Genomic DNA, 57,465 nt, shown 5'->3' with positions numbered 1-57,465 from the left:
GCAAGAGGTCAATCTGCCGCTCGATCAGGCCCAGCACCGCCCGCTCCATTTCCAGCCGCCAGAACCGGCCGAAGTTCGGGTTCTGCTCCACCAGCCGCATCCAATCGGCGCGGCTGATGGCCAGCAGCTCGCACTGCTGCAGGGCCTGCACGCAGAACTCCGACGGCTGGCCCGACAGAAACGAGGGCACGCTCGTCACCATGGTGCCGGGGTAGGCAAAACCGGTGTAGGCATCTTCCTCGGGCAGCGGCATGTAGATGCGCATGGTGCCCTTCAGCATGAAATACAGGTGGTTTTCCACTTGCCCGAACTGGCTCAGAAACTCGCCCCGGCGCAGGGTGCCCCGGCGCGTCCACAGCGGCAGCAGCTCGTCGATGTCGGCCGCGGTAAGCTGCGGAATCTTGCGCATCAGCTCGGCCAGCATCCGCAGGTCGGGGTTGGCGCCGCTGGGCTGCTCAATGTGGCGGAAAGTGGGCATGACGGTGGACTTGGTGGCAGACCGAAATGTAGCGCGAAGCGCCGGTTCACACCCAAGCAAAACGGCCGGCCCCAGGGAGGAGCCGGCCGCTGCCGTTGGTTTTGGCGGCCCGAAAGCCAGCCGCACGAGTGTTATTTCTTGGTAATCACGAATTCCACCCGGCGGTTGAGCTTGCGGGTTTCTTCCTGGTCGTTCGGGGCAATGGGCTTGGTGTCGCCGAAGCCCTGGGCGCGGATGCGGGTGCCGGCAATGCCCTTGCTCACCAGGTACTTCTTCACCTCGTTCACGCGGTCGTTGCTCAGCTTCAGGTTCAGGGCCGGGTCGCCCTGGTTGTCGGTGTGGCCCTGCAGCTCGATTTCCACCTGCGGGTAGTTTTTCAGAATAGCCACCAGGCGCTGCAGTTCGGGGTAGGAGTTTTCGCGCAGGAAGTACTTGCTCTGGGCGAAGAAGATGTTGTTCAGCTTGATCTTTTGGCCCACTTCGAAGGGAATCAGGTACAAATCCTGGGTTTCCTCCGAATACTTGTTGCGGTCCGTCACGTCCAGGTTCTGGTCCTCCGAGAGGTAGCCGGTGGCGTCGGCGCGGTAGCCGTAGTGGGCGCCGGTGGGCAGCACGATGGTGTAGGTGCCGTCGGTGGCGTTGGTTTCCACCACCCCGATTTCTTCGCCGGTAATCAGGTTTTCGTAGCGCACCGTGGCGGCCACGGGCTTCTTGGTGGCGGCATCGAGCACGCGGCCGCGCACCAGGGCCACGGCTTCGGGCTTGTTGTTGGAGGAGAGGCTGATGCGGAAAATGTCGCGCGAGCCGTCGGTGCCGTTGCGGTCCGACACCAGGTAGGCATCCTCGCCCGAGGCCGACAGCGAGAAGTAGGCGTCCATGGCCGGCGAGTTGATGGCGGGGCCCAGGTTGCGCGGCTTGGTCCAGTTGGTCCAGGTGTCGTCGAGGCGCTTGGCGTAGAAAATGTCGCCCTTGCCGTAGCCGGCCAGGCCCTCGGAGGCGAAGTACAGGGTCTTGCCATCAGGGGCCAGGAAGGGGGCAAACTCGGCGGCCTTGGTGTTGATGTTAGCGCCCAGGTTGACGGGCCGCGAGAACGAGCCGTCGGCCTGGCGCATGCTCACGTAGAGGTCCTGCTGGCCCTTACTGTCGCGGCGGTCCACGGCCATCAGCAGCTGCTTGCCCGAGGTGCTCAGGAAGAAGTCGACGTTGTCCGGGTCGTCGTTGTAAAAATCCTGGATGTTAATCTTTTCCGGCTGCGTCCAGCCCGTGGCCTTGCGCCGGGTGATGCTGGCGCCCTTGGGGTCGAGCGAGCCGTCGGGGTTGTACACGTTGATGAGCACCGCCGAGGAGCCGTCGGCCGATACCGAGGCCAGGCCGTTGGGCCCGGGCGAGTTGATGGGCGAGCCGGCGTTTTTGGCCTGCCCCCAGGTTTTGGCCTTGGGATTGGTCAGCGTCGAGTACCACACGTCCTGCCCGTCCTTGGCCCCGCCCACGTTCTGCGGCGAGCCTTGCCGGGCAAAGAACAGCGTGCGGCCGTCGGGCGCCACGATGGGGCGCACCTCCGTGAACTTGGTATTCACGTTGGGGCCCAGGTTCACCATGGCCGAGTCAAAGGAAATGGCGTTTTCCGTCGGCATGGCCTTGAAATCCTTCTTCACCATCACGTCGGTCACGTCGGCCACGCCGATGGCGTCGATCTGGTTGACGCCGTTGACCTTGGCCGTGTTCATCGTCACCACCACGCCGATGGTGCGGAACGTGCCCGCCCCGAAGGTGACCTGCAGGGTGCGAAACAGCTCGGGCAGCGGGCCGGGGCTGGGATTTTCGTACACCTGGTGCCGCTCGCCGCGGGTGTCCACCAGCTCGATGCGGATGATGGAGCCGGGGTTGAAGTTTTCGACCACCGTCACCTGCCGGGCTACCACCGACTTGGTGAACTTCACCTCGATAAACTCCTTGGCGCCCTCCTTTTTCGGAATCCAGGCTTCGTTGCTGATCTGCCCCAGCGGCAGGGCGTTGGGCTCACCCAGCACCTTTTCGGGCGAAAACGGCTCCTTGCCCTCGGCTTTCTGCGAGGACACTTCCACGACTTTGGCGGCCCATACCGCGTGCTGCGCTCGGGCCCCAACGCTGCATCCCACAACCAACCCCAATGACAAAACGAGAGAACGTACGCTCATACTAAAGACGGGCAAAAAACGGTGGACTGTGCCCCGGCAGTGGTAAGCCGCCCCGACGGGCGGCGGCATGGTTGAGTTCAGGAAAGACGGCTACCGGCGGTGGATAGTTTCGGCCGGCGGCAAATGCGGCCTTAAAAGTACGCATCCGGCGCAGGGTGCGCCACCACACAATAATGTGTCGGCCGCGGCCGAACCGGGGCAGCCGGTTGCGGGCCGCTGCTGAAAGTAGTAGTTTACAACGTATTTGCCACCCGCTCCGCCGCCTGCTATGCGCCGTTTTGTCTGCCGCCTCGCACTAGCCGCCGGCGTGGGCGGGGCCAGCCTGGCCGCCGCGCCGGCCGCCCGCGCCCAGCTGGTGCCCGACGGCGTGACCGACCCCACGCTGGTGACCATGACGCCGACCGACACCCTGGTGGGCGTGCGCCTGCACGCGCGGCGCATCGGCGTGAGCACCTACACCCAGCAGAGCGAGGCCTACGGCCGCTGGCACCTGGGCAAGCGCCAGACCCTGCTCTACCGCGCCCGCACCGACTGGGTGCTCGACTCGCGCGGCCGGCCGCCCTTCGTGCGCGAGGACTACCGCGCCGATGCGTTGCACCTCATCGGGCTGGGGCGCCATTGGCAGGTGGGCCAGCAGATGGTGTACGACTACAGCCACGCCAACCACATCCGCACCGTGACGTGGCTGGGCCGCGCCGGCGGGCAGTGGCGCCTGCGCCCCCGCTCCACCCCCGACTCCCTCTCGCAGCTGCGCGTGGCCCTGCTCGGCGGCCTCACCCACGACATGCGCAACGGCCGCCAGGACCTCGGCCCCACTTACGGCGCCGAGCTGACGGCCGTGGTACGCCCCCTGGCCGCCTGGCCCGAGCCGGTGGCCCTGCGCCTAGTGGCGCTGCAAACGCAGCTGGGGCCGCGCCGCTGGCAGCGCGCCCTGGCCGATGCGGTGTACCAGCGCGCCGTCGACGACAACAGTCTGGCCCTGCTGCGCCTGGGCTACCGCAACACCCGCACCGAGGACTACCTGCCCGCCAACGTGCAGCGCATTCAGAGCGACACCCTGGCCGCCCAGGTGCAGTGGACCTACCAGCTGCCCGGCCAGGCGTCCTTCCGCTCCGACAACTCCGTGCTGCTGCCCGCCCGCGCCTTCCGCTACCGCCGCCTGGGCCCGCTGGCCGACACGGTGCAGAACCTGGGCTACCGCCAGCACGAGTACGACACCCGCCAGGAGCTGCTGCTCACGCGCCGCAAGCTGCAGGCCCGCATCCAGTTCAGCTACCACGAGCGGGTGCGCGGCTACCACCTCGACAACAACCGCCTGCTCGCTCCGGCCCGCTTCGCCACGGCCGAGCAGCGCGAGAAAATCAAGGACATCAGCGAGAAAACCACCCAGTGGCAGGCCGAGCTGACCTGGCTGCTGCGGCCCCGCCACGCCCTCACGGCCGGCGGCAATGCCCAGCTGCTGCGCGTGGATACGCCCAGCCCCGAAAACTACCAGGACCGCGACGAGGCCAGCCACCAGCTGCGCCTGCGCCTGACCTCGCGCTGGCACCCCACCTTCCGCACTTCGCTGGGCCTCTGGGGCGAGTACCGCCAGCTCATCTTCATCAAGGCCCAGCAGAGCGCCGAAAACTACTCCGACCGCCTGCTGCACTGGGAGCCGGGCTTCGCCTGGGCGCCCGGCACCTTCAGCTGGCGCGGCAGCTACCACCTCTGGGTGAGCTACCAGGTGCGCGACCGGCCCGCCGAGCAGGCCCGCAACCGCGCCAGCCGGGTGCTGGAGCTGGAGCAGCACCTGCAGTGGGAGGTGCGCCCCCAGTGGCTGCTCACGCTCGACTACCAGCGCCGCGAAAACCGCATCGGGCAGCTGAACTGGCAGTCGTTCCGGGAAAGCCCCCTCGACACCACCATCCTGCACGACATGAGCCTGGGGTTGCGCCGGGGCTGGCGCGGCGTACGCGGCCAGAGCAGCCTGCGCGCCGGCTACCGCTTCCTGGAGCAGCGCAGCCACCAGCGCGCCGCCCTGCTGCCCGAAGGCGCCGGGGCCGCCGGCCTCATCTACCTGCGCACCCTCACCCGCCAGCACGGCCCCGAGCTGAGCTTCGAGCGCCGCGCCGGCTCGCTGGTGCTTACGACTTCATTGTGGCTGCAGCAGCTGCAGAACCTTTACCGCTACCGCCCCGGCCAGGGCACCTACATCGGCGGCAGCAGCTACACCGCCGAGGAGCTGGGCCGGCGCAGCTCCCGCCTGCTGCCCTACTTCGAGCTGCTGCTGGAATACCAGCTGCGGGGCCGGGCGCGCTGGGGCCGGTAGCCCCGGCCCGATACCGCGCGTTGCCCGCCAAGCCTATAAACCCAGTTGTGGGTGGACTATCCCGCAACCGCCGCGCCCTGTTGATGCCCGATCCAAGCCAACGCCAGCAGCACCTTCAGCGTGGCCCTGCCCCACGTCCCGGCCTAAGGGCGGGGCACCCCGCGCCGGTGCGCCGGTGCGCGGCCGCTCAGCGCCACAGCCCGGCCAGCTGCCGCAAAGCCTGCCGCTGCTGGGTTTTCACGGTGCCCAGGGGCAGGGCCAGCAGCTCGGCCACTTCCTCCAGCTTCAGCCCCTCGAAGTAGCGCAGCTCCAGCACGCGCCGGTAGGCGGGGCGCAAGTAGGCCAGGCAGGCGCGCACGTCGAGGTGCTCGGGCACGAAGCCGCCGCTGGCGGCGGGCTCGGCGGCGGTGGGCACGTCGTGCCAGGCATCGGTGCGGCCCACGCCGCGCACGTGGGCCTGGCGCAAATAATCCAGCGCCTGGTGGCGGCAGATGTTGACGGCCCAGGTGTAGAGCCGCCCGCGGGCCGGGTCGTAGCTGCCGAAGCCGTTCCAGATCTTGATCAGGCTTTCCTGCAGCACGTCTTCGGCCGCGGCTTCGCCGGGCACGAAGGCCCGGATGATGCGGTAGAGCGTGCGGCCGTATAGGTCGTAGAAGGTAGTCATGGCCGCGGCTTCGCGGCAGGATAGGCGCCGGATCAGGTCCGATTCGGCTACGGGGACAGACAAGCGGTGGGGCGATTAGGCGGATACAATACCGGCTGCACGGAGCGGCTTGGCCTTGTACCACGCCGCTGCTGTATAGGTTATTAGCTATACAGCAGCCCGGCTACGGCGCCGATCCGCCGGGAGTGGTTGCGTAGCTACGGTCGAGGTTGTACTTTCCGGCTACTGCCCTACGCTTACCCGCACCTATTGCTCGTTGTCCATCTCCCACTTTTCCATTTTCCCACCATGTACGAAGCCCCGTACGAAAACCATTTCCTCAACATCCGCGCGGCCCGGCCGGTATTCCTGACCTTCGCCCGCTACACCCACGCGGCCCTGCTCAACACCGACAACGCCGCCCTGAAGGCGCTGGCGGCGGCCTTCGGCGCCCAGCTCACCGAGCTGGAAAAGAGCACCGCCGAGCGCGGCGGCCAGGACGGCACCGGCCAGAGCCAGGCCCGCAGCGCCAACGACGTCACCGCCAGCATCCACGAGTGGGTGCGCGAGGCCCACGACGTGCACTTCAAGCCCCAATACCGCAAGCAGCCCGCCGCCCTGCTCGACCTGCTGCCCCAGGGCCTGAAGGGCATCACCGATGCCAGCGTTGCCGAGCTGCCCACCCGCCTGCAGGTGCTGCTCGACAAAATCGACGGCCGCGCCGCCGAGCTGCCCGCCGGAGTGGGCACCCAGGGCCGCGCCCTGCTCCGCGAGCTGCTGGCCGCCCGCCAGCAGCAGGCCGGCACCAAAAAAGCCGTCAGCGACACCATCGGCGACCTGGGCCTCGACTGGCGGGAGGTCTGCGAGAGTCTGTGGCAGGCGCACTGCACGGCCCTGGCCCAGTTTCACGCCGCGCCCCACCACGCCCGCGCCTTCTTCAACTACGCGGCGCTACCCAACCAGAACGCCAAACGGGCCGCCCGTCGCGCCGCGAAGAGCAAAGTCGCCTAGGCCGCCCGCCCGCAACCGGTTGGGGTGCGCGGCCCCGCGAGCCGAACGGCATTGCAACCGGTTGCAGGTGGTTTCGGCTTGCGGGCAAGGGCACTGCAACCGGTTGCAGTGCCTTCCGGCTCGGGGGCGGGGGCATTGCAACCGGTTGCAGTGCCTTTCCGCTCAAGGGCAAGGGCCTTGCAACCGGTTGCAGTGCCCTTCCGCTCGCGGGGCCGCGCACCCCAACCGGTTGCGGGCGGCTACCACATCAACAGGCCCGCCCTCCGTTACCGGAAGGCGGGCCTTTGCGTGCCAGCGCCTCAGCGCCTGCAGGCTCGGTCCTCGCAAAGGCGCCTCAGCGCTTGGCGGCGGTGGCGCGGATGTAGCGCAGCAGCTTCAGGCGCTGGGTCTGGTCGATGTCGGGAGCCTTCACGGGCTTGCCCACGGTGTCGAGCAGGAAGGAAAAATCGGTGCCGCCGAGCTGGGCCACGCCGTGGCAGCCCTGGCAGCCGCCGCCCGCGACGAGGCCGCCCGGCGCGAGAATGTTCGGCTTGAAGTTGTGGGGCGTGCCGATGCCGCTGCCGTGGAAGTCGGCCAGCGTCTTATCCGACTCCACCACGAAGTTGGCCAGGAAGAAGTTGGCGGCCGTGGAATCGGCCGTGGGGGTGCCCTTCACGCCCGCCAGCCGGTAGTTCAGCCAGATGGAGTTCGGGTTCAGGCCCTTGAGCTTGCGGTGGGCGGCGGCCGTCACGCGCTCGGTCAGGGGCAGGATGGGCTTGGTGTGCGGGGGCTGGGCGCTGCCGGGAATTTCCCGGCCCTTGTTCAGCAGCACGTAGCGGTAGCCCTGGCCCGGCTGCCGCACGCTGTTGTGCTCGAAGGTGGCAAACACGAACTCCGGGTAGTTGAACGTCTTGTGGATGATGTGCAGGCCGATGAGGGCAAACACGGCGTTGTCGTAGTAGGTCTTGCCGTTGAGCTGGCGGTAGTAGAGCACCTTGCGGGTGAAGAAGGTGCTGGTGTCGTCCTGGGCCGTGAGCTGGCGCCAGGCGGTCTTCACTTCCATCGCGCCGGTGTAGGTGCCGCCCTTGGGGTTGGCGGTGTTGCCGCAGGGCAGGCAAATCACGCTGTCGCCGGGCGGGCAGGCGCAGGAGCCCTGGCCCTTCCCGTTGGGGTAGTAGGCCATGGTGTTTTTGATGTTGGCGGCGGTGGTCGTCATGGCCTTCAGCAGCCGGGCCTTGGTGGGGTAGTTGGCCCGGATGTACTCGTACTCGTCGCGGTTCACCTTGGCCTGGTACAGCACCATGCGCTTGTTGGGGTTGGGCTGCCCGTTCAGGGAGTCGGCGTGGGCGTACAGGTTGCAGGAGCCGATTTCGTTGTTTTCGTCGATGTTGTCGAACAGGGTAAAGCTGGCCTTGGAGCCGGGATACGCCTGGATGGTCGAATCGCCGAAGCTGTAGTGCGGCGCGTTGTCGAAGGCCTGCATCTGGCCGTAAAAGGGGCGCAGCTCGGTGCGGTGGGCGTAGGTTTCCCACACCACCAGCGGCGGGTAGGCGCCGGCGCTGCTAAACGACCACGTGTTGTCGGGCGAGTCGCGCTTGCCGTCCTTCGGAAACGACGACTGCCAGTTCAGGGCAAAGAACTCCGCCCAGGCAAACTCGGCCAGCTGCTGCGGGTCGGAGCCGGCGGGCAGTTCATTGGGCGGCAGCGCGGCAATCTGGATGTTGATGCTGTCGGCGGGCGCGTCGGCGCCCACGTCGGCGGTGCCGCCTTTCTGGCCGCCCGAGTCACAGCTGGCCAGCAGCGCCCCGGCCAGGGCCAGGAGGTAGAGGTGTTTCATGGGTAATCGAGTTGGTTAGTGGATGCTGGGGGTATGGGGGTAGAATTTCCTGGCCCTCATGTCGAGCGAAGTCGAGACATCTCGCCGGATAGTACTGTCATGCTCCATCCGGCGGCCGCTTGTCGCAGCATCTCTACCGAACGGTTTCGTCCGAACAAAGCGGTAGAGATGCTGCGGCTCCGCTCGGCAGGACGTGCTAGTAGGCTCGGCGCCGGCTTATTTGCCGGCCCCGGCAGCCCCGGCAGGCTTGGCCGGGCGCAGCTGGCGCAGCAGCTTCAGCTGGGCCGGCGAGATGGGCCGGGCCCGCGTGGCCACCGACCAGAGGAAGTCGGTCTTGAGGTTGCCGGTGAAGAAGGCCGAGTCGCCGGGGTCGATGTAGCCGCTGCTGGTGTATTGGCCCTGGGGCCAGGCGGCCAGGCGGTGGCAGCTCATGCAGTTGGAAAACACCCCGTACCACTGGGTCGAGCCCTTGCTGCCCGCGCCGTTGGCCACTGTGCCGGTCAGGTTGGTTTCCAGGTAGGGGTTGAACACGATGAGCGGCTGCCCGCCGGTGCGCGTGCCCGCCGGGGCCACCATGTAGTAGGCCGCCAGCATGTTGTAGTGGTTCCAGGGCGCGGGCAGGGTCTTGGGCCGGTCGTTGCCGAACACGGCGTCGTGGCCGTTGGGGCTCCACCAGAAGGTCTGCCAGGTCCAGTTGCTGATTTCCTTGCCCGTCACGTGCATGCCCGTGAGCAGGGCGTAGTTGCCGGCCTTCACCAGCTGCTTGATGGAGGTGGTGTCGCCCAGGTTGCCCCGCCCGATTTCGTCGCCCGATTCCTCGGCAAACTTGCTGTAGCTGGCGGCCTCGGCGGCGGTAATCTGGATCGAGTAGAAGTCCTTCATCGACACCACCGGCCAGTCGCGGGGCGACTCGCCGTTGCAGCTCATGCGGGCGGTGGTGCCGGGCTTGAGGCGGCCGGTAGGGTCCACGATGACGCACTGCCGCCAGGTGTGCGGCTCGGGGTTGTCGAGGTCGGTGGTGGCGCCGGGGGCCGTGCCGGCCCAGTACGGCACCACCGAGGCCGAGTCGCCGCGGATAAACTGAAACACCGGCTTGAGGGCAAACGAGGCCTTATCGACGCTGTCCTTGGACGTGAGCAGGCCGCGTTGGGCCAGCGGGGCGCCGCTGCGCACCACCGCCTGGTACTTTTGGGCCAGCACCGCCGAGTCATACAGGCGGTTGGTCCAGATGAAGTTGGCCAGGCTGGGCGAGTAGCGGTTGAAGCTGATGGGCATTTCGGCCGGGTCGCTCGGAATGCCGCGCTGCTTCACCACCGAGGCGTGGAAGAACTGCACCGGCGAATTGAAGTCGTGCACCACGGTGCGCGTGGCCGTGACCCGCTCGAACAGCTCGTGGCCCGAGTACCAGGTTTCCCACACCGGCAGGCTGTCGGGCGTGAGCGTGTTGATGGACTGCCAGATGTCCCAGGCGTGGGCCCGGATGGCGCGCATGTCCTGCGCGTGCACCCAGCGGTTCACCGTGGCCTCGTCGGAGGGGAAGCTGCCCACGGGCGGCGCCGCGTAGGCGCCGCCCGCGTCGGGTGGCCCGAGGCGGGTGGCCTGGTTGGTAGTGGAGTGGTCGGTGGAGCAGGCTCCGAGCAGGCCCAGCAGGCCCGCCAGTGCGGCGAGGTGTTTCATCAGGCAACGTGGCTAAGCCGGTACCTATCGACGGGCCGCCAAGGCCCTTAGCCCACTGGTTGCAGGCTTACCTTCTACCGACCACATCCGGATAAATACCGAGTGACGGCAAGTAAGCGTCCTATTTCATAGAGCGTTCAGGTATATATACCCGTCTTTCTTTGAAATAATCCTCTCACTTTTCGGGCTTGCTTGCCCAAAAAAATACCCCTGCTCGCCAGCATCGGCAAGCAGGGGTACGGCCTCCTGATCAGGCAGACCAGGCTAGGGCTGCAGCGTGAACGTACGCGTGACGGTGTTGAACGGGCCGGGCACCGGCTTGCCGTCCATGTCAATCAGCTCCAGCTTGATGGTGTTTTCGCCCATGGGCAGGCCTTCCATCATGTAGGGGGCCCACTGATCCAGCAAGAACTCGGTGCCGTTGATGGTAGCGCGCACCTTGTTGGCCTCGGGCGCCAGCGTGGTGTTCACCAGGTAAAAGTCCAGCATCACGCTTTTGGCGTCGTTGCCGGTGTACACGTCCTTGGGCCGGCTGTAGAACAGGTGCGGGGCTTTCACGTCGAACGTCATCGGCGCGGCGGCCTTGCCCACCGTGACGACGCGCAAATCGTAGGCCCCGCGGTGCTTCAGGCTTTCGTGGTAGGAGCGCGAGAGAAACGAGAGGACCACGTGCTGCCCGTCGGGAATGTCCTTGGTGAATTCGGTGGTGTAGTGCGCCGTGTAGGGCTGGTTGTCCACGATGTTGTGGATGTGCTGACCCTTGGCCGAGTTGGCCATGTGCTCGGCGTGCATGCCCTCCGTCATCTTGGTGAGCTGGAAGTTGGTCAGGTCGTAGTCGAAAGCCACGGCGCCGCTGGGCACGGTAGAGCCGTTGGCGGGCGTATTCAGCCGCAGGCCGGCAGCGGCAAACTTGGGCGAGTCGGTAAACGGCGTGAGCTTGATGCCGTTCTTTTCCTGGGTGGCGGCCGTATTGGTTACGGTTTCGCTGGTAGCCACCGCGGCCGATGACTGTTGCTTGGAAGCGTCGCAGGCCGCGAGGCCGAGGGCGGCGAGGCCGAGCAGATACAAGGAGTTGGTCATTGCAAAAAGGTGGATGTGAACAAGCGGAGAACCCGCGTACGTGAACGACGCGGAAGCGGTTGATTTCGAAAATGGCAAGGATAAATTGAGTAACTTGCCGAACTGTAAAAAGACGTTCCCCAAACGAAATTCCCACTCGCTATGAGCGAAAAACTGTTGGAGGAAATCCCCTCGCTGGACCTGGCGGATTTCCGCTCCGGTGACCCGGAGCGCAAAGCTAAATTTGTGCAGCAGCTCGGCGAAGCCTACCAGAACATCGGCTTCATCGCCCTGAAAAACCACGGCCTCAACGACGAGCAGACCCAGAAGCTGTACTCGGACGTGAAAGCCTTCTTCTCGCTGCCCGACGACGTGAAGCAGCAGTACGAGAAGCCGGAGCTGGCGGGCCAGCGCGGCTACGTGAGCAAGGGCAAGGAGCACGCCAAGGGCCGCAACACCGGCGACCTGAAGGAGTTCTACCACGTGGGCCAGGAGGTGGACGACCCCAATGACCCCATCGGCAAGGAGTACCCCGACAACATCTGGCCCAAGGAGGTGGACAGCTTCGCCAACACCTCGCTGACCACCTACAAGACGCTGGAAGCCGCTGGCAAAGACGTGCTGCGCGCCATTGCCCTGTACCTGAACCTGCCGGAGAATTACTTCGACGACAAGGTGCGCAACGGCAACTCCATCCTGCGGCCCATTCACTACTACCCCATCGAAAACCCCGAAGAGGTGCCGGCCGACGCCGTACGTGCCGCCGAGCACGGCGACATCAACCTCATCACCCTGCTGATGGGTGCCTCGGCCGATGGCCTGCAGGTGAAGCGCCGCGACGGGAAGTGGATTCCCATCACCGCCCTGCCCGACCAGATTGTGGTGAACGTGGGCGACATGCTCCAGCGCCTGACCAACGGCGTGCTCAAGAGCACCATTCACCGCGTGGTGAACCCGCCCCGTGAGAAAATGAACTCCTCGCGCTACAGCATCCCCTTCTTCATGCACCCGCGCTCCGAAATGAGCCTGGCTGCCCTGGACAGCTGCGTGACGCCCGACAACCCCAAGCAGCAGGAGGACATTACCGCCGGCGAGTTCCTCAACGAGCGGCTCATCGAGCTGGGCCTGAAGAAGAAGTCGACGATGTAAGGACCACGGATTCGACGGATTTTTCGGATTCCGCGGATTTTGTGGACGATTGAACGTGTGGTGCCACGACTCGCAAGGTCGTGGCACCACTGTTTTTAAGGGAGTGGTGACCGTGCGATGTAGAGATGCAACCTTGCGTCTCGTCGGCCGCATCACGGGGGGGGTAATCGTTCAACGATGAGACGCAAGGATGCGTCTCTACATGTCGTTCTGGCTATCCTTTAGCTCGACGGCGTAAAGTAAACACGGCCTTGCCACGACTTCAAAATAGGGCCCCGCGCCTGCGCAGTTGGCCGTTCGGGCCGGATTGTGCTTCTTTACCCATACGACCCACCCGCTCCCATCCGTGCAGCCCTCCGACCCGGCCGATGTAAAGCTGGCGCCGCCGCCCCGGCGTCTGCGCACCAAGCGCGTGCGCGGCATCATTTTCCTTAAGGACGTGGCTCTGCTCGGCTGCACGGCCTTCGGCGGTCCGCAGGCGCACACGGCTATGATGTTTCGCCTGCTGGTCGACAAGCGGCGCTACCTCAGCTCGGCCGAGCTGCTGGAGCTGATGGCCCTGTGCCAGGTGCTGCCCGGCCCCGGCTCCACCCAGACGATTACGGCCATCGGCTTTCGGCTGGGTGGCCCGAACCTGGCCTACCTCACCCTGCTCGTCTGGATTCTGCCCTCGGTGCTGCTGATGACGGCCGCCGCCCTGAGCCTCAACTACCTCGACAAGGAGCAGGTGGCCCGGCTGGTGCGCTTCGTGCAGCCGGTGGCGGTGGGCTTCGTGGCGTACTCGGCCTACAAGATTGCCGAGAAGGTCATCCACACCAAGACTTCCGTGGCCCTGCTGGTGGCTGCCGCGCTGGTGGCCTACTTCTTCCAGCTGCCCTGGGTGCTGCCACTGCTGCTCATCGGCGGCGGGCTGGTGACGACCTTTCGCTACCGCAAAATGCCGCAGATCAAGCAGAAGGAGCCGCTGCGGGTGGAATGGGCCAATTTTCTGCTGTGGCTGGGCGTGTTTCTGTTGGCGGCCTTGCTGGGCCACTACACGCGCGAGCTGCCGGTGCGCCTGTTCGAAAACTTCTACCGCAACGGCTCTTTGGTATTCGGCGGCGGGCAGGTGCTGGCCCCGCTGCTCTACGCCGAGTTCGTGGAGTTCAAAGAGTACCTCACCGGCCCCGAGTTCCTCTCGGGCTACGGCCTGACGCAGGCGCTGCCGGGACCCAACTTCTCCATTGCCGCCTACATCGGCGCCCTGGCCATGCGCGATTATGGTACCAGCGGGCAGCTCATCGGGGCGGTGGTGGGCGCGGTGGGCATTTTCATGCCCGGCACGCTGCTCATCTTCTTTCTTATCCGTTTCTGGGACCAGCTCAAGCAGTACCGCGTAGTCAAAGCCTCCTTGGAGGGCATCAACGCCGTGTCGGCGGGCCTGGTGGTGGCCGCCACCTTCCTGCTCTACCACCCGCTGCCCGACGGCCCCACCTGGCACATGCCCGGGCGCTACGGCGTGGATCTGCCGCTGAATCCCATCCTGGTGGGCGTCACGTTTCTTATCCTGCTCTGGGACCGGCTCCCCTCCTACGTGCTGGTGCTCGGCGCCCTGCTCTTCGGCGCGCTGCTGCCCTGACAGGGGGGGGGCAACTACCGCTAAACAAAGCCAGCTGCCCGGCTATCCGGCGCAGAAACGGCTACAACCTCACATTAAAAATGCCCGGTACCACACTGGCACCGGGCATTTTTAATCTTTAATTCGCAATTTTTAATTGCCCTCCTACCCTTCCAGCAGCTGCTGCTGGGGCAGGTTCAGCAGGTAGTCGCCGTAGCCGCTCTTGCGCAGGGGTTCGGCAATCTGGCGCAGCTGGTCGGCCGTGATGAAGCCCTGGCGGTAGGCCACTTCCTCGATGGAGCCCACTTTCAGGCCCTGGCGCTGCTCGATGACGCGCACAAACTCGCCGGCCTGCATCAGGCTCTCGAAAGTGCCGGTATCCAGCCAGGCGGTGCCGCGGCCCAGAATGCCCACTTTCAGCTTGCCACGGCGCAGGTACTCCTGGTTCACGTCCGTTATTTCGTATTCGCCGCGGGCCGAGGGCTTCAGGTCCTTGGCAATCTGCACCACCTCGTTGTCGTAGAAGTACAGACCGGGCACGGCGTAGTTGCTCTTGGGCTGCTTGGGCTTCTCCTCGATGCTCAGGGCCTGGCGGTTGTCATCGAACTCCACCACGCCGTAGCGCTCCGGGTCGTGCACGTGGTAGGCGTACACCACGCCGCCATCGGGGTCGTTGTTGTTCTTGAGCAGCTCCTCCATGCCGGCGCCGTAGAAAATGTTGTCGCCGAGTACCAGGGCCACTTTGTCGTCGCCGATGAAGTCGGCACCGAGCACGAAGGCCTGGGCGAGGCCGTTGGGCACTTCCTGCACCACGTACTCGAAGCGGCAACCCAAGCTTTTGCCGTCGCCGAGCAGCTTCTGGAACTGCGCCTGGTCGTGCGGGGTGGTGATGATGAGGATTTCGCGGATGCCCGCCATCATCAGAATCGACAGCGGATAGTAAATCATCGGCTTATCGTACACCGGCATGAGCTGCTTGCTGACGGCCAGCGTGAGCGGGTGCAAGCGGGTGCCGGAGCCGCCGGCCAGGATGATGCCTTTCATGGGAGAGGTAGGGGTCAGTCGTTACAGAATACAAAAGAACGTCATGCCGAGCGAAGTCGAAGCATCTCGCATGCTGACGGCAGACAGTAACCCAGTTAAGAAATTACTTTACTATCCGGCGAGATGCCTCGGCTACGCTCGGCATGACGTTCTGGTAAGCAGAATTAATTCCGCTCTTCGATAAACGCCTGGTTGGCTTTAAACCAGTCCAGCGTCTTTTTCAGCCCCTCGCGGATGCGTACCTGCGGGTCGTAGCCGAGCAGGTTCTTGGCTTTCGAGATGTCGGCCAGGGAGTCGCGGATGTCGCCGGCGCGGTTCGGGCCGTACTCGGGCGTGATGTCGACGCCGGCTTCTTCCTTGAGGATGTTGAACAGGTCGTTCAGCGAAGTACGGTCGGCCACGGCGATGTTGTACACCTGGTTCACGGCCTCCGGGTTTTGCACCAGGGCGGCGCGGATGTTGGCCTGCACGCAGTTTTCCACGAAGGTGAAGTCGCGCGTCTGGCCCCCGTCGCCGTTGATGCGCGGGGCCTTGCCCTGCAGCACCGCGTCGATAAACAACGGAATAACAGCTGCATACGCGCCGTTCGGGTCCTGGCGCGGGCCGAAGATATTGAAGTAGCGCAGCCCGATGATTTCCATGCCGTAGGTCTTGCCAAACACGTCGGCGTACAGCTCGTTGGCGTACTTGGTCACCGCGTAGGGCGAGAGCGGCTTGCCGATGCGGTCCTCAATCTTGGGCAGGTGGGGCGAGTCGCCGTAGGTCGACGACGACGCCGCGTACACAAAGCGCTTCACGCCGGCGTCCTTGGCGGCCACCAGCATGTTCACGAAACCGCCCACGTTCACGTCGTTGGAGGTAATCGGGTCGTTGATGGAGCGCGGCACCGAGCCCAGCGCGGCCTGGTGCAGCACCACGTCGACGCCCTCGCAGGCGCGGCGGCAGGCTTCCACGTCGCGAATGTCGCCGTCGAGGATTTCCAGGTTGGGGTGGCCTTCGAACAGCCGCAGATTCTTGCGGAAGCCGTTGGAGTAGTTGTCGAAGGTGCGCACCTTCTTCACCCCGTACTTCAGCAGGTACTCCACGATGTTGGAGCCGATGAAGCCGGCGCCGCCGGTCACGAGGAAAGTCAGGTTATCGAGCGGCTGCTCGTGAAAGGGGGAGTCGTACATCTGGTTTACTGTGCAGAATGTGATGAATGTGCGAATTGAGGAAAATGGATGCTGCCTCGGTTCGGTACCGATTCATTTCGCACATTTTCCACATTCCTCCTCATTTCTCACATTATCTATCGAGCGGCGTACTGCTGGCGGTAGTAATCCTGGTAGTGGCCGCTGGTCACGTTCTGCAGCCACTCCTGGTTGTCGAAGTACCAGTCGACGGTCTGGCGCAGGCCCTGCTCGAAGGTCACGGAAGGCTTCCAGCCCAGCTCGTTCATGATTTTCGACGAGTCGATGGCGTAGCGCAGGTCGTGGCCGGCGCGGTCGGTGACGAACTTGATGAGCTGGCGCGAGGTGCCCTGCGGCTTGCTGGTCTTCTCGTCCATCACGTCGCAGAGCAGGTGAATCAGGTCGATATTCTTCCACTCGTTCACGCCGCCAATGTTGTAGGTTTCGCCCACTTTACCGTTGTGGAACACCGCGTCGATGGCCGTGGCGTGGTCTTTCACGAACAGCCAGTCGCGCACGTTTTCGCCCTTGCCGTACACCGGAATCGGCTCCCCGTTCTGGATGCGGTGCAGCGCCAGCGGAATGAGCTTCTCGGGGAAGTGGTTGGGGCCGTAGTTGTTGGAGCAGTTCGACACCTTCACCGGCATGTGGTAGGTGTGGTACCAGGCCCGCACGAAGTGGTCCGACGACGCCTTGGAGGCCGAGTACGGCGAGCGGGGGTCGTAGGGCGTGGTTTCGGTGAACATGTCGGTGCCCATTTCCAGCGAGCCGTACACTTCGTCGGTGCTCACGTGGTAGAACACGTGGCCCTCGTAGCCCTTGGGCTGCCACAGGTTGCGGGCCGCGTTCAGCAGGTGCACCGTGCCCAGCACGTTGGTTTTCACGAAAGCCAGCGGGTCGGTAATCGAGCGGTCCACGTGCGACTCGGCGGCGAGGTGAATCACCGCGTCGGGCTCCTCGGTGGCGAACAGCTGGTCGACGAAGGCCTGGTCGGTCAGGTCGCCCTTGATGAAGCGGTAGTTCGGGGCCGCTTCGATGTCGCGCAGGTTTTCCAGGTTGCCCGCGTAGGTCAGCGCGTCCAGGTTCAGGATCTGGTACTCGGGGTACTTGGTCACGAACAGGCGCACCACGTGCGACCCGATAAAGCCGGCCCCGCCGGTAATGAGGATTTTTTTCATGATGAGAGGATGAGTAGATGAGTGAATGAGCAAATGGGTGAACGAGCAGATTTTCAGCTGCTCCCCCCCGCATCGACTTATCTACTCATTTGTCAAATTCTGCTGCCAGCGCCAGGCCGTAGCCAAGGCTTCTTCCAGGCCGACTTCGGTGCGGAAGCCCAGCACCTCGGCGGCGCGGGTGGCATCGGCGTAGATGGCGGGCACGTCGCCGGCGCGGCGCGGGCCGGTGCGGTAGCGCAGCGGCTGCCCGGTCACTTTCTCGAAAGTCTTCACGACTTCCAGCACGGTGTTGCCCTGGCCGGTGCCCACGTTGAAGGTTTCCACGTCGGCCGCTTTGCCGTCGAGCTGGCGCTGCACGGCCACCACGTGGGCGCGGGCCAGGTCGCCCACGTAGATGTAGTCGCGGACGCAGGAGCCGTCGGGCGTGTCGTAGTCGGTGCCGTACACGGTCAGCTCCTCGCGCCAGCCGGCGGCGGTCTGCGTCACGAAGGGCACCAGGTTGTTGGGCACGCCCAGCGGCAGCTCCCCGATCTTGCCCGAAGGATGGGCGCCGATGGGGTTGAAGTAGCGCAACAGGATGCTTTTCACCTCGTTGCCCGGCGCCTGCGACAGGTCGCGCAGGATGTCTTCGCACATCTGCTTGGTGCGGCCGTAGGGCGAGCTGGCGGGCTTGGTGGGCGTTTCTTCGGTCACCGGCAGCGCATCGGGCACGCCGTACACGGTGCACGACGACGAAAACACCAGATTGTTCACCCCGAATTCCTGCATCAGCTCCAGCAGCACCAGCAAGGAGCCGACGTTGTTCTGGAAGTAGGCCAGCGGCTTCTGCACCGATTCGCCCACGGCCTTGAAGGCCGCGAAGTGAATCACGCCGGCCACTTCGCCTTCGGCCTCGAACACGCCGCGGAACGCCGCCTTGTCGTTGCAGTCGACGCGGTGCACCGGCACCTCGGTGCCCAGGATGGCGCGCAGCCCCTCCAGCACCGACTCGCGGGAGTTGGAGAAGTCATCGACGATAACCGGCTGAAAACCGGCCTCCTGCAGGGCCACCACCGTGTGCGAGCCGATGTAGCCCGCCCCGCCCGTAACGAGAATCTTTTTCATAGGTGAAATAGTGAGATGGTGAAATGGTGAGTTGATGTTTGGGAGGCCGGCACCGCGCATTTCGCGCAAGCAGAACGACACTCACCATTTCACCACCTCACCAACTCACAGTTACAGGCTCCAGTAGTGCAGGGCCTCGCCGGTGATTTTTTCGCGGAACAGGCCTTTGATGTCGACCAGCACGGCCTGCTCGGCGGTGATGGACTTGAAGTAGGCCTCGTCCTTCTCGGTGTAGGGCTTGTGGCTCACGGCCACGATGACGGCGTCGTAGTCCGAGCCGATGTTTTCCTGCGGGGTCAGGCGGAAGCCGTACTCGTGGTGCAGCTCGTCGCTGTCGGCGTGCGGGTCCACGATGTCGATGTTGACGGAGAAGTTCTTCAGCTCGTTGATGACGTCGGCCACCTTGGAGTTGCGGATGTCTTCCACGTTTTCCTTGAACGTGGCGCCCATCACCAGCACCTTCGACTTCGACACGTCCTTGCCCTGCTTGATCATCATCTGCACGGTTTTGCGCGCGATGTAGGCGCCCATGCCGTCGTTGGTGGTGCGGCCCGAGAGGATAACCTTCGCGTCGTAGCCCAGCTCCTTGGCCTTGTAGGTCAGGTAGTACGGGTCCACGCCGATGCAGTGGCCGCCCACCAGGCCGGGGCTGAACTTCAGGAAGTTCCACTTGGTGCCGGCGGCTTCCAGCACCTCGTAGGTGTTGATGCGCATGCGGTCGAAAATCATCGACAGCTCATTCATCAGGGCGATGTTCACGTCGCGCTGGGTGTTTTCGATGATCTTGGCGGCCTCGGCCACTTTGATCGACGAGGCGCGGTGCACGCCGGCGGTTACCACCAGCTCGTAGGTTTTGGCAATCTGGTCCAGCGACTCCGGGTCGCAGCCCGCTACCACCTTCACGATGGTGGCCAGGGTGTGCTCCTTGTCGCCGGGGTTGATGCGCTCGGGCGAGTAGCCCACCTTGAAGTCCGTCGGGAATTTCAGGCCCGACTCGCGCTCCAGAATCGGAATGCAGTCTTCCTCGGTGCAGCCCGGGTACACGGTCGATTCGTACACCACGTAGTCGCCGGCCTTCAGCACCTTGCCCACCGTGGTGGAAGCGCCGATGAGCGGCTTCAGATCGGGCATGGCGTGCTCGTCGATGGGCGTGGGCACGGCCACGATGAAGAAGCGGGCCTCGCGCAGCACGTCGAGCGAGTCGGTGAACGTGATGTCGCAGCCCTCGAAGTCGGCGGCCTCCAACTCGCCGCTGGGGTCCACGTTGTTGCGCATCATCTCCACGCGCTGGGCGTTGATATCGAAGCCGATAACGCTGATTTTGCGGGCAAACTCGAGGGCAATGGGCAGGCCCACGTAGCCGAGGCCGATGACGGCCAGCTTGGCCTCTTTGTTCAGTAACTGCTCGTACACAGGTCGTTGCGTTGGTTACGCGTTGGGGTCAGGAGTAATACAGGTAAGGGTGCCGCTGCGCCCGAGGCTGTACACCTCGCCGCTTTCGGGGCAGCTGGCGTAGCCGTGCGCGTCGAATTGCAGGGTGTGGCCCAGGCGGCTCATCCAGCCGCGGCGCTTGGCCGGGTTGCCGAAGACGAGGGCGTAGGCCGGCACGTCCTTGGTCACCACCGCGCCGGCCCCCACGAAGGCGTATTCGCCCAGGGTCACGCCGCACACGATGGTGGCGTTGGCCCCGATGCTCACGCCGCGGCCCAGCTTGGTGGGCTGGTACTCGTGGCGGCGCACCACGGCGGCGCGGGGGTTGACGACGTTGGTAAACACGGCCGAGGGACCGATGAACACGTCATCGGCGCACTCGACGCCGGTGTACAGGCTCACGTTGTTCTGCACTTTCACGTTGCGGCCCAGGCGTACGTCGTCGGCCACGAATACGTTCTGGCCGAGCGTGCAGTCTTCCCCGATTTCGGCCCCGGCGCTGATGTGGCAGAAGTGCCAGATGCGCGTACCGGCCCCGATGCGGCAGCCCTCGTCGAGGACGGCGGTGGAATGCGCAAAGTACTCAGGGGCTTTCTTGGGCATAAGAAGGGGAAAACGGGCAGACCTTTTCGGCGGGCAAAGGTAGGCCTTTTCACTTAGACGTCATCGGCTTGCACCACAGCGCTACGCCCGGGCCAGGTGGCGCGCACCATGCGCGGCCGGCCGCTCAGGTCGGGCAGCCAGCGGGCCTGCCGGTAGCCGCGTTCGGTGAGCAGCTGCAGGGTTTCGGCGGGCAGCGCTTCGTTGATTTCGAAATAGATAGCCCCGCCGGGCATTAGCAGCTCGGTGCCCAGCGCGGCCAGGCGGCGGTAGAACACGAGCGGGTCGGTGTCGGGCACAAATAGGGCCGAGTGGGGCTCGAAGTCGAGCACGTTGGCCCGCATCTGCGCCTGCTCCGATTCGCGCACGTAGGGCGGATTGCTCACCAGCACGTCGAGGCTGGCCGGTTTGATACCCGGCGGCGTTTCGGTCAGAATATCGGCCTGCAGCCACTGCACCTGCGGGGCGTACTGCTGCCCGTTGTGCCGGGCCACGGCCAGCGCCTCGGCCGATACGTCGAGGCCCCAGACCTGGCTTTCGGGCAGCGCGCGGGCCAGCGCCAGCGGAATGCAGCCCGAGCCGGTGCCCACGTCGAGGATGCGCCGGCCGCGGGGGCCGTGCTGCTCCTGGACTATCAGCTGCACCAGCTCCTCGGTTTCGGGGCGCGGAATGAGCGTGGCGGGCGTCACCAGCAGGTCCATATCCAGAAACGGCGCGGTGCCCAGCACGTACTGCAGCGGCTCGTGGCGCAGCAGGCGCGGCAGCCAGGCGGCGGCCTGGGCCTGGGCAGCGGTGGGCACGGGCTCGGTGGCGCGCATGCGGCGCTGCAGCCCATCGAGCCCAAGCAGGTGCTCCACCAGCCGGGCAGCCACGCTGGCGGCTTCGGGCGCGGGGTACACGGCCTGCAGGTTCTGGGTGAGCTGGTCGGTGAGCTGGCGGATGGTCATGCGGAGGCAAAGGTACGCGGGCATGTGCGCCCCTCTCTATATTTGGCCATGCCCGACCTCTCCCCCACCGACGACTTCACCGCCCACGACGCGCTGCTGATGCGCCGCGCCCTCGACCTGGCCCTGCTCGGTGCCCACACCGCCCGGCCCAACCCCATGGTGGGCTGCGTGGTGGCCGATGCCGGCGGCCGCGTGGTGGCCGAGGGCTGGCACGAGCGGTACGGTGGCCCCCACGCCGAGGTCAACGCCCTGACTAACGTGCCGCCGGGCATCGACCTGGCGCAGTGCCGGGTGTACGTGACCCTGGAGCCCTGCTCGCACTTCGGCAAAACCCCGCCCTGCGCCGACCTGCTCATTGCGCGCGGCGTGCGCGACGTGGTGGTGTGCAACGACGACCCCAACCCGCTGGTGGCCGGCCGCGGCTACGCCAAGCTGCGCGAGGCCGGCATCCGGGTGCGCACCGGGCTGCTGGCCGACGAAGGCCGGCGCCTGAACCGCCGCTTTTTCACCGTGCAGGAGCTGGGCCGCCCCTACCTCATCCTGAAGTGGGCCGAGTCGCGCGACGGGTTCGTGGCCGGGCCGGGCGGGCAGCCCGTGGCCATCAGCGGGCCGGCCGCCAAGATGCTGGTGCACCGCTGGCGCACCGAGGAGCAGGCCATTATGGTGGGCACCCGCACGGCCCTCAACGACAACCCCCAGCTGAACGTGCGCGAGTGGCCCGGCCCCAACCCGCTGCGCCTCGTCATCGACCGCACGCTCACGCTGCCCGCCACCCACCATTTGCTCGACGGCTCGCAGCCCACCGTGGTGTACACCAACAAGGAGCAGCCCGACCGCGACAACCTGAGCTTCGTAACCGTGCCGGCTCAGCAGGACCTGCTGCCCGCCATCCTCGACGACCTCAACGCCCGGCGGGTGCAGTCGGTGCTGGTGGAGGGCGGGCCGGCGCTGCACACCATGCTGCTGGAAGCCGGCCTCTGGGACGAAATCCGGGTGCTGCGCAGCCGCACGGTGCGCATCGGAGCGGGCGGCGTGGTGGCCCCGCCGCTCAGCCTCACCGGCCTGCGCGAGCAGCACGACCTGGGCCCGGACGAGCTGTTCGTGTTCGGGTAGATGGTGAGATGGTGATACAATGAGGTGGTGAGTTTTCGAATTGATTGCCAGTGTCGGCGCGGCGCCCTTTTCCACCTTTCGCACCATCTCGCTCTAATTTTGTTGTCCGAACGTCAACTCACCATTTCACCACCTCACCATTTCACCAAATGGCCGAAGACCTGCTCATTGACCGCTCGCTTTCCAAAGCCCAGCAATACCAGGGCCTGCTCCCGCAAATCGAGGCGCTGACCACCGGCGAGCCGGACCAGGTGGCCAACCTGGCCAACGCCATGGCCGCGCTCCGCGAGGCTTTCGGCTTTTTCTGGGTGGGCGTGTACGTGGTGAAGGGCGAGGAGCTGGTGCTCGGGCCGTTTCAGGGGCCGGTGGCCTGCACCCGCATCCGGCGCGGCAAGGGCGTGTGCGGCGCGGCCTGGGCCGAGGCCCGCACCCTGCTGGTGCCCGACGTAGAGCAGTTTCCCGGCCACATTGCCTGCAGCTCGCTGTCGAAATCGGAAATCGTGGTACCCATTCTCAAGGACGGCGCCGTGGTGGCCGTGCTCGACGTGGACAGCGACCAGCTCGCCGACTTCGACCAGACCGACCAGCAGTACCTGGAACAGCTGTGCCAGCGCATGGCCGCGTGGTTTTAGGCTCGCGGCGCGACTGCGTCGGGCCGCGTTTGCGGCGGCTTCTTTAGCTTCGCCGAACTTCGTTTCGGATTTGGCGGATTTTGTGGACGTTTACGGCCGCCGCCCTCTGTTTTAGCCACCCGTCATCTGCTCCCATTGCTATGAACCGTCCTTTCTACCGCCTCGGCGACTGGCGCCGCAACCTGCTGCTGCTCACCGCCGCCGCCAGCCTGGGCCTGGCCGTGCTGCCCGCCTGCAACAATGACCGCCGCGACGAAGCCGCCGGCGACTGGAGCGGCGAAACCAGCGGGGAGTCGTACAGCCAGGGCGTCATCACCGAAATGACGGAGGTGCAGCCCGGACAGTGGAAAATCACGGCCGAGCGTCCGGCCGGCAAGGAGCAGGTGGCCGCCATCATGCGCCACCACGACGGTAAGGTGGACACCCTGCAGGGCCGCGCCCTGCAGCAGCAGATGCAGGATTACAGCCGCCGCTACCCCGAAAACCGCGTGGGCCACTCCGGCCTGATGGACGTGCTGATGTGGAGCAGCATCGGCTACATGGCCGGGCGCTGGCTCACGCCCAACCCCGGCTACTATGCCAACCCCGGCATCTTTCAGCGCAACAACGGCTGGCGCCAGAACATCTACCGCGAGCGGGAAAATGAAGGCCGCGGCTTCTACGGCCGGGGCTTCGCGGGCAGCCGCACCGCCGCCAACGCCGGCATCCGCACCAGCCCCACCGTCACCCGCAGTTCCTCGCGCAGCACCCTGCGCAGCTCGGCCCCGCGCGGCAGCCGCAGCAGCGGCTTCGGCAGCCGCGGCGGCTTCCGCGGGTTTGGGGGGTAGTTTGCCAGGAAGGTTTATCCTGAGCCGCGCGAACCGCCGGTCGGCGTAGCCAGGGACCAGCCTTGCCCTCCCGCGCAGACCGAAAAACGCCGCCCCAACGCCGTTTTGCCCGCCCGTCTGGGGCTTGGCTGGTGGCCGGGGTGCAGGGCTTGAGCCAGGTCCGTTGCGCGGCCCAGGACGACGGCTTTCCTGCTTCGCTCAGCGCCCATTTTTCATTTTTCATTCTCAATTTTTAATTGACCGAATGATCCGCCTACTGCCTCTTACCGGTGACATCGAACCGGCTATCCGCCGCCTGGGCTGGGACTGGGCCGTGGAAGATGCCTGCGCCGCCTACCTCGCCCCCGAAGCCGTGGAGCTGGCCGAGCCCGAGGCCGAAGCCCTGCTTCAGGCCGCCGACACGCTCTACGAAATGCTGGTGCAGGCCGTGCCCGACGACCTGCCCGACCCCTTCCTGCAGCAGCTCGGCATTCCCCAGCGCCTCTGGGCGGCCGTGCGCCACAGCTGGCACGACGAGCGGCACTGGCACCTCTACGGGCGCTTCGACCTGGCCCACACCGCCGACGGCCCCAAACTGGTGGAGTTCAACGCCGACACGGCTACCAGCATCCCCGAAACCGCCGTGGTGCAGTGGGCCAGCCTGATGGCCGCCGGCCGCCCCGAGGACCAGCAGCAGGCCAACGGGCTCTTCGAGGGCCTGGAGCTGCAGCTGCGCGAGTGGCGGCAGCTCAACCCGGACCTGGCCCCGCACCTGCTGCTCGTGCACCTGCCCGACAGCGCCGAGGACGAGGCCAACTGCACCGTGCTGGCCGAGGCCGCCCGCGGCGCCGGTTTCAGCACCGCCCACGTCTGCTCGGTCGATGCCATGCAGGTATCGGTGCTGGGCGAGGACCGCGGCGCCTGGGCCGAGGTACGCCCCGGCCAGTGGCAGCGCTTCGACTTCGTGTTCAAGCTGGTGCCCTGGGAACTGCTGGCCGAGGAAGAGCCCGAGCTGACCGACGACCTGACCCAGCTCTTGCTCAGCCGCGACGTGATGATTGCCAACCCGCCTTACGCGCTGCTGTTCCAGAGCAAGGCCATGCTGGCCCGCCTCTGGGAGGTGTTTCCGCATCACCCGCTGCTGGTGGAAGCCCGCATGGACGACCTCGTGGGCCACTACGTGCGCAAGCCGCTCTTCGGCCGCGAGGGCCAGAACCTGACCGAAATGGAGTACGGCCTGGAAAAGCACGCCCAAGACGGTGACTTCGCCGAGCAGCCGCAGGTGCGCCAGCAGTGGATTGATTTTCCGACTGATGCACAAGGCCGCCGCTACCAGGCCGGCGTGTTCTGGGCCGGCGAGGCCTGCGCCCTGAGCTTCCGCCGCGCCGAAGGCATCATCACCAACCTCTCGGAGTTCGTGCCGCACATCATCACTGGGTAGACGCAGAACTAAGGGAAGCCCCTGCGGGTGAACCACCGGCAGTCATTGCGAGCAACGCGAAGCCATCTTTCCTCTCGCGGCACAAACGGCCCACTGCCTACTGGCCGAAAACAGCCCCGCCCGAAACTGCAGAATCAGTTTCGGGCGGGCTTGTGTTACCGTTGTGCCGCAAGAGGCAAGATTGACGTCGCTTGATGCGCGGCAGGTCGTGCCTCCTCGCAATGACAGCGGGGTGAACCGTTGCTTAGAACAGCGTGGGCGGCGGGGTTTTCAGCTGGGCAATGACGGTCTGGCCGCCTTTTACTTTCTCGCCGATCTGCACTTTCACGTCGGTATCGACGGGCACAAACACGTCGACGCGGGAGCCGAACTTGATGAATCCGAACTCCTCGCCCTGGCTTACTTCGTCGCCTTCGTTCACGTACCACACGATGCGGCGGGCCATGGCGCCGGCAATCTGGCGGAAGAGCACCTGCGGGCCGGCTTCGGTTTCGACCACCACCGTGGTGCGCTCATTCTTGGTGCTGCTTTTGGGGTGCCAGGCCACCAGGTACTTGCCCGGGTGGTACTTGAAGTACTTCACCGTGCCCGACACCGGATTGCGGGTGATGTGCACGTTGATGGGCGACATGAAGATGCTGATCTGCTTGCGCACCCCGTCGAAAAACTCGGGCTCGTGCACGTCCTCGATGACCACCACCTTGCCGTCGGCGGGGGCAATGACGATATCCTCGTGGGTGAGCAGGTTGCGGTAGGGGCTGCGGAAAAACTGCAGCAGCAGCAGAAATGCCACCACCGACACGCCCGAGAATACGCGGTTGAAGCCCACGCCCTGCTCGTTGAACTGATAGAGGAGCAGGTTGATGGCCAGCAGCGCCAGCAGGGTGAAGAAAAGGATGCGGCGACCTTCTTTGTGGATCTTCATAAAGCGCAGGTTAACGCTGATGTACTTGATTTCACCGGTTTAGGATTCAGCCGGCGGGGCAGACAACAGCGAGCAGCGGGGCGTTAGGGGTGAGCGGGAGGCGGAATGCGGGGTACAAATATAGCCCGGACCTTGCGGCCCGGGCTATACGCAATAGTACGTCTGTGCCGGCGAATTTCGCTACCACGGCCGACAAAATCGGGGGCGGGCGGCGAAACCAGCGCTGGCCAGCGGGTTAGAAGCTGCCGCGGAACTTGTAGGTCTGGGCGACTTTGTCGATGGCTACCACGTAGGCGGCGATGCGCATCGGGATGTTGTATTTCTGGCTGGTGGCGTACACTTTCTCGAAGGCGTCGGACATGATGCGGTCGGCGCGTTCGGTCACCATTTCCTCGGTCCACTTGAAGCCCTGGCGGTTCTGCACCCACTCAAAGTAGGACACGGTCACGCCGCCGGAGTTGGCCAGGATGTCGGGCACCACCATGATGCCCTTCTCGTTGATGATGGGGTCGGCCGAGGCCGAGGTCGGGCCGTTGGCGCCTTCCACGATGAGCTTGGCCTTGATGTTGTGCGCGTTGTGCTCGGTGATGACGTCCTCCACGGCGGCGGGCACCAGCACGTCGACGGGCAAGGTGAGCAGGTCGTCGGCGTTGTCCATCAGCACGGCGCCCTCGAAGCCGTCGAGGCGGCCCTTGTGGGCGTTCTTGTAGGCAATGGCTTCGTCGATGTTGATGCCGTTCTCGTTCCAGTAGGCACCCGACACGTCGCTGACGGCCTTGATTTTCACGCCCTGCTCGCAGAGCAGCTTGGCGGCCCAGGAGCCCACGTTGCCGAAGCCCTGCACGGCGGCCGAGGACTGCGTGGGGTCCATGCCCAGCTTCTTCATGGCGGCCAGGGCCGATACCATCACGCCGCGGCCGGTGGCCTCGGTGCGGCCCAGCGAGCCGCCCATGACCAGCGGCTTACCGGTCACGACGGCCGGGGTGGTGGCGCCCACGGTCTTGCTGAATTCGTCCATCAGCCAGGCCATTTCGCGGGGGCCGGTGCCCATGTCGGGGGCCGGAATGTCGCGGTCGGGGCCGAACACGTCTTTCAGGGCCAGGGTGTAGGCGCGGGTCAGGCGCTCAATCTCGCCGGCCGACATGGTCGTGGGGTCGCAGATGATGCCGCCTTTGGCCCCGCCGTAGGGCAGGTCGACGACGGCGCACTTCCAGGTCATCCAGGCGGCGAGGGCCTTCACCTCGTCGAGGTGCACGTTTTTATCGTAGCGGATGCCGCCTTTCGAGGGACCGAGCACGGTGTTGTGCACCACGCGGTAGCCCTCGAACACGCGCACCTGGCCGTTGTCCATGGTCACCGGGATGTGTACGATAACCTGCTTGTCGGCCGCTTTGAGCACGTTGTAGGTCGCGTCGTCGAGGCCGAGGATGTCGGCGGCGACGTTGAAGCGCGACATCATCGATTCGAGCGGATTCTCGCGGTCCACCTTGGGGGCCGGCTCCTTGTAAACCGTGTTAGAGGCCATGCTGTTGGTCGGGTAAAAGGGGTTGGGAAATGAGGGGGAATGCAGAAACAGCGCCGCCCCAGACCAACCGAGCAGCGGGCCTGCGGGCAGAAATAGCGCGCCAAAGGTAGTAGGATTCCCCGACTACCAGGGTGTACGAGGCTTACAGTCGTTAGGTAAGCGAAAAGTTGGGGTTTCGGCTGAATGGCGCGGGCCGGATGCACGCCTCAGAGCCAGTAGGAACGTGCTACGAGACGGTAGTTGATTGCTCGGAGGCGGTAGTTGATAGCTGCGAGGCGGTAGTTGATGCCTGCGAGGCGGTAGCTGATAGCTGTGGGGCGGTAGTTGATAGCTCGGAGCTGATAGTTGATGCCTGTGAGGCAGTAGTTGATAGCTGTGAGGTGGTAGTTGACATCTGCAAGGCGGTAGTTGGTGCCTGCGAAGAGGTAGTTGATAACTCAGAGGCGGTAGATGACAACTGCGCGCTGATTTTCACAACGCCATCAACCACTCCTAGCCCCTCCTCAGCAGAGGAGGGGAACTAGCACTTCGTCGTAGCTCTCGCTTCTGGTGGTGTGCGTTTTAGGCGCCGAAGAGCAGCTGCAGCACCACCAGCACGGGCACCGCGAAGAGGAAGGCGTCGAACCGGTCGAGCAGGCCGCCGTGGCCGGGCATGATGCGGCCGGAGTCTTTCACGCCCACGCTGCGCTTGAGCATGGACTCGGCCAGGTCGCCGAGCACGCCGAAGACGGCCACGACCAGGGCGGCGACGAGGCGGGTGACGAGGGGCATTTCGGGGATGAGGTAGCCCAGGGCCCAGCCCACGGCCAGGGTGAGCAGGGTGCCGCCGACCCAGCCTTCCCAGGTTTTGCCGGGCGAGATGCTCAGGGCCAGCTTGTGCTTGCCGAAGTTTTTGCCGGCAATGTAGGCGCCGGTGTCGGCGGCCCAGACGAGGAACAGCAAGCCGAAGATGCGGCGGTAGTCGTAGCCGTGGTCGGTGAAGGCCAGCACGTTGAGCCCGCTCATGGGCAGAGTGACGTAGAACAGGCCAAGCAGAGCCACGCCGACGTTGGGAAAGGGCGAGAAAGGCTGCTTCTCGCGCGGCCACCAGAACATTTCGCGCAGGATGAGGATGATGGGCAGTAGGAACAGTAGAATAGCGGCTCCAGCAGCCAGCAGAGGCATCATCTGCGTCATCTGTAGCTGCGCCGCAGTTAACTCGATTTGACCTTGCGAACCACTATAAACTGAGTTGCCTCCTGTGGCACTTAAAGGCGGATAAACCGTGTAACCTCCTCTTATCAGGTCGGAGCTACATATGCCGAAAACCGCCACAAAAATCAGCAGGCTCACGGCCCCGCCAATAATAGCCGCCGGCTTGTAGTTCAGCTCCTTCATCATGCGGTAGAACTCCCAGAGCATACGGGCCTGTACCAGGCCGAAGAACAGGCCGAACGTCCAGCCGCTGTACCAGATGCTGCCCAGCAGCAGCACCGCGCCGATGACGCCGGAAATGATGCGCTGCCACATGTTGGACAGCTGGGGCTTTTGTTGGGCTTCGGCGGATTCGGGGGTGGCGGGCGTAGTCAAAGCGGGGTGGCGGGGCTAGCGGAAAGGAATAGGCTGGGGACGTTGCGCCTCACCCCCCGGCCCCCTCTCCGAAAAGGAGAGGGGGTGCCAGACGAGTTTGGCGCGTATGGGTAAGCAGCGGGTTAGGCGCGGGGCTGGTCGGGCGTGGGCGTTTCGATGCCGTGGCTGGTGAGCGTGTGCCCGGCGACGGGCGGAGCCGCTTCGGCGTCGGCGCGGCGCACTTCCACGCCGTGGCTGGTGAGCGTGTGCGCTTCGAGCGGGGCCACTTCGGGCTGGAAGCGCTGCTGGTAGAGCCAGTAGAGCAGGCCGGCGGTGATGAGCAGGGAGACGGAGGCCCAGGTCCAGGGCAGGGCTTCGTTGCCGTCGGCGTCGAAGGCGATGGTGCCGCGCTGCTGCAGGTAGAGCAGCAGTAGCTGGAAGCCGTTTTGGGCGAAGTGGGCGGCCATCGACACGCGGATGTTGCCGCTCCAGGCGAAGAGGTAGCCGAGCACCACGCCCAGCAGCAGGCGCGGGAAGAAGCCGAAGAACTGCACGTGAATGGCGCTGAACACGGCCGCCGACAGCCACACGCCCCAGTGCACGGAGCCCGTCCAGCGGGCAAACTGGCGCAGCACCACGCCGCGGAAGGTCAACTCCTCGGCAATGGCCGGAATGACGGCCACCACCAGCAGCGCCACCAGGAAGCGGCTGAAGGTGTTGAACTTGGTGAGGAAGGTGGTGAGCACCTGGGCCTGGTCTTCGTAGAGGCGGGCGGCTTTTTCCCAGCCGTAGAGGGCGGGCGGCAGGTGCAGGTTGGCGTTCCAGGCAATGAGCACCGACATGGCCGGAATGCTCACGATGATGAGGACCATGGCGGCCACCAGCCAGAAGGCGGGCACCGGTTGCCGGGGCTGGAAGTAGGGCCCGGGCTTCAGGCCGCGCACCACCGGCACCAGCAAAGCGCCGCCGCCGAAGCCGAAGAGCAGCGGCACGCCCTGCATCAGCATCAGGATGCCCCAGCCCTCGGGCGAGTTCTGCGGGGCGGCAATGATGGTGGTGACGCGCATCAGCGCATCCAGGCCGTAGACGGCACCCACCAGCATCATGGCCACGAAGAAGCCTACGCACATACCGCCCACCACCAGCAGCACCAGCAGCATCAGAACGAGGGCGGGGTGCAGGTTTTCGTCGGTGGGGCGAAGGGGGCGGCTGAGGCGCATGGGCAGGAGGAATGAGGGCGCCGGGCGGCACCGCGGGAACCAGGGGCAGTAGAAGCCGGTTATGGCTGGCCGGCAGTCAGGGCCTGAGGCACTTGGAGGCGCGGGCCGTAGCGGCCCGGCAGCGCCCGAGGCCCGCGGACCCTGACATAGTCGTAAATTTGCGCAAAATACGCTAACCCGTTCCGCTGTGGTTTACATCCGCGACATTGCCCTGCCCGACTTTCCCTTGCTGCTCGCCCCGATGGAGGACGTGTCGGATCCGCCTTTCCGCGCCGTGTGCAAGCAGGGCGGGGCCGATCTGATGTACACCGAGTTCGTCTCGTCGGAAGGGCTGATTCGGGCGGCGGCCAAGAGCCGGCAGAAGCTCGATGTGTTCGACTACGAGCGGCCCATCGGCATTCAGCTGTTCGGCTCCGACGTGGACACCATGGGCGAGTGCGCCCGCATCAGCACCGTGGCCGGCCCCGACCTTATCGACATCAACTACGGCTGTCCGGTGAAGCAGGTGGCCTGCAAAGGCGCCGGCGCGGCCCTGCTGCGCGACATTCCGAAGATGGTGGCCATGACCGCGGCCGTGGTGAAAGCCACCCACCTGCCCGTGACGGTGAAAACCCGCCTGGGCTGGGACGAAACCACCAAGAACGTGGAGGAAGTGGCCGAGCGCCTGCAGGACATCGGCATCGAGGCCCTGACGGTGCACGGCCGCACCCGCGTGCAGATGTACAAGGGCGACGCCGACTGGCGCCTGATTGCGGCCATCAAAAACAACCCGCGCATCCGGATTCCCATCTTCGGCAACGGCGACATCGATTCGCCCGAAAAAGCCGTGGAGTACAAGAACCGCTACGGCGTCGACGGCATCATGATCGGGCGCGCCAGCATCGGCTACCCCTGGATTTTCCGCGAAATCAAGCACTTCGTGGCGACGGGCGAAAAGCTGGCCCCGCCCACGCTGGAGGAGCGCGTGGCCGCCTGCGTGATGCACTTTGAGAAGAGCATCGAGTGGAAGGGCCCGAAGCTGGGCGTCTTCGAGATGCGCCGGCACTACGCGCACTACTTCAAGGGCTTGGTGGGCGCCAAGCAGTGGCGCACCCAACTGGTGGAAGCCGGCACGCCGGATGAGGTGCGGGCTATTCTGGCCAGCATTGCGCAGAGCGAGGCAGTGCTGGCCGACTAAGCCGCCTGCCGTCGTTTGCAAGCAGCGGTAGCACCGGCAGTCATTGCGAGCGAAGCGCGGCAATCTTTCCTCTCGTGGCACAACGGCATAAGTAGCACCGCCCGAAACCAGCATCTGTGGTTTCGGGCGGTGCCGTTTTCGGGTAGAGTGGATTGTAGCGGCCGTGCTACTAGAGGAAAGATTGCCGCGCTTCGCTCGCAATGACTACGGGGTGAGCCGGCGGCAGCTACTTAGGGCTTACCGCCACCACACGTTGTCTTTCTCGGTGGCGTCGAGGTACAGGCCGCCCTGCAAGGTCACTGCTTTGGCTTCCTTGGGCAGGGTGATGGTGGCCTGGCGCTGGTTGGCCTGCCAGATGGCGGGCGACTGGTGCAGGGTGGCTTTCGAGCCGTCGGTGTACTCCACTGCCACGTCGAAGGGAATGGCGAAGCCGCCCACGTTTTGCACGGTGAGGGTGGTGCCGCTTACCCCCGCCACGGCCAGGTCGATGTAGTGATTGGTGAAAAACCAGTTCTGGAAAAACCAGCTCAGGTCCTGGCCGGCGGTGTTGCTCATCGAGTGGAAGAAGTCCCAGGGAATGGGGTGCTTGCCGTGCCAGCGGTCCATGTACGTGTGCAGGCACTTCTTGAACAGCTCGTCGCCCAGCATGTCCTTCAGGGCCAGGTAGCTCAGCGAGGGTTTGCCGTAGGCGTTGTTGCCGTAGCCGGCCTTCAGCTCGCTGCTGGGCGTGATGATGGGCAGGTCCTGGGCCGTGGCGGGGTCCTTGATGTAGCGCTCCACCCGGAACTTGCGGTACAGCTCGTCGGCCGCCGCGCCGCGCTCGGCCCGGCCGATGAGCAGCTCGAACGTGGTGGCCCAGCCCTCGTCCATGTAGGCGTAGCGGCTTTCGTTGATGCCCATGTAGAACGGGAAGTAGGTGTGCACGATTTCGTGGTCCTGCACGAACTGGGCAAACGCGGGGTCCTCCTGCGGGCTGTCGTTGACCATCATCGGATACTCCATGTCGGCGAAGCCCTGGAAGGCGGTCATCGTGGGGTACGGATACGCCACGCCGGGCCAGTTTTTGGGGTCCGAAAACCAGCCCAGGGCGTACTGCCCGTTTTTCACCGACTCGCGGAAGTCGACGGTCTTTTCGGCGTAGGCGGCCTGCATCAAGGCGCGGCGCTTGGCCTTGGCATCGACGACGACGCTGCCGGCATCCCACAGGTAATGGTCGCTCAGGCCGAAGGTTACGTCGGGCACTTCGCGGGCGGTGAACAGCCAGGTATTGAACGGGTTCTGGGCCGTCACGTTCTTCTGGGCCAGCTCGGCGGCCGTAGCCACGTGAATGACCTCGTCGCTTTTCAGGGCTTTTTTCAGGCGCTTGGCGTAGGTGGGCTGCAGCACCTTGTCGGCATTCTGCAGCACGCCGGTAGCCCACACGAGGTAGTTGGCGGGCACCCGCACGCGCAGGGTGTAGTCGTTGAAGTCGTTGTAGAACTCCTTGCTGTCGACGAAGGGCAGCCGGTCCCAGCCGTTGTAGTCGTCGTAGACGGCCACGCGCGGGTAGCTGTAGGCCAGAAAGTACGTGGTCGGGTCAATCATGCCCTCGCGCCCGCTCTGCTCGGACACGTTGTAGTGCCAGACGACGGAGAAGCGCACCGAGTCGTGGGGCAGCAGGGGCTTGGGCAGCTTCACCGTCTTGGCCGTAGCCGGGCCGCGCCAGGTTTTGGGGTCCTGGGCCTGGCCGGCCACCGCGAAGGAGTCGATTTGCACGCCCTCGGTGAGGTAGGCGGGGGCGGCGTCGCCGTCGCGGGCGCCGCCGGGCTGGTGGATGTTGGCAATCAGCCGGAACACCACCTGCCGGAGCGTGTCGGGGCTGTTGTTGGTATACACGATTTGCTCGCGGCCGCGGACGTCGCGGGCGGGCGGGGCGGCCTGCACGGTGATGTCGTAGCGGGCGCGGTTTTGCCAGTAGCGCGGGCCGGGGCGGCCGTCGAGGGCGCGGGTGCCCTTGGCGTAAGCGGCCTTGATGTCGCGCGGCATGTAGAGCGACGACTGCGCGGCGGCGGGCGGCGCCAGGCCGGCGAGCAGCAGGAAAGCGAGTAGAATGCGGGGCATAGCGAAGTGGTGTAGCGTGACAGACAGCGCCGGGGCCGCGGGCGTTGCACCCCGGCTGCGCACGGGCTGATGGCGCCCAAGGTACAGCGGCGCCGCTTCGGGCCGGCACGCGGGGCCGCCGAACCGGACCGGTGCAATTCGGGCCAGCGGCCGGGCAACGGCTGCCGGGTTCTTCCGACCTTTGCCCGGCATGAACTCCTCTCCCGCCCCCGCTGCCGCTGTTGCCCCTTCCTCCCCCACCGTGGCCGGCCCGCCGCCGCACCAGCCCACGCCGCTCACGGCCTGGGTGCTGCTCATCGTGCTGGCTTCCATCTGGGGCACCTCGTTTATTCTGATGAAGAAAGGGCTGGTGGTGTTTTCGGCCCTGGAGCTGGGCGCGGCCCGCGTCACGGTGGCCTCGCTGCTGCTGCTGCCCTTTGCCCTGCGCCACGTGCGGCGGGTGGAGCGCAGCCGCTTTAAGTGGCTGCTGCTGAGCGGGGTGGTAGGCACGCTGATTCCGGCCTTCCTCTTCGCCTACGCCGAAACCAAGCTGGCCTCGGGGCTGGCCGGCGTGCTCAACGCCCTCACGGTCGTCTTCACCCTGCTGATGGGTGCCCTGTTCTTCGGCCAGCGCATCACCTGGCTGCGGGCCGCGGGTATTGGGGCCGGGCTGCTGGGCACCATCGTGCTGATGGGCCTGGGCGGCAGCGGCGGCGACGCCACCCCCAGCGGGCAGGGCAACGCCTGGTACGGGCTCTACATCGTGCTGGCCACGCTGGGCTACGGCATCAGCATCAACCTCATCAAGCACCACTTCCACGGCATGCCGGCCCTGGCCGTGACGGGGCTGCTGCTCATGCTCATCGGCGGGCCAGCGGCCGTGTACCTGCTGCTCGGCACCGATTTCGTCTACAAGCTACAGCACGTGCCCGGCGCCTGGACGGCCTTCGGCTACATCGCGCTGCTGGCGACCCTGAGCACGGCCGTGGCCATGGTGCTTTTCAACCGGCTCATTCAGCAGTCGACGGCGCTGTTTGCCTCCTCCAATACCTACCTGGTGCCCATCATGGCCCTGGCCTGGGGCCTGCTCGACGGCGAGGTTATCAACGGCTGGCACCTGCTCGGCATGGGCATCATCCTGCTGAGCGTGTTCATTATCAACCGGGCGAAGTAAAGAGTTAGGAGTTAGGAGTTAGGAGTTAGGAGTTAGGAGTTAGGAGGCTACGCCCGCCTACTGCCCCGGTTACGCCATCAGGTGTGCATTGCTCCTTGCTGATTATTTATTGACTCAAAACGCCACCTGCAGCCCCAGCTGGGCCCAGCGGTGCTGCCGGGCACCCCGAAACTCCGGCGAAATCTGCACGGCTGACGCCGTCAGGCGCAGGCCGGCGTAGCCCAGGCCCAGGGTGCCGGTGGCGCGCAGCACGCCGCGCTTCAGGTCGCGGGCGGGCAGCTCGTAGGGATTGTCGCGGCGCAGCAGGCCGCCCTGCAGGGCCGCGTCGTAGCCGATGAGGCGGCCGTCCAGCCAGGCTTCGGCGTAGAACTGGGCGCGCCGCCCGCGGCGGGTGGCACGCGAGGCCACGCCGAGGTCGGCGAAATACGAGTTGAGTAGCCCCACGCGTAAGCGGGCCTCGGCCCCGGCGTAGGTACGCAGGGTGCTCAGGGCCGCCGTGCCCCCGCCAATCAACTCGACGCTGCGCCCGGCACTCCACAGCCGCTGTTCCCAGCGCGCGGCGTAGCCCAGCACCAGGTCGTTGCGAATCTGGTAGCCCCAGCCACGCGGCGTGGGCGCGCCGAGCAGCGCGTGCAGCTTGGTCTGAAAGCCCCGGGCCCCGGCCGCCGGCCCGATCAGGCCCAGGCTCAGCGCGGTAGTCAGGCGGCGGCGCCGGGCGGCAGCGGTGGCGGCGCGAAAGAAATCGAGGTACAGGTAGGCCGCGTAGGGCCGGTCGCCGACGCGGATGAGCGGGTCCTGAATGCGCAGCGGGGTGAAGCCGTCGTAGGTCAGGCGCAGGCCGAAGTGCTGGACGCCACCAAGCGGCAGGCGCAGCAGCCGGGCGCCGGGCAGGAGGCGCAGCACGGGCAGCACCGCGGTGCCGCTCATGCCCTGCGTGAAGTAGTAATCGGTTTTGAAGTAGGCGTCGTTGGCGAAGGTGTAGGCCGCGAAACGGTCAGCGCTGACGGAATCGGTGGCGGAGTGCTGGGCCACGGCGGGACGGGCCAGCAACAGGCAAAGCGCCGGAATAAGCAGGTAGCGCATAAAGGCTTGGGACGGGAGCCTTACATACGACCAAGCCCGCACTACGGCTTGCGGCCCTCAGCGGCCCGGGCTGCTGGGGGCTCAACCGCCGAGCGGGGCGCTGTGCTGGTAGGGCCAGGCGTGGTAGCGGGCCGGCAGCTTCAGGCGGGCAGCGTGGCCGAGCAGGTAGGCCTGCACCCGGGTCAGCTCGGCCGCGTCGAAAATGGGCAGCTCGTGGCAGCCGGGGTGCCAGAAGTCGGCCTCCCTGGGCAGCTGACCGCGCAGGATGCGGCGGGCCTGAGCCGCGGTGCGCTGGTGCAGCAGCTCCACGGCTTTGTACAGCGCGAGGCGGTGGCCGGCGGGCTGGTGCAGCACCGCGTGCAGGTGATTGAAGGTCAAGGCAAAGCAGGGCACCCGCAAACCCTGCTCCTCCAGTAGCAGCAGCTCCCCGGCCACGGCTTCGGCTATTTTTTCCCTCTCCAGGTAGTGGCCCCCGACCAGAGCCGAGTCGAGCACGGCGTCGAAGTCGGCGAAGAAGCGCTTTTCGGCCCGGCGGTGGGCGGCTTGGGCTTCGGTGGGCGTGGGCGCGGTACGGGCGGCCTGCTGGGCGGCTATGCGTTGCTGCTGCAACTCGCGGCCGGCGCGGGCGGGGATGGAGCCGGCGAGGCGCAGGGTCAGCAAGATGGTTTCGCCGGGCGGCAGGAGGGCAAGCGCATCATCCACAAGCTATGGTTTTATATATCAGCCCATTAATCATATTATCAACTTATATGCTGCCTATGGCGCGGAGCCCAACCTCAGTCAATTGCTCATATCTGTCCCGGCCAACTTACCGGGCGGAGCACGCCGCCGGCTTCTTCCAGCTCGCCGCGGGCCAGCAGGCCCGTCAGCACGCCGTCGAGCAGCTCGCGCATGTCGTCGGAGAGGCGGCCGAAGCCGAGCAGGCGCACGGTGGCCAGGTAGGCCGCGTCGCGGGGCAGGCTGAAGCTTTGCGCCACCACCGTGCGCAGGGCGCGGGCCAGCTCCTCGGGCGCCACCAGCGGCAGCTTCCGCGAAATGGCGGGCAGCAGGCTTCGGTCGCGCAGCGGGGGCTGCTGCATGGTGTTTTCCCACAGGAAGTCGCCCTGGCGGCGCAGGTGGCGCAGGTTGGCGGCCAGCAGGGCGGCGTCGCGGCCCACCTGGCGCATGCGGCCCCCCACCTGCGTGGCGCCACTGGCCTGGGCAAGACGCCGGGTGGCCTCGTCCACGTGAATCGGGCTTTCGACGCGCACCACCTGGGCCAGCCAGCCGGCCAGCAAGCTCAGGCTGTGCTGGTGCAGCTCGCGGTGCCCCACGGCGGCCGGCAGCTGGGCCAGCTGGTAGGGTTCGGCCACCGCAACTGGCGCGGCTTCCTCCCGCTCGATACCCGTCGGCGGTGTCGTCGACGCCGTGCTTTCAAGTGCGGGCACCTGCTCATCATCAGCATGTTTATCAGCAGCCTGCCGGGCCGCTTCGATGGCCTGCACGGCCCGCTCGGTTTCGCCGGCCGGGTCGCGGAACCAGTCGGTGCTCCAGATGCGGTGCAGGCGCCAGCCCACGGCTTCCAGCACCTGCTGGCGCAGCCGGTCCCGGTCGCGGGCCGAGCGGGCGGCGTGGTACATGGCCCCGTCGCACTCGATGCCGAGCAGGTAGCAGCCGGGCTGCGCGGGGTCGACGACGGCCAGATCGAGGTAAAAGCCCTGCGAGCCGACCTGCGGCCGGAGCCGGTAGCCGCGGGCTATGAGGGCCTGGAAAACTGCTTCTTCAAAGGATGAATCCGGCGGCCGGACGGTTTCTCCGAGCTGGTTTAGCTGGCCGTGCTGGGCAAAGTGCAGGAAGGTTTTCAGGTCGCGCACGCCCTGGGCCGTGGTGCGCGTGAGGTCGAGGTCATCGGCGGAGAGGTTGGTGAACACCTCGCAGCGCAGCTTGGCGCGGGTGATGAGCACGTTGAGGCGCCGCTCGCCGCCCGCGCCGCTGAGCGGGCCGAAGTTCATGGCCAGGTAGCCCTCGCGGGTGCGGCCGTAGCCCACGCTGATGAGCATTACGTCGCGCTCGTCGCCCTGCACGTTTTCCAGGTTCTTGACGAAGAACGGCTCGTGCGGGTGGCGGTTGAAAAACGCTTCGATGTCGGGGTGCTCCCGTCGCAGCTGCTCCAGCGCATCCTCGATGGCTTGGCGCTGGGCCATGCTGAAAGCCACCACGCCCAAAGTCAGCGCGGGCGTGTGGCGGGCGTGCTGCAGCACGGTCTCAGCCACGACCTGCGCTTCCAGCGGATTGGTGCGGGTGGTGCCGCGCTCATAATAAGTATCGGGCAGGTGGTGATACACCAGGCCGAGTCGCGTCGCGCCGCCGGGGCTGGGGAAGACGACCAGCCGGTCGTGGTAATACAGGTGGTTGGAGGGCGCAATGAGTGCGGGGTGGCGGGAGCGGTAGTGCCAGCGCAGCATCCGCTCGGGCATCTGCCGGGCCAGGCACAGCTCCAGCACGCTCTGAATGTCGGCCGTCACGCTTTCCTCGTCGGCCTCGTCGCCGCTGCCAGTCAGCGAGTCGAAAAAGGACGTGGGTGGCAGCTGCCGGGAGTCGCCCACGACGACCAGCTGCCGGCCGCGGGCAATGGCGCCGAGGGCATCGACGGGCTTCACCTGGGAGGCTTCGTCGAACACTACCAGGTCGAATTCCACCGCGCCGGGCGGCAGAAAGTTGGCCACCGATAGCGGCGACATCATCAGCACCGGCTTGATGGCCTGCACGGCCCGGCCGGCCTCCGCCATCAGGCGGCGCAGGGGCAGGTGCCGGGTTTTCTTGGCGAATTCACGGCTGAGCACCAGCATCTGCCCGCCGGCCTGGGGGTGGGGCAGCTGCTGGTGGTGGCGCAGCAGGGCCCGCACCCGGTGGTGGTGCAGCGCGGCGCGGTCGGCCTCGCGGAAGCGGGCGGCGGTTTCTTCGTGGGCGGCCCGCTCAAACTGGCGCAGCGCCGGGTGCTGCTCATAGGCCAGGCGCTGCAGGTATTCCAGCCAGGTCTGGCGCACAGCGGCGGTCAGCTGCCGGGCGGCCTCGGGCCAGCTTTCGGCCAGCAACAGCTGCTCCGGCAATTCCGTGGCCTGGGCAGCGGCGTTGTTCCATTCCACGGTCTGCTGCAGGGTGGGCAGCTCGGCTTGCCAGGTCGTCAGCGTCGCGGCCTGCTGGGCGAAGGGCTGCAGCTGCAGCCGGCCATCGGGACCGAAGCGGCGGGCTTCGTTGAGCTGCAGGGCATCGGCCACGGCCTGCAGGGCGGCGCGGTGTTGGTGCAGGGCGGTTTCGAGGGCCGTTAGGCCGGCGGGCAATCCGGCCGGCGCGTTGGCATACGCGGCAGCAGGAGCGGCGGGCGGACTGGGTCGTTCAACGATATTGGCAGCACGACCTGGAGCCGTACTACCACCCGGGGCGGCCAGGTAGGTGAGCAGGCTGGGGGGCAGCTGGCCCTGAGCAATGCGCTGGTGGGTGAGCGTGAGGTAGTCGGCGGTGCGGCGCAGGGCGGGCCAGTCGGAGCGCAGCCCCTGCCACGCGGAGCCAAACAGGCTGCTCAGCAGCGGGCGGGCGGCCTCCACCGTTTGCGCGTGGCGGGCGGCTTCGTGCAGGGCGTCGATGGCGGCTACCACGGGGGCGTTGTCGTCGGGCAGGGCGTGGCGCCAAAGCGCCTGCAGACGCTGCCGGGCCTGGCGGTAACGGCCGCTGAGGAATTTCCACCACTTCGGGCCGTAGGTGAGCAGGGCGGCGCGCTCAACCGACAGATCCTGCCCCCAGGCTTCGGGCAGCCAATCAGCGTCGTGCTGCCGGCGCAGGGCGTTATGGGTGGCCCCGGCCTGCAGCACCGCCTGAATTCCGGCAGCCTGCCGGATCCAGGCTGCATCGGCCACGGTGGCGCCGGTGAGCGGCGGGGCGAGCTGCACGTGCCGGGCCAGGGGCAGCAGGGCTTCGGCGGCGTGGCGGTCGGGAGGGGCGGGCTGGTTTAGGGCGGCGGCCAGGGCTTGGGCGGCAGCTGGCAGCGCGGCCACGGCGGCCTGGGCAGCGGCCAGGCGCTGCGTCAGAGCGTGTTGTTCGGCGGGCAGCAGCACCGTCAGCTCGCTGCCCCAGAACGGCAGCTGCTTCGGCGGGCCGATTTTCTGCAAGGTGGCCTGCAGGCGGGCGGCCAGGGCTTCGGCCTGGGCGGCGTCGGCGTCGGTCCACTGGCTGAGGCCGGCGAAGGCCACGCGCGGCAGCGCAGCGGCCCCCGACTGCCGGCGCAGGTGCAGCAGCTCGCCCATTACCTGCTGGGCGCTGCGGCGGCTGCGGCCCAGCGGGGCATTCACAGCCAGGGCGTAGTCGTTGAGGATCTGGCGGTAGCGCGGCAGCTGGCTGACCAGGTCGGCCGTGGCGGGAGCGGCGGGGCGCCCCAGCTGCAGGGTTGCTTTCAGCTCGTCGAGCACCGCCTTTTTGTTGGCCTTGTGCGAGTGCAGCTCCAGACAGGCCGCGCCCAGCCCGAGCGCGTCGAGCCGACGCTTAACCACGTCCAGCGCGGCCATTTTTTCGGCCACGAACAGCACCCGCTGCCCCGCCCCGATAGCCTCGGCCAGCAGGTTGGCAATGGTCTGCGACTTGCCCGTGCCGGGCGGGCCCTGAATGACCAGGTTGCGCCCCTCCCGCGCCGCCAGCAAGGCCAGCAACTGCGACGAATCGGCGTCGAGCACCTGGTGCAGTTCGTGGGCCGGGCTGTCGGTGTCGAGAAACGCGTCGTCGCCCACGCTGGGGGCCGGGTCGCGGAAGCCGGCGGGGCCGAGCAGGGCCCCGATGGCGGGGTGGGCCAGCAGGTCGGCGTCGGCGGGCCAGGTGGCGGGGTCCAGGTCGCGGTAGAGCAGCAGCTTGCTGAAGGAGAAGAAGCCCAAGGCAATGGCGTCGGCCTGCACCTGCCAGCCCGGCCGGGCGGCCACGGCCTCGGCCACGGCGGCCAGGTAGGCGGCCACGTCGGCGTCGTCCTCCAGCTCGGGCAGGCTCAGGCCGAAGCTGGTTTGGAGCTTGATCTGCAGCGAAAGGTTGGCTTCGATGTCGGCGCCGGTGTAGCGCAGCCGAAACCGCTCGGCCGCGCCGCTGCGCTCCAGCAGCACGGGCACCAGCACCAGCGGCGCCCGGCGCGGCTCCGCGCGGCTGCTGGCCTCGTACCACTGCAGCTGGCCCAGGGCGAGGTAGAGGATGTTGACGCCCTGTTCTTCCAGGCTGGTGCGGGCGGTGTAGTAGGAATTGAGCAGCCGGCTTTCCAGCCTGTCGGCCGTTTCGTCGGTCTGCAGCCGGTTGTCGGCGAGCAGGGCGGCGCGCTCGGCGGGGGCTTCCTCGGCGGGGCGGGCGGCCGGTTTCGGCCTGGGCGCCGGTTGGAAGTACATGGTTTTGCCCTGCCGCACCAGCGCCTCGTACACCGCGGCCGCTTGCTCGCGTACCACCGTCACGCCCCGGGCGGGCGAGGCGCGGTAGTTGAGTAGGGGGTTGCGCAGGCCCAGGTCGAGCAGCTCCCGACGGGAAGCATCGAGGCGGGCGGCCAGCGCGGCCCGCAAAGCGGCCGGATCAGCGGCGGTAGGTTCCATAGAGCGCACAACGAGCAGCGGCGGGGCTGCCATCCCCTCAAGTATACTCGGCCGCGGCGGGCAACCAAAAAGCCCGGCGCCGCGCGTTACCGCCGCGGCGCCGGGCCCAGGTCGAGTCGTGCGCCCTTAGCGGGCCCCGGCGGGCCGGTTCAGCTTGGAGTGCTTGAAGCCGTAGTTGAAGTAGATGGCCAGGCCAATGATCAGCCAGGCGCCGAACAGCAGCCAGTTGCTGATGCCCAGCTGCGTCATCAGGTAGAGGTTGGTGAGCAGGCCGAGCACGGGCAGCAGCGAGAGGTTTTTGGTGAACGACACCGCCGCCACCCACCCGCAGGCAATCAGAAACACGAGCATCGGAATCTGGTGGCGGAAGCCCTCGTAGCCCTCCGAAAAGCTCACCAGCCGGAAGAACTCGTTGACGTTGTCGCGGTTGTAGACGAACACCAGCCCGCCCACGATGAGCAGCAGCAGGGGCACCAGGAATTTGCCGTTGAGGTAAGGCACCTTGAAGCGAGCCTCCGATTTGCCGTGCGGGTCGATGACGAGGATGCCGCCGCACACCAGCGCGAAGGCGAAGAGCGTGCCGATGCTGGTCAGGTCGATAACCAGGTCCATGTTCAGCAGCATGGCCGGCACGCCCACGAAAAAGCCCGTCACGATGGTGGAGAACGAGGGCGTGTGGTACTTGGGATGCACCCGGGCAAACACCTTGGGCAGCAGCCCGTCGCGCGACATGGTCATCCAGATGCGGGGCTGGCCGATCTGGAACACCAGCAGCACCGAGGCCATGGCCAGCACCGCCGACACGGCCACGATTTTGCCCAGCCAGGTCACGCCCACTTTGTTGAACACGTAAGCCAGCGGGTCGCCCACGGCCAGCTCCTTGTAGTTCACCATACCGGTGAGTACCAGCGTGATGATGACGTAGAGGACGGTGCAGATAACCAGCGCGTAAATCATGGAGCGCGGCAGGTCACGCTGGGGGTTTTTGCACTCCTCGGCCGTGGTGCTGATGGCATCGAAGCCGATGTAGGCGAAGAACACGGCCGACACGCCCTTGAGCACGCCGCCGATGCCGTTGGGGGCGAAGGGGCTCCAGTTTTCGGGCTGCACGTAGAAAGCGCCCACCAGGATAACCACCGCCACCACGGCCAGCTTGAGCACCACCAGCAGGTTGGAGGCGTTTTTCGACTCCTTGATGCCCACGTACACCAAGGCGGTAATGGCCAGGGTGATAAGGCCGGCCGGCAGGTCCAGCACCAGGCGCAGGCCGCCCGGCAGCTCGGGCGCGGCGGCCCAGGCCTTGTAGCCTTCCAGCTGCGCCGCCGAAGCCTCGCTCAGCGGCTTGCCGGCCTGCATCAGCGCCAGCACGGCGTTGTAGTGCTTGTGGGCACTCTGCATGCCCATCGTCAGCCAGATGGGCAGGTGCACCCCGACGCCGTCGAGCAGGCCGGTGAAGTAGTCCGACCAGCTGATAGCCACCACGATGTTGCCCACGGCGTACTCCATAATCAAGGCCCAGCCGATAATCCAGGCCGCCAGCTCGCCGAAGGAGGCGTAGGCGTAGGTGTAGGCCGAGCCCGACACGGGGATGGTGGCCGCAAACTGCGCGTAGCACAACGCCGAGAAGGCGCAGGCAATGGCGGTGAAGACGAACAGCAGCGACACGGCCGGGCCGCCGTCGTGCGAGGCGTTGCCGATGGTGCTGAAAATACCGGCCCCGATAACGGCGGCAATGCCCAGGGCGGTCAGGTCGCGCACCGTCAGGTGGCGGGCCAGGCCATGCTCACCGGGGTGCGAGCCGTGCAGGTCTTCATCAGCGGGCGGGTTGGCCAGCAGGTCGGATAGCGCCTTGCGCCGAAACAGGCCGGCCGAGCGCGTGGGAGGGAGCGTAGAGGGAGGCAAAGCGGGGAGAATAGAATTTGGAGGCCCAAAAGATAGAAAATAATGCGGCGGCGTTGCGCGTTGGCATTTCCCGGCCGCGCCGTTTTCGGTTATTCAGAGCCGGTTTCTTTCGCCGGTAGTGCCGCTCCTCCCCATGGCTACTCGCCTCTCCGTTCCGCAGCCCTGCCCCGCCGATTGGGCGCGGATGACGCCCGTAGCCGGCGGCCGCTACTGCGCCGCCTGCGAGAAAGTAGTGGTCGATTTTACCCAGATGAGCGAGGTGGAAGTGCTGGCCTGGCTCAGCCGCCACGGCCGCCGCTGCGGTCGGTTTCGCCCGCGTCAACTACCCCAGCACCAGGCCCCGCGCACCTGGCCCGCCTGGCTGGCCGCCGCGGCCCTGGCCCTGAGCGGCTGCGAAACGCCCGCGCCCGGGCAGCTGCAGCTCCGGACGCCGCCCGCCGCCACGCCGGCCGACGTGCTGGTGCGTGGGCTGGTAGTCGACCTCGACTCCGGCCGCCCGCTGGCCGGGGCCTACGTGACCAGCCTGGCCGACAGCACCGTGCAGGCGCGCACTGACGCCGCCGGCCGCTTCGCGCTGCGCCTGCCACCCGCCCTGCGCGACTCCCTGCTCTACGTAGCCGCTTCCCCCGATTCCACCCACGACTACTACATCGGCCGGCGCGTGCCGCTGGCGGCCGAGCTGACGGTGCGCCTGCGCGGCATGGCAGCCGTCCTGGGCGAATCCCACCTGGTGCTGGAACCCGGCGAGACGTTTGTGCCGCACCGGCCAAAGTCGGTGCCGCCCCCGCCCCGGATATCAACCGTCACGTTCACGCCCCCCGACATCGACTAAGGCCTATGGAATCAGGCTGGCCGGCGCATCCATGCAGGGTACTCAACATGCCGCCCGATGCCGGATTCCGCTTTTGTTCTTACCGTCCCGCAGCCCTGCCACGAAGACTGGCAGCAGCTGACGCCCGCCGGGCAGGGCCGCCACTGCGCCGCCTGCCGTACAGTAGTGGTCGATTTCACCGGCATGAGTGATGCGGAGCTGCTGCGTTGGTTTTCCCGCGCCACTGCCAGCATCTGCGGCCGTTTCAGGCCCGATCAGCTCGACCGCCCGCTCTTCCTTCAGCCCCGGTTGCGGCCCCCTCGCTGGTACCGCTGGCTGGTGGCCGGCGCGGTCGTCTGGGCAGCCCTGACGCCAACCGACGCCGCTGCCCAGCGGCCCGTCTGGCCCGAGCAGCGCCTGCGCCCCTTGATTGCCCGGCCGCGGGCCTTACGGCCGGCCGCAGCACCGCTTGCCGGGGAGTCTCAACCCGACGAGCCAATTCGGCACGCCCAACCGCTGCCGCAGCGCGCTGTTATAGGCGGTGCCATTCCGGGCGTCCGCATCACGGTCTTGGCCGAGCCGCCCCGCCCATTCCTGCTCCAGCTGGAAGACTGGCTGCACTGATCGGGTTCGACGCAACGCCCAAAGCCGGCTTAACCTTGCCCCCGGCTTTGCGTACCTTGCGCGCCCCTATCCCCGATTTATGCGCTTTTCCGATGATTCGGCTGGTTCCAGCCGGACTTATACATTCGTTTATACAGCCTGCCTCGGGCTAGGAGCCGTGTTGCTGATGGCGGCCGGCCGTCCAAACCTGGCCGCGCCAAGTCTGCCCCGGTCTGCGCCGGCCCAACCGGCCCGCCCAACCCGCCTACCCGATACCACGGCCTACCGCCTGCGCGGGCGCCTGCTCGATGCCTACACCCAGGAGCCGCTGCCCGCCGCCGCGCTGTGGCTCAAGCACCTGGCCCTGGGCACGCAGAGCGACGAGCAGGGCTACTTCGCCTTCGACCTGACTGCCGACCAGCTGGCCAACAGCCCCACCGACACCCTGCAGGTAAAGGCCCCTGCTTTTCGGCTGCAGGCAGTGCCAGTAGCCTTTCTGCAGCAGCCGGCCGATTCGCTGCTGCGCGTCGTGGTGCAGCGCGACTCCGCGGTGACGCAGCCCCGGCCACTCCCGGCGCTGCCCCGACGCGAAGTGCGCCGGCTGGGCAAGACGCCTTCGCGGCCGGTGCCGCGGCGTACGTCGGCCCAGTAGCGGGGCCGGCGGCGTAGCCCGGCCGACCGAAACTTTTCGGGCGCGCAGGGGCTTATCCTGCCGATGAACAAGCTGCTTCCGGTTGCCACCGCCCTGCTCCTGCTCACCGGCCCCACCAGCTGCCTGCTCCGGCCCACCACCAAACACGACACGTTCGCGGAGCGCGCCCAGCTGCCCCAAGAAGAAGCCGTGCACCCGCGCAACTCCGTGGAATGGTGGTACTTCACCGGTCACCTGCGCGACGCGCAGTCGGGCGACCAGTACGGCATCGAGTACGTATTCTTTCACTTCAACCCCTCCGGCAAGCGTGACTACCTGATGGTGAACGTGGCCGTGACGGACCCCAAGCACCAGCGCTTCCACTACGACTACGCCCTGCAGCCCCAGGCACGCCTGCTGCCCGATTCCCTGCCTGTGCGCCTGCGCCTGCCCAAGCAGAACCAACTCTGGCAGCTCGACGGCCAGGAAGGCCGCTACCAGCTGCAGGCCCAGATGACCACCCACCCCGGTACCGGCTTTCAGCTCAGCACCACGCCCGCCAAGCCCGTGCTGCTGCACGGCGGCACCGGCTACGAGCAGTACGGCCCGCTGGCCAAAGCCGGCTACTACAGCTACCCCCGCCTGACCACTACCGGCACCCTCACCCTCGACGGCCAGCCCCGCCCGGTGACGGGCGAGCTGTGGTACGACCGGCAGTGGAACTGCGGCTCGGTCAACAAGCGCGACATTGCCTGGGACTGGCTCAGCATTCAGCTCCACGAATCCGGCGACGACCTGATGCTCTACACCGTGCACCAGAAAAAAACCGGCCAGCGCATCGGCGGCGGCTCGTTGTTCGGCCCCAAAGGCGAAAACCAGCACCTGGAGGAAAAGCACTTCACGCTGGAGGCCCTCGACCACTGGCAAAGCCCCGGCACCGGCCGCCGCTACCCCTCGCGCTGGCGCGTGCAGGTGCCTGCCCAGGGCTACGACCTGACCGTGGAACCCCTGGTGCCCCAGCAGGAGCTGAGCCTGAAGCTGTTCAAAGCCCTGCCCGCACTCAACTACTGGGAAGGCATGTGCCGCGTCACCGGCACCCAGCACGGCAAGCCCGTGACGGGCAACGCCTACGTGGAAATAACGAACCGATGATGTAGCGCGGGCTTCAGCCCGCGCTACAGCCTACCCGTTCAGCAACACCCGGAACGTGGTGCCCTTGCCCACCTCCGACCAGCGCACGTACAGCCGGCCCTTGTGGTAGTTCTCGATGATGCGCTTGGCCAGGGCCAGCCCGAGGCCCCAGCCGCGCTTCTTGGTGGTGTAGCCGGGCTGAAACACCGTCTCGAACTTGCTTTTCGGAATGCCCTTGCCGGTATCGGTGATATCGAGGGCAATCTGCCGGTTGTTGCGCCCGCCGTGACGGATGATGAGCGTGATGGAGCCGCGCCCGTCCATGGCGTCGACGGCGTTTTTGCAGATGTTCTCGATGACCCACTCCAGCAGCGGAATGTTCACTTTGGCCGTGGTTTCGGGGTCCAGCAGGCTTTCCACCTTGAAGGCCACTTTGCGCGACACCCGCACCTTCAGGTAATCAATGGCCCGCTCGGCCACGTCGCGGATGTTTTCGTCCTTGAGCACCGGCACCGAGCCGATGTTGGAGAAGCGCTCCGTAATGATCTGCAGGCGCTTCACGTCCTTGTCCAGCTCTTCCACCACTTCTTCCCCCGCAAAGCGCTCCGAGGACCGCATGTAATCCACCCAGGCCAGCATGCTGCTCAGCGGAGTGCCCAATTGGTGGGCCGTTTCCTTGGCCAGGCCCACCCACACGCGGTTTTGCTCGGCCCGCCGCGAGGTGCTGAACACCAGGTAGGCAATGACGGCCAGCGAAGCAATAACGCCCAGCTGCACCAGCGGGTAGGTGCGGAGCTGCGTCAGAATCAGCGAGTCTTTATAGTAGATGTAGTTGCGCAAGCCGCCGCCAATCTTGATGACAATGGGCGGGTGCTGCTCTTTCATGTCCTCCATCTCGTTCTGCAGAAAGGCCTGCCGCCGCGCCTCGTTCAAGCCGCTGGGCATCGTGATGTTGCGCGAGTCCACGATGTTGCCGTCGCCGTCGGCCAGGATAACCGGGACATTCGAGTTTTCCATGATGATTTCGGTGCGCAGGAAATCCGTCGTGGCATCTTCCTGCTCGGTCCCAATCAAAAACCGCTGCGTGCGGGCGTACCGGTCGATCTGCTGCTGCTCCCGCTCCGCCAGGCGGCTCACCAGCAGGTTGGTATACACTACCGTGACGGCGCCGATAACCAGCGCCAGCACCACGATGAGCAGCTTGATTCGGGATTTTTGGTCGTAAATGGGAAGCACAGGCAGAGGAAAAGGCGGCCGCAGGCAACCAAACCGGCTACCCCAACGCGTACAGCAACTGCGAAAGTACGTAGCCCCGCCCTCCACCGATGCCTCCCCGCGCCGTTCGGCCCCGCCCGCCGGCGCCCCGAGATTATTCTGCCGCTGAGCCTGCGGCCCGGGCAATGGGCCACATCATTTGGGGATTGACGCCGCCCCACCCGCCTGCCTACCTTTAACCCGTTGCGCCCAAGCGGCTTAAACCGAGACCGGCCCAAATGATTTTTGTCATTTAGCCAGCCCCGGAAGCCGTTTTAACCCGCCAAAAACGCAGTTCAGCCCGGCGTCGAACCACGAAGGTTGTTTTCGGGTTTTCACCCTTGCGAATTGCGCCGTAATTTTGTCGTCCACTTCTACGTCGCCCGTAGCTCCCGCTATGACCCACCCGTTTAAGGCCGTAGGGCTATCCTATAAAACCGCACCCCTCGCGATTCGCGAGCTGATTGCGTTGGATGAACCGGCCTGCCGTCGTTTCCTCGACACGCTGCACCAGCAGCTTGGCCTCGCGGACCTGCTTGTGCTCAGCACCTGCAACCGCACCGAAATCTACTACGCCGCCGAGCGCGACCAGAGCCCCGCCATCATCGAGGCCCTCGGCCAGCTCAAGGGCGTGGCCGACATGGCCGATTACTACGAGTACTTCAGCGTCCGCAACAACTGCGACGAAGCCGCCCGTCACCTCTTCGAGGTAGCCATGGGCCTCGATGCGCAGGTGGTGGGCGACCTGCAGATCAGCAACCAGGTGAAGCAGGCCTACCAGTGGTCGGCCGATGCCGACGCGGCCGGGCCCTTCCTGCACCGCCTGCTGCACTCGGTGTTCTTCACCAACAAGCGCGTGCAGCAGGAAACCGCCTTCCGCGACGGGGCAGCCTCCACCTCCTACGCCGCCGTGGAGCTGGTGGAAGAGCTGACCGCCGACGTGGCCAACCCGCGCGTGCTGGTGGTGGGCCTGGGCGAAATCGGCGCCGACGTGTGCCGCCACCTTGCCGGCAACAAGAACTTCGCCGACGTGACCATCTGCAACCGCACCCGCTCCAAGGCCGAGCTGCTGGCCGCCGAGTGCGAAGGCCTGAAAGTCATTGACTTCGAAAACCTGACCGAGGCCCTGCGCGAGTCCGACGTGGTTATTTCCTCCATTGCCCGCGACACCCCCTACTTCACCGTGGAATTGGTGGAGCGCCTGGAAGTGCTGAGCTACAAGTTCTTCATCGACCTTTCGGTGCCGCGCAGCATCGAGGCCGACGTGGAGCGCGTGCCCGGCGTGCTGCTCTACAACATCGACTCCATTCAGTCGCGCGCCTCGGCCGCTGTGGAGCGCCGCCTGGCCGCCGTGCCGCAGGTGCGCAGCATCATCGAGGAAACCCTCGCCGGCCTCGACGAGTGGAGCCGCGAAATGATGGTGGGCCCGGTGATTCACAAAATCAAAGGTGCCCTGGAAAGCCTGCGCCAGGAAGAGCTGGACCGCTACCAGAAAAAGGTGTCGCCCGAAGAAGCCAAGCGCCTCGACGACATCACCAAAGCCCTGATGCAGAAGGTATTGAAGCAGCACGTACTGCAGCTCAAAGCCGCCTGCAAGCGCGACCAGGCCGACCAGCTCATCGACGTGCTCAATGACCTGTTCGACCTGGAACGCCAGCAGGCCACGGCCTAAATAAAACCGCCACTGGCCCAGCCCGATACGTAGCGCCACCGCCCAACCAGCGGTGGCGCTGTCATTAATATGTAGCGCGAACTTTCCGCTCGCGTAAGCCGGAACGACGAATCCGGCAATGACCAGCGTTTCGGAATGCGCGAACTGAGCAAAGGCCGGCGTGGCCAAAGGGCCCGCTACAAAACCCGAAGGCCCGGCTTCTCGCTGGAGAAGCCGGGCCTTTGGGCTCATGCTAGGTTGGTGTCCCTTACATCGTGTCGCAGCAGCCTTCGAGCGTATCGATAACGTCGAGCAGCTTCGGGATGGAGAGGGAGTAATAGATCTTGGTGCCGACTTTGAAAGACGAGAGGATGCCGCGGTCTTTCAGGGTGATAAGGTGCTGAGATGCAATAGCTTGAGGCAATCCGAGCGTGCGGTAGATTTCCGTCACGGTCATTTTATCTTCTTTACCAAGCAAATCAACGATGGCCAGGCGCTTGGGGTGAGCCAGAACCTTGAGCATCGCGGCAGCCTTATCCACTTTTTTCGATTCTACGCGCGAAAGCAGTGGTTTCATGGAGACGTACAAAGGTGGAGTGTGGAGCCCGTAGCGATACGGTACGGGTAATACGTGCTTCCTATAGTCTAAAGTTCCTATACAGGTTGCCTTTTTGCCTCATTTCGGGACGACTGACTTTCTCTGAGGTTGTTGAAATACAAAATTCCCCGATTGCGCGGGTGGCCGTACCTTTGGCGCGCCGCCCCGGTTTGCGTCCGCGACGAAGCCTTGCCCGGCATTTCCCCATCCCCCTACCCTTCCCCCTTCTTCCATGCGCGACCTGCTGGCCACCTTCGAAAACAAGCGTCCCGAAATCGTCTTTGAGTGGAAAGACTCCGAAACCGAGGCCGAGGGCTGGGTGGTCATCAACTCCCTGCGCGGCGGGGCGGCCGGCGGCGGCACCCGCATGCGCAAGGGCCTCGACAAGCGCGAGGTGGAAAGCCTGGCCAAGACCATGGAGGTGAAGTTCACCGTGTCGGGGCCGGCCATCGGCGGGGCCAAGTCGGGCATCAACTTCGACCCGCAGGACCCGCGCAAGCGCGGCGTGCTGGAGCGCTGGTACCGCGCCGTCATTCCGCTGCTGAAAAACTACTACGGCACCGGCGGCGACCTGAACGTGGACGAAATCCACGAGGTCATTCCGATTACGGAGGACTACGGCCTGTGGCACCCGCAGGAGGGCATCGTGACGGGGCACTACCGCGCCAGCGAGCCGCAGAAGATTCAGAAAGTGGGCCAGCTGCGCCAGGGCGTGATTAAGGTGGTCGAAGACGAGCAGTATACCCCCGACCGCGCCCGCCGCTACACCGTGGCCGACCTCATCACCGGCTACGGCGTGGCCGAGGGCGTGCGCCACTACTACCGCCTCTGGCAAGACCAGGACGTGCGGGGCAAGCGCGCCATCATCCAGGGCTGGGGCAACGTGGGCGCTGCCGCCGCTTACTACCTGGCCCAGCAGGGCGCCATCATCACCGGCATCATCGACCGGGCCGGCGGGCTGCTGAAGCCGGAGGGCTTCTCGTTCGCGGAAATCCGGGACCTGCTGCTCCGGCGTCAGGGCAACGCGCTGACGGCCGACAACATGCTGTCGTTCAACGAAGTGAACGAGCATATCTGGACCTCGGGCGCCGAAATCTTCGTGCCGGCGGCGGCCTCGCGCCTGGTCACGCGCCAGCAGGTGGAGCAGTTGCTGGCCGGTGGGCTGGAGGTTATCAGCTGCGGGGCCAACGTGCCCTTCGCCGACCCGGAAATCTTTTTCGGTCCCACCGGCGAGTTTGCCGATGCGCACGTGGCCGTGGTGCCCGACTTCATTGCCAACTGCGGCATGGCGCGCGTTTTCGCCTACCTGATGGAAACCAACGCCGAAATCACCGACCAGGCCATCTTCGGCGACATCTCGCGCACCATCCTGCGGGCCCTGGAGCGTAGCCACGCCCAGGGGCGCGAGCTGCACCTGGCCCGCACGTCCTTCGAGCTGGCGCTGCGGCAGCTGGTGTAACCTGAAGCATCTGGAATAACTACATGCACGTCATGCTGAGCTTGTTGAAGCATCTCTAGCGCTTCGCTGGATAGTGATTTTACTATCTGATAGAGATGCTTCGACAAGCCCAGCATGACGTTCTTCTGTAGTTCAGCCGGCTCCGACCGCCCCGCGTTACCGACCAGTTACTCCCGCTCCCTATGAAGATTCAACAGCTTCTTAATCAGCACTTTTTCGGCAACACGCTGGGGCAGTACCTGGTCAGCGGCATCATCCTGCTGCTGGGCTTCGGACTGCGGCGGCTGCTCTCGCGCATCGTTTCCAAGGTCTTTTACCGCGTCATCAAGCGCTACACGGCGGGCGTGACCGAGCAGGAGCTGAACGACTTGCTGATTCAGCCGCTGTCGGTACTGCTGTTTCTGTTCACGCTGTTTCTGGCCTTCAACGTGCTCGACTACCCGGCCGACGTGACCGACAACCTCGCCCGCTCGACGCCCTGGCCCAAGAAGCTGGCGTTTGCCCTGTACCAGATCGGGGTGATTTCGGCCCTGGCCTGGGTGATGCTGCGCCTCATCGACTTTGCCGAGCTGGTGTACCGCCGCCGCGCCGAGCTGCTGACGGCCAGCAACACCCGCCTCGACGCGCAGTTTATTCCCTTCGCCAAGGACTTCGTGAAGGTCATCATCCTGATTTTCGCCTTTCTGGTGATGCTCGGGCAGGTATTCGGGGTCAACGTGACGGCGCTCATCGGCGGCCTGGGCATCGGCGGCCTGGCCGTGGCCTTCGCCGCCAAGGAAAGCCTGGAAAACCTGATTGCCTCGTTCACCATCTTCCTCGACCGGCCCTTTCAGGTGGGCGACCTGGTGACGGTGGGCGGCATCACGGGCACGGTGGAAAAGGTGGGCTTTCGGAGCACCCGCCTGCGCACGGCCGAGAAAAGCTACGTGACGGTGCCCAACAAGTCCATGATTGACAAGCCCTTGGACAACCTCTCGCTGCGCACGGCCCGGCGCGTGAGCTTCACCCTGAACTTCAGCCACGACACCACCCGCGAGCAGCTGCTGGCCATTGCCCGCGAGCTGCACGACTACCTGCGCCGGCACGAGCGCGTCATTCCGGAGGAAGTACAAACCAAGCTTACCGGCCTCACCCAGTCGGGCCGCGACCTGACGGTGCAGTACTTCGTGCAGGTGGCCACCTACGACGAATATCTCGACATCAAGGAGGAAGTCAACTACCGCATCCTGGAAATTGTGGAGGCCCACGGCGGCTCCTTCGCCACCAACACCACCGTGGTGCGCATGCTGGCCGACCCGGGCATCAGCTCGGGCACGGCGCCCAGCGGCTCGGTGCTCTAGGGCCGGCGGTTAGCGAAACTTGGGGGAGCGGATAGTGCGCGGCCGCTGGAAATCCACGGTTCGGCCTTTGGGGTACTCCACCGTGAAGGTGAAGCGCACTCGTTTGCTGGTGCCCCCGGCCAGGGCGAGCAGCCAGGTCAGCTTGCCGCTGGCCTCGTCCAGCTCCGCCCCGTCGGAGCTTTCCAGCTTTACTTTCAGGTCGCTTTCCTGCGACACCGGAATCTGGTCGAGCACGCGCACGCGCACGGCTTGGGCGTGGCGGTTGCGCACGTTTATTTCGTAGGTCACCTGGGTGCGCTGCTGCCCGTTGAGCGCCGCCTTGCCGTTGAAATCCTGGGTTTTGGTGCGGCCCACCGTAATCAGGTTGTCGTGGCCCAGGCTGATTTCCAGCGAGTCGTTGAAAGCCCGCGGGTCGATTTCGGTTTCGCCCACGTAGGCCCCGGCGTAGTACACATTGGCGCCGAACTCCTCGTCGGGCAGGAACAGCCCTTCCCAGCCCGTCACCTTGGCCTGCAGAAACACTTTCTCCGACAGCTTGGGAATGGTAACGTACTCGGGACGAGCGGGCAGCGTCTGCTCGGCCAGGCGCGCCAGGTAGTCGTTGCCCTGGCTTACGCTGACGGGCTCGGGCACGGTGTACACGCTGCTGGGTTCGGCAGCCGTGGCCTTGCCGCTGGCGTTGCCCTTCACCACAAACTTATCCACGCGCCCTTCCCCGCCGGTGCTGCTCCGGAAGTTCATGGCCCAGGGCGTCAGATCGGGCTTGGTCACGTTCGGCTCCACTTCCTCGTTTTTCAGGCGCAGCTGCACGTTGGTCCAATCCAGCCCCGAGCCGTTGCTAACCTTGGCGAAGGAGTTGACAATCAGCTTGCGGCCCGATTCAGGCACCCGGATTTCGGGCCGCAGCTCCCACAGGCAGGCGGTATTGACGTAGCGCAGCGTCAGGCTGACGGCGCCGGGCCGGGCCAGCTCCAGCAGCAACGCCACCCGCAGCCGCTGCGGCCCGGTGGTGCCGTTGGCCAGCAGGGTGCGGCGGTTGGCAAGCTGCTGGCGGCGGGCCGTCAGCGTTTCGGTCTGCGTCTGGATATCGGGCAGGCGGGTGCGCAGGAAAGTGGCGCCCTTCTGCAGCTCCGTGCTCCAGCCGGCCTGCGTGCCCGCGGGCAGCGTGCGGTTGGCGAGCAGGAAGTTCCGTTCTTCTTCCAGCGCCTTCACCTCCGCGTCGAGGCGGCGCAGACGCGCATCCAGCAGGCTCAGGCTGTCGGTAGGCGTACGCCCCGCCGGCGGGCGCACGGCTTCGCTGCTGACGGTCAGCAACTGGGCGTTGTCGGAAGTTTCCACCTGCAGGCTTTGGTCGCTGAAGCTGCTGGCGACGCCTTCCACCCACACCGTGCTGCGCCCGGCGGGCAGCGTTACGGTGCCGCGGTGTTCCAGCTCGGCCTGATTCAGGGCCACCGTCACGGAGCGCAGCGGCAAAGATGCCCGCACGGCCTCCGGAGTGGACTGAGCCAGCCCGCGGCCGGCAGCGCTTAACAGTAATAATGGGACGAGTAAACGATGCGGCATTAGGAACGAGCGAGAGGAATTAACTGAATTTTGACGGGTAAAAGATGCGGAGAATATCCCGAACGCAGCCAACGGCAAACGCAAAATCGCGTCGGCGGCAGCCGGGAATCCCGGTTGCCGCCGACGCGACCTGCAACTGCTTATAAAACGCTTAGCGCCCGCCCAGCAGGCCGCCGAGCACGCTGCCCAGACCGCCCCCCATCAGGCCGCCCAGGCCACCGCCGCCGGTGCTGCGCGGCCCCATCTGCGAGTTGCCGCCAAGGCCGCCGAGCACGTTCATCAGGCCGCCAAGGCCGCCGCCGGGCACCCCGTAGCCGGCAGGCTGCCGCCCGTAGCTGCCGCCACCGCCGCCCATCATGCTGCCGAGCACACCGCTGCCGAGCACGCCGCCCAGCAGACCGCCGAGGCCGCCGCCCATGCCCCCCATGCCGCCACCGCCGAGCACACTGCCCAGACCGCCGCCGCCCATCATGCCGCCGAGGCCCCCGCCCCGGTTACCGCCCATCACGCGCGACAGTACCATGGGCGCGGCCACGGCAATGAGGCCCCCCAGGGCGGCCTGGGGCGGAATGCCCACCGAGCGCAGCTTGTCGCCGAGCGAATCCATCAGGCCTTGTGGCGCCTGTTCGGGCTGCTGCACCTGGGCCTGCTGCGTCTGTTGCACCACGTTTTCGATGGTCTGCACCTGCTGCTGGTTTACGCCTAGGTACTGGGAAATCTTGTTGACCATCACTTCTTCGTCGTTGGCGTAGGAGCCGTCGGCGCGGGCAAAGCTGACCAGATCCGTCACCAGCGAGTAGCGCAGGTTGCTGCCGCGCAGCTGGTCGAGGTTGGTTTTGATGGTGTCGTTGGTGGAATCCTGCGCGGCCTGCAGCACCTGCTGGGTGCTCTGGGGCGAGAGGCCCATCACCTGCGCCATCTGGCTCAAAAATTCGCCTTCCGGCTGCGAGGCTTGGCGGTCGGCGGTAGCTAGGCTGGCAATGACGCTGAGGTAGGCCGTCTTTTCGGGCTCTGAGTATTGGCTGAATACTTCTTCGGGCTGCATGTCGGGTAGGCGTTTGGAAAAGGATGAGAGGGAAAGAGGCGCGGCAACGGTGTCCTTAACGCAGCCCGGCCGCTAAATGTTGATAAGCGTACCAGCCGGGTGGCTTCGGGTCCTGTCCGGTGCCGGCGGCCACCCGGAGCTGCCCCGGTCCGCAGCAGCATTGCTTTTTGGTGTCTCCGCCAAAATTTTTACTCCTGATTCTGAAAACGTTGCTGCGCCCCGGCTTATAAACCGGTTGAAATTGCGCGGGCACTGTTGCGCTTTCCAAAAACACCCACCATATTTGCATCCACAAACGGGGCAGCCACCCCGAATGTAGCCGGGGGATTAGCTCAGCTGGTTCAGAGCATCTGCCTTACAAGCAGAGGGTCGGCGGTTCGAACCCGTCATCCCCCACCACTGAAATACAGCCACTTAGTGCGAAGAACTAAGTGGTTTTTCTATTAACACATTCCGGGAGGTTAGCTCAGTTGGTTTAGAGCGCTTGCTTCACACGCAAGAGGTCGAAGGTTCGAATCCTTTACTTCCCACATCAAAGCCCGTTCCCGCCTCGGAAACGGGCTTTTTGCTTTTCCACGGCGCCGCCCGCAAACCCCTTCCGCAAGGAATTCTGCCCGCGTCGAACATCAGGCGCTTGAATACCGGAAGCCCTGACCCGGGCCAGTCAATTGGACCGGCTGAAGAAGGCACCACTTGACCCTTATATCGTAAGGTAAATTCCTCAGGTCCCGGGCCGCAGAAAACAAGCGGATTAATCCCCCCCGAAAACGGCGGGATTCCCCTTTCCCGGCCCGACAAGCTCGCTCAGAAGCCGGCCCCGGGCTTTCCGGCTGCGCGTGGCGGAGCCAGGCCTCTTTCTCCCAGCTGGGCTTAAAGCATCCGGAAGATGCTGACGCGCCCGATGACAATATCGGAGGTGGCGGGCAATGGCCGATCCGGGATGATGCTGACGCGGATACCGTCGTTCTGCAGCCCCGGCGAAGCCCGGAGCTCCGCCAGCAGGGGCGTGATGTCGAAGGTCAGCGTAAGGCCGGCGCGGTTGCTTCCCTGCGGGTTGCTGGCCCGGCGCAAGCCATACAGCGCGGCACTGCCCGCCGGTAATTGACGTTCCCCGCCGGCCTCACCCGCCTCGGAGAAAACCAGGTACACGTTCAACACGGTCGCATCCCGCGTGCCGTGAACGTTTTCCAGGGTCAGGTATAGCTGGGCCGGCGCCGCGTGACCGGCAGCGGCGGCCAGGTAGCGGCGGCCCGCCGGCGTGAGCCGCACGCTGGTACGCAGGCCTGCCCCGACGACGGGAAGTTGTTCGGCGCTGACACCTAGCTGTTCGGCGTTCTGAGGCAGATCCATGGTACTGCTAATTAAGCCCCTACTCCCAGCGCGGCGGGAGCCGGGCTGCGCTTCGGCCCTCGCAGGCGCAGGCTCACGTACCGCAAGGCCGTACCGAAGCCACGCCACCGCCAGGCCGGGGTGCGGGGTGGGTCGAGCCGCTCACACACCATTAGTACGCTTATTCCCAGCATCGCGGCGAAATGGCCGTGGGGCAGCAGCATCGGCAAGAGCATGGCGGCCCAACAGGAGCCGACGCACCAGCGGCTGTGCTCCACGCCCATCATCAGTGCGTCGCGGTCGGCCTCTGCGCCAAACGCGGCCAGGGGCCGGTGGCGGTGGCACCGGTTCAGGTACCGCTGCTTGGCCGGCGAGGCCTGCCAGATCAACGCAACCAGCGCTACCAGCCCGGCCGGCAGGTACGACTCGGGCGCCCACAGGCCGGC

General features: G+C 65.8%; 45 protein-coding genes and 2 tRNA genes (2 of these 47 running past the window's edge). 19 read left to right on the top strand and 28 right to left on the bottom strand.

The window, feature by feature from the left end:
- Both DLM85_RS18240 and DLM85_RS18235 read right to left on the bottom strand, forming a co-directional pair.
- A protein-coding gene (locus DLM85_RS18240; RefSeq protein ID WP_111479600.1) for a Crp/Fnr family transcriptional regulator crosses the window boundary here: on the bottom strand, nt 1–478 show its 5' portion. 140 nt of this gene lie to the left of the window's left edge; only the first 478 of its 618 coding nucleotides appear in the window; its start codon is at nt 476–478; its stop codon lies beyond the left edge, outside the window.
- 131 nt (nt 479–609) lie between these two features.
- Nucleotides 610–2,562 (bottom strand): OmpA family protein, encoded by a 1,953-nt coding sequence (locus tag DLM85_RS18235; protein ID WP_207891056.1) that lies wholly within the window; start codon nt 2,560–2,562, stop codon nt 610–612.
- A gap of 361 nt (nt 2,563–2,923) precedes the next feature.
- On the opposite strand from DLM85_RS18235, the gene DLM85_RS18230 reads away from it, so the two are divergent.
- On the top strand, nt 2,924–4,966 hold the full coding sequence (locus DLM85_RS18230; protein WP_133257131.1) for a TonB-dependent receptor: 2,043 nt from the start codon (nt 2,924–2,926) through the stop codon (nt 4,964–4,966).
- A gap of 187 nt (nt 4,967–5,153) precedes the next feature.
- Here DLM85_RS18230 and DLM85_RS18225 read toward each other — a convergent pair whose 3' ends face one another.
- Nucleotides 5,154–5,693 carry an RNA polymerase sigma factor gene (locus DLM85_RS18225; protein WP_133257130.1) on the bottom strand — a complete coding sequence of 180 codons (540 nt, stop codon included), beginning with the start codon at nt 5,691–5,693 and terminating at the stop codon, nt 5,154–5,156.
- 225 nt (nt 5,694–5,918) lie between these two features.
- Between DLM85_RS18225 and DLM85_RS18220 the strand changes: the two genes are divergently transcribed.
- Complete coding sequence (locus DLM85_RS18220) at nt 5,919–6,620, top strand: hypothetical protein (protein WP_111479592.1); 702 nt, start codon at nt 5,919–5,921, stop codon at nt 6,618–6,620.
- A 334-nt stretch (nt 6,621–6,954) separates the two neighbouring features.
- Here DLM85_RS18220 and DLM85_RS18215 read toward each other — a convergent pair whose 3' ends face one another.
- The 3 genes from DLM85_RS18215 to DLM85_RS18205 all read right to left on the bottom strand — a co-directional run bounded on the left by DLM85_RS18215 (nt 6,955) and on the right by DLM85_RS18205 (nt 11,193).
- Nucleotides 6,955–8,436 (bottom strand): hypothetical protein, encoded by a 1,482-nt coding sequence (locus DLM85_RS18215; protein ID WP_111479590.1) that lies wholly within the window; start codon nt 8,434–8,436, stop codon nt 6,955–6,957.
- A 216-nt stretch (nt 8,437–8,652) separates the two neighbouring features.
- The gene (locus tag DLM85_RS18210) at nt 8,653–10,113 is read right to left on the bottom strand and encodes a hypothetical protein (RefSeq protein ID WP_111479589.1); all 1,461 of its coding nucleotides are present in this window, start codon (nt 10,111–10,113) and stop codon (nt 8,653–8,655) included.
- A 264-nt stretch (nt 10,114–10,377) separates the two neighbouring features.
- Nucleotides 10,378–11,193: a hypothetical protein gene (locus tag DLM85_RS18205; RefSeq protein ID WP_111479588.1), complete on the bottom strand. Its 816-nt coding sequence runs from the start codon at nt 11,191–11,193 to the stop codon at nt 10,378–10,380.
- A gap of 141 nt (nt 11,194–11,334) precedes the next feature.
- Between DLM85_RS18205 and DLM85_RS18200 the strand changes: the two genes are divergently transcribed.
- Entirely contained in the window at nt 11,335–12,321 is a 987-nt protein-coding gene (locus tag DLM85_RS18200; RefSeq protein WP_111479587.1) for an isopenicillin N synthase family dioxygenase, read from the top strand.
- A 346-nt stretch (nt 12,322–12,667) separates the two neighbouring features.
- Complete coding sequence (gene chrA / locus DLM85_RS18195; RefSeq protein WP_111479585.1) at nt 12,668–13,939, top strand: chromate efflux transporter; 1,272 nt, start codon at nt 12,668–12,670, stop codon at nt 13,937–13,939.
- A 144-nt stretch (nt 13,940–14,083) separates the two neighbouring features.
- Here the strand turns inward: chrA and rfbA are convergent, their stop codons facing one another.
- From rfbA to prmC, 7 genes are all read right to left on the bottom strand, one after another.
- Nucleotides 14,084–14,962 carry a glucose-1-phosphate thymidylyltransferase RfbA gene (gene rfbA, locus DLM85_RS18190; protein WP_111479583.1) on the bottom strand — a complete coding sequence of 293 codons (879 nt, stop codon included), beginning with the start codon at nt 14,960–14,962 and terminating at the stop codon, nt 14,084–14,086.
- 164 nt (nt 14,963–15,126) lie between these two features.
- On the bottom strand, nt 15,127–16,134 hold the full coding sequence (locus tag DLM85_RS18185) for an SDR family oxidoreductase (RefSeq protein WP_111479582.1): 1,008 nt from the start codon (nt 16,132–16,134) through the stop codon (nt 15,127–15,129).
- A gap of 116 nt (nt 16,135–16,250) precedes the next feature.
- Nucleotides 16,251–17,309, bottom strand: coding sequence for a dTDP-glucose 4,6-dehydratase (gene rfbB / locus DLM85_RS18180; RefSeq protein ID WP_111479580.1), 1,059 nt, complete (start codon nt 17,307–17,309; stop codon nt 16,251–16,253).
- An 81-nt stretch (nt 17,310–17,390) separates the two neighbouring features.
- Complete coding sequence (gene galE / locus DLM85_RS18175) at nt 17,391–18,413, bottom strand: UDP-glucose 4-epimerase GalE (protein WP_111479578.1); 1,023 nt, start codon at nt 18,411–18,413, stop codon at nt 17,391–17,393.
- Nucleotides 18,414–18,524: 111 nt separating this feature from the next.
- Nucleotides 18,525–19,826: a nucleotide sugar dehydrogenase gene (locus DLM85_RS18170; protein WP_111479576.1), complete on the bottom strand. Its 1,302-nt coding sequence runs from the start codon at nt 19,824–19,826 to the stop codon at nt 18,525–18,527.
- Between the two features lie 15 nt (nt 19,827–19,841).
- Nucleotides 19,842–20,447, bottom strand: a complete 606-nt coding sequence (locus DLM85_RS18165) for an acyltransferase (RefSeq protein ID WP_111479575.1) — start codon at nt 20,445–20,447, stop codon at nt 19,842–19,844.
- Between the two features lie 53 nt (nt 20,448–20,500).
- Nucleotides 20,501–21,391, bottom strand: a complete 891-nt coding sequence (gene prmC / locus DLM85_RS18160) for a peptide chain release factor N(5)-glutamine methyltransferase (RefSeq protein WP_111479573.1) — start codon at nt 21,389–21,391, stop codon at nt 20,501–20,503.
- A gap of 48 nt (nt 21,392–21,439) precedes the next feature.
- On the opposite strand from prmC, the gene ribD reads away from it, so the two are divergent.
- The 4 genes from ribD to DLM85_RS18140 all read left to right on the top strand — a co-directional run bounded on the left by ribD (nt 21,440) and on the right by DLM85_RS18140 (nt 25,383).
- Nucleotides 21,440–22,504 carry a bifunctional diaminohydroxyphosphoribosylaminopyrimidine deaminase/5-amino-6-(5-phosphoribosylamino)uracil reductase RibD gene (gene ribD / locus DLM85_RS18155; protein ID WP_111479571.1) on the top strand — a complete coding sequence of 355 codons (1,065 nt, stop codon included), beginning with the start codon at nt 21,440–21,442 and terminating at the stop codon, nt 22,502–22,504.
- 149 nt (nt 22,505–22,653) lie between these two features.
- The gene (locus tag DLM85_RS18150) at nt 22,654–23,136 is read left to right on the top strand and encodes a GAF domain-containing protein (protein WP_111479570.1); all 483 of its coding nucleotides are present in this window, start codon (nt 22,654–22,656) and stop codon (nt 23,134–23,136) included.
- 140 nt (nt 23,137–23,276) lie between these two features.
- Nucleotides 23,277–23,963, top strand: a complete 687-nt coding sequence (locus tag DLM85_RS18145) for a Cj0371 family chemotaxis-regulating polar lipoprotein (protein WP_111479569.1) — start codon at nt 23,277–23,279, stop codon at nt 23,961–23,963.
- Between the two features lie 244 nt (nt 23,964–24,207).
- Entirely contained in the window at nt 24,208–25,383 is a 1,176-nt protein-coding gene (locus tag DLM85_RS18140; protein WP_111479568.1) for a glutathionylspermidine synthase family protein, read from the top strand.
- A gap of 244 nt (nt 25,384–25,627) precedes the next feature.
- Here the strand turns inward: DLM85_RS18140 and DLM85_RS18135 are convergent, their stop codons facing one another.
- The 4 genes from DLM85_RS18135 to DLM85_RS18120 form a co-directional block, all read right to left on the bottom strand.
- Nucleotides 25,628–26,308, bottom strand: a complete 681-nt coding sequence (locus DLM85_RS18135; RefSeq protein ID WP_111479567.1) for a phosphatidylserine decarboxylase family protein — start codon at nt 26,306–26,308, stop codon at nt 25,628–25,630.
- A 235-nt stretch (nt 26,309–26,543) separates the two neighbouring features.
- Entirely contained in the window at nt 26,544–27,833 is a 1,290-nt protein-coding gene (locus DLM85_RS18130; RefSeq protein WP_111479566.1) for a Glu/Leu/Phe/Val family dehydrogenase, read from the bottom strand.
- Between the two features lie 561 nt (nt 27,834–28,394).
- Nucleotides 28,395–29,402, bottom strand: a complete 1,008-nt coding sequence (locus DLM85_RS18125) for a phosphatidate cytidylyltransferase (RefSeq protein ID WP_111479565.1) — start codon at nt 29,400–29,402, stop codon at nt 28,395–28,397.
- Between the two features lie 122 nt (nt 29,403–29,524).
- Nucleotides 29,525–30,601 carry a CPBP family intramembrane glutamic endopeptidase gene (locus DLM85_RS18120; RefSeq protein WP_111479564.1) on the bottom strand — a complete coding sequence of 359 codons (1,077 nt, stop codon included), beginning with the start codon at nt 30,599–30,601 and terminating at the stop codon, nt 29,525–29,527.
- A gap of 187 nt (nt 30,602–30,788) precedes the next feature.
- Between DLM85_RS18120 and dusB the strand changes: the two genes are divergently transcribed.
- Complete coding sequence (dusB, locus tag DLM85_RS18115) at nt 30,789–31,778, top strand: tRNA dihydrouridine synthase DusB (protein WP_111479563.1); 990 nt, start codon at nt 30,789–30,791, stop codon at nt 31,776–31,778.
- Between the two features lie 237 nt (nt 31,779–32,015).
- On the opposite strand, the gene DLM85_RS18110 is transcribed toward dusB, so the two are convergent.
- On the bottom strand, nt 32,016–33,878 hold the full coding sequence (locus tag DLM85_RS18110; protein ID WP_111479562.1) for a M1 family metallopeptidase: 1,863 nt from the start codon (nt 33,876–33,878) through the stop codon (nt 32,016–32,018).
- A 190-nt stretch (nt 33,879–34,068) separates the two neighbouring features.
- Between DLM85_RS18110 and DLM85_RS18105 the strand changes: the two genes are divergently transcribed.
- Nucleotides 34,069–35,031 carry a DMT family transporter gene (locus DLM85_RS18105; protein ID WP_111479560.1) on the top strand — a complete coding sequence of 321 codons (963 nt, stop codon included), beginning with the start codon at nt 34,069–34,071 and terminating at the stop codon, nt 35,029–35,031.
- A 114-nt stretch (nt 35,032–35,145) separates the two neighbouring features.
- Here DLM85_RS18105 and DLM85_RS18100 read toward each other — a convergent pair whose 3' ends face one another.
- The 4 genes from DLM85_RS18100 to DLM85_RS18085 all read right to left on the bottom strand — a co-directional run bounded on the left by DLM85_RS18100 (nt 35,146) and on the right by DLM85_RS18085 (nt 43,604).
- Nucleotides 35,146–36,114, bottom strand: coding sequence for a lipid A deacylase LpxR family protein (locus tag DLM85_RS18100; RefSeq protein ID WP_111479559.1), 969 nt, complete (start codon nt 36,112–36,114; stop codon nt 35,146–35,148).
- 81 nt (nt 36,115–36,195) lie between these two features.
- Nucleotides 36,196–36,816, bottom strand: coding sequence for a hypothetical protein (locus DLM85_RS18095; protein ID WP_111479557.1), 621 nt, complete (start codon nt 36,814–36,816; stop codon nt 36,196–36,198).
- Between the two features lie 86 nt (nt 36,817–36,902).
- A complete protein-coding gene (locus DLM85_RS18090) occupies nt 36,903–41,702 on the bottom strand; it encodes a DUF3320 domain-containing protein (RefSeq protein WP_111479697.1) in 4,800 nt (1,599 codons plus the stop codon).
- A 126-nt stretch (nt 41,703–41,828) separates the two neighbouring features.
- On the bottom strand, nt 41,829–43,604 hold the full coding sequence (locus DLM85_RS18085) for an amino acid permease (protein WP_424321698.1): 1,776 nt from the start codon (nt 43,602–43,604) through the stop codon (nt 41,829–41,831).
- Between the two features lie 133 nt (nt 43,605–43,737).
- Here DLM85_RS18085 and DLM85_RS18080 point away from each other — a divergent pair, with 133 nt between their 5' ends.
- The 4 genes from DLM85_RS18080 to DLM85_RS18065 all read left to right on the top strand — a co-directional run bounded on the left by DLM85_RS18080 (nt 43,738) and on the right by DLM85_RS18065 (nt 46,801).
- Nucleotides 43,738–44,436, top strand: coding sequence for a carboxypeptidase-like regulatory domain-containing protein (locus DLM85_RS18080; RefSeq protein ID WP_133257129.1), 699 nt, complete (start codon nt 43,738–43,740; stop codon nt 44,434–44,436).
- Nucleotides 44,437–44,493: 57 nt separating this feature from the next.
- The gene (locus DLM85_RS18075; protein ID WP_111479553.1) at nt 44,494–45,039 is read left to right on the top strand and encodes a hypothetical protein; all 546 of its coding nucleotides are present in this window, start codon (nt 44,494–44,496) and stop codon (nt 45,037–45,039) included.
- 157 nt (nt 45,040–45,196) lie between these two features.
- Nucleotides 45,197–45,670, top strand: a complete 474-nt coding sequence (locus DLM85_RS18070; RefSeq protein ID WP_133257128.1) for a peptidase associated/transthyretin-like domain-containing protein — start codon at nt 45,197–45,199, stop codon at nt 45,668–45,670.
- A gap of 63 nt (nt 45,671–45,733) precedes the next feature.
- A complete protein-coding gene (locus tag DLM85_RS18065; protein WP_111479549.1) occupies nt 45,734–46,801 on the top strand; it encodes a lipocalin family protein in 1,068 nt (355 codons plus the stop codon).
- A 30-nt stretch (nt 46,802–46,831) separates the two neighbouring features.
- On the opposite strand, the gene DLM85_RS18060 is transcribed toward DLM85_RS18065, so the two are convergent.
- Nucleotides 46,832–48,016, bottom strand: a complete 1,185-nt coding sequence (locus tag DLM85_RS18060; RefSeq protein WP_111479547.1) for a sensor histidine kinase — start codon at nt 48,014–48,016, stop codon at nt 46,832–46,834.
- Nucleotides 48,017–48,431: 415 nt separating this feature from the next.
- Here DLM85_RS18060 and hemA point away from each other — a divergent pair, with 415 nt between their 5' ends.
- Entirely contained in the window at nt 48,432–49,706 is a 1,275-nt protein-coding gene (gene hemA / locus DLM85_RS18055; RefSeq protein ID WP_111479546.1) for a glutamyl-tRNA reductase, read from the top strand.
- Between the two features lie 247 nt (nt 49,707–49,953).
- Here the strand turns inward: hemA and DLM85_RS18050 are convergent, their stop codons facing one another.
- Entirely contained in the window at nt 49,954–50,262 is a 309-nt protein-coding gene (locus tag DLM85_RS18050) for an ArsR/SmtB family transcription factor (RefSeq protein ID WP_059071745.1), read from the bottom strand.
- Between the two features lie 253 nt (nt 50,263–50,515).
- Between DLM85_RS18050 and DLM85_RS18045 the strand changes: the two genes are divergently transcribed.
- Together DLM85_RS18045 and DLM85_RS18040 are read left to right on the top strand one after the other, a co-directional pair.
- Complete coding sequence (locus tag DLM85_RS18045) at nt 50,516–51,742, top strand: Glu/Leu/Phe/Val dehydrogenase dimerization domain-containing protein (protein ID WP_111479544.1); 1,227 nt, start codon at nt 50,516–50,518, stop codon at nt 51,740–51,742.
- A gap of 182 nt (nt 51,743–51,924) precedes the next feature.
- Complete coding sequence (locus DLM85_RS18040) at nt 51,925–53,082, top strand: mechanosensitive ion channel family protein (RefSeq protein ID WP_111479542.1); 1,158 nt, start codon at nt 51,925–51,927, stop codon at nt 53,080–53,082.
- A 9-nt stretch (nt 53,083–53,091) separates the two neighbouring features.
- Here the strand turns inward: DLM85_RS18040 and DLM85_RS18035 are convergent, their stop codons facing one another.
- Both DLM85_RS18035 and DLM85_RS18030 read right to left on the bottom strand, forming a co-directional pair.
- Complete coding sequence (locus DLM85_RS18035) at nt 53,092–54,555, bottom strand: DUF4139 domain-containing protein (protein ID WP_207891055.1); 1,464 nt, start codon at nt 54,553–54,555, stop codon at nt 53,092–53,094.
- 241 nt (nt 54,556–54,796) lie between these two features.
- Nucleotides 54,797–55,690: a TerB family tellurite resistance protein gene (locus DLM85_RS18030; protein WP_111479538.1), complete on the bottom strand. Its 894-nt coding sequence runs from the start codon at nt 55,688–55,690 to the stop codon at nt 54,797–54,799.
- A 321-nt stretch (nt 55,691–56,011) separates the two neighbouring features.
- On the opposite strand from DLM85_RS18030, the gene DLM85_RS18025 reads away from it, so the two are divergent.
- Both DLM85_RS18025 and DLM85_RS18020 read left to right on the top strand, forming a co-directional pair.
- Nucleotides 56,012–56,089: transfer RNA gene (locus DLM85_RS18025), tRNA-Val, on the top strand.
- 56 nt (nt 56,090–56,145) lie between these two features.
- Nucleotides 56,146–56,220, top strand: a tRNA-Val gene (locus DLM85_RS18020).
- Nucleotides 56,221–56,560: 340 nt separating this feature from the next.
- Here the strand turns inward: DLM85_RS18020 and DLM85_RS18015 are convergent.
- Nucleotides 56,561–57,040, bottom strand: coding sequence for a DUF7868 domain-containing protein (locus tag DLM85_RS18015; RefSeq protein ID WP_111479537.1), 480 nt, complete (start codon nt 57,038–57,040; stop codon nt 56,561–56,563).
- An 11-nt stretch (nt 57,041–57,051) separates the two neighbouring features.
- A protein-coding gene (locus DLM85_RS18010) for a copper chaperone (protein ID WP_111479535.1) crosses the window boundary here: on the bottom strand, nt 57,052–57,465 show its 3' portion. Its footprint extends 411 nt past the window's final position; the window shows 414 of its 825 coding nt (coding positions 412–825); its start codon lies beyond the right edge, outside the window; it ends in the stop codon at nt 57,052–57,054.

The organism is Hymenobacter edaphi (assembly GCF_003258365.1).
Taxonomy (GTDB): Bacteria; Bacteroidota; Bacteroidia; order Cytophagales; family Hymenobacteraceae; genus Solirubrum; species Solirubrum edaphi.
Note: the sequence above shows the minus strand (reverse complement) of the source record. Positions and strands in the feature narration are given on the sequence as shown.

Coding starts and splice junctions, on each gene's coding strand:
- DLM85_RS18205 (WP_111479588.1), bottom strand. CDS start 11,193: ATGACCAACTCCTTGTATCTGCTCGGCCTCGCCGCCCTCGGCCTCGCG.
- DLM85_RS18150 (WP_111479570.1), top strand. CDS start 22,654: ATGGCCGAAGACCTGCTCATTGACCGCTCGCTTTCCAAAGCCCAGCAA.
- DLM85_RS18215 (WP_111479590.1), bottom strand. CDS start 8,436: ATGAAACACCTCTACCTCCTGGCCCTGGCCGGGGCGCTGCTGGCCAGC.
- rfbB (WP_111479580.1), bottom strand. CDS start 17,309: ATGAAAAAAATCCTCATTACCGGCGGGGCCGGCTTTATCGGGTCGCAC.
- DLM85_RS18185 (WP_111479582.1), bottom strand. CDS start 16,134: ATGTACGACTCCCCCTTTCACGAGCAGCCGCTCGATAACCTGACTTTC.
- DLM85_RS18090 (WP_111479697.1), bottom strand. CDS start 41,702: ATGGAACCTACCGCCGCTGATCCGGCCGCTTTGCGGGCCGCGCTGGCC.
- DLM85_RS18045 (WP_111479544.1), top strand. CDS start 50,516: ATGCGCGACCTGCTGGCCACCTTCGAAAACAAGCGTCCCGAAATCGTC.
- rfbA (WP_111479583.1), bottom strand. CDS start 14,962: ATGAAAGGCATCATCCTGGCCGGCGGCTCCGGCACCCGCTTGCACCCG.
- DLM85_RS18110 (WP_111479562.1), bottom strand. CDS start 33,878: ATGCCCCGCATTCTACTCGCTTTCCTGCTGCTCGCCGGCCTGGCGCCG.
- DLM85_RS18220 (WP_111479592.1), top strand. CDS start 5,919: ATGTACGAAGCCCCGTACGAAAACCATTTCCTCAACATCCGCGCGGCC.
- DLM85_RS18120 (WP_111479564.1), bottom strand. CDS start 30,601: ATGCGCCTCAGCCGCCCCCTTCGCCCCACCGACGAAAACCTGCACCCC.
- DLM85_RS18050 (WP_059071745.1), bottom strand. CDS start 50,262: ATGAAACCACTGCTTTCGCGCGTAGAATCGAAAAAAGTGGATAAGGCT.
- DLM85_RS18230 (WP_133257131.1), top strand. CDS start 2,924: ATGCGCCGTTTTGTCTGCCGCCTCGCACTAGCCGCCGGCGTGGGCGGG.
- DLM85_RS18015 (WP_111479537.1), bottom strand. CDS start 57,040: ATGGATCTGCCTCAGAACGCCGAACAGCTAGGTGTCAGCGCCGAACAA.
- DLM85_RS18075 (WP_111479553.1), top strand. CDS start 44,494: ATGCCGGATTCCGCTTTTGTTCTTACCGTCCCGCAGCCCTGCCACGAA.
- DLM85_RS18080 (WP_133257129.1), top strand. CDS start 43,738: ATGGCTACTCGCCTCTCCGTTCCGCAGCCCTGCCCCGCCGATTGGGCG.
- hemA (WP_111479546.1), top strand. CDS start 48,432: ATGACCCACCCGTTTAAGGCCGTAGGGCTATCCTATAAAACCGCACCC.
- galE (WP_111479578.1), bottom strand. CDS start 18,413: ATGAAAAAGATTCTCGTTACGGGCGGGGCGGGCTACATCGGCTCGCAC.
- DLM85_RS18200 (WP_111479587.1), top strand. CDS start 11,335: ATGAGCGAAAAACTGTTGGAGGAAATCCCCTCGCTGGACCTGGCGGAT.
- DLM85_RS18210 (WP_111479589.1), bottom strand. CDS start 10,113: ATGAAACACCTCGCCGCACTGGCGGGCCTGCTGGGCCTGCTCGGAGCC.
- DLM85_RS18140 (WP_111479568.1), top strand. CDS start 24,208: ATGATCCGCCTACTGCCTCTTACCGGTGACATCGAACCGGCTATCCGC.
- DLM85_RS18135 (WP_111479567.1), bottom strand. CDS start 26,308: ATGAAGATCCACAAAGAAGGTCGCCGCATCCTTTTCTTCACCCTGCTG.
- prmC (WP_111479573.1), bottom strand. CDS start 21,391: ATGACCATCCGCCAGCTCACCGACCAGCTCACCCAGAACCTGCAGGCC.
- DLM85_RS18165 (WP_111479575.1), bottom strand. CDS start 20,447: ATGCCCAAGAAAGCCCCTGAGTACTTTGCGCATTCCACCGCCGTCCTC.
- DLM85_RS18030 (WP_111479538.1), bottom strand. CDS start 55,690: ATGCAGCCCGAAGAAGTATTCAGCCAATACTCAGAGCCCGAAAAGACG.
- DLM85_RS18040 (WP_111479542.1), top strand. CDS start 51,925: ATGAAGATTCAACAGCTTCTTAATCAGCACTTTTTCGGCAACACGCTG.
- DLM85_RS18105 (WP_111479560.1), top strand. CDS start 34,069: ATGAACTCCTCTCCCGCCCCCGCTGCCGCTGTTGCCCCTTCCTCCCCC.
- DLM85_RS18065 (WP_111479549.1), top strand. CDS start 45,734: ATGAACAAGCTGCTTCCGGTTGCCACCGCCCTGCTCCTGCTCACCGGC.
- ribD (WP_111479571.1), top strand. CDS start 21,440: ATGCCCGACCTCTCCCCCACCGACGACTTCACCGCCCACGACGCGCTG.
- DLM85_RS18145 (WP_111479569.1), top strand. CDS start 23,277: ATGAACCGTCCTTTCTACCGCCTCGGCGACTGGCGCCGCAACCTGCTG.
- DLM85_RS18130 (WP_111479566.1), bottom strand. CDS start 27,833: ATGGCCTCTAACACGGTTTACAAGGAGCCGGCCCCCAAGGTGGACCGC.
- DLM85_RS18100 (WP_111479559.1), bottom strand. CDS start 36,114: ATGCGCTACCTGCTTATTCCGGCGCTTTGCCTGTTGCTGGCCCGTCCC.